The organism is Virgisporangium aliadipatigenens (assembly GCF_016863615.1).
Classification (GTDB): Bacteria; Actinomycetota; Actinomycetes; order Mycobacteriales; family Micromonosporaceae; genus Virgisporangium; species Virgisporangium aliadipatigenens.
In genome coordinates, this window is the sequence record NZ_BOPF01000054.1 from 1 (window position 1) to 56817 (window position 56817).

At 73.1% G+C, this 56817-nt stretch carries 56 protein-coding genes and 2 pseudogenes (1 of these 58 only partly in view); 33 read left to right on the top strand and 25 right to left on the bottom strand.

From position 1 onward, the window contains the following. Positions 1-4: 4 nt before the first annotated feature. The 4 genes from Val02_RS43025 to Val02_RS43040 are packed head-to-tail and all read right to left on the bottom strand — an operon-like array spanning position 5 to position 2380. Positions 5-967 carry a cation diffusion facilitator family transporter gene (locus tag Val02_RS43025; protein ID WP_203905138.1) on the bottom strand — a complete coding sequence of 321 codons (963 nt, stop codon included), beginning with the start codon at positions 965-967 and terminating at the stop codon, positions 5-7. Then, positions 964-1665, bottom strand: a complete 702-nt coding sequence (locus Val02_RS43030) for a substrate-binding periplasmic protein (protein ID WP_203905139.1) — start codon at positions 1663-1665, stop codon at positions 964-966. The genes Val02_RS43025 and Val02_RS43030 overlap by 4 nt, the downstream gene beginning before the upstream one ends. A gap of 14 nt (positions 1666-1679) precedes the next feature. Beyond that, positions 1680-2162: a bacterioferritin gene (gene bfr / locus Val02_RS43035; protein WP_203905140.1), complete on the bottom strand. Its 483-nt coding sequence runs from the start codon at positions 2160-2162 to the stop codon at positions 1680-1682. Between the two features lie 29 nt (positions 2163-2191). Beyond that, a complete protein-coding gene (locus tag Val02_RS43040; RefSeq protein ID WP_203905141.1) occupies positions 2192-2380 on the bottom strand; it encodes a (2Fe-2S)-binding protein in 189 nt (62 codons plus the stop codon). Between the two features lie 125 nt (positions 2381-2505). Between Val02_RS43040 and Val02_RS43045 the strand changes: the two genes are divergently transcribed. The 6 genes and pseudogenes from Val02_RS43045 (at position 2506) to Val02_RS43070 (ending at position 9626) form a co-directional block, all read left to right on the top strand. Continuing rightward, entirely contained in the window at positions 2506-3258 is a 753-nt protein-coding gene (locus Val02_RS43045; RefSeq protein ID WP_203905142.1) for a helix-turn-helix transcriptional regulator, read from the top strand. 57 nt (positions 3259-3315) lie between these two features. Continuing rightward, positions 3316-5814 (top strand): hypothetical protein, encoded by a 2499-nt coding sequence (locus Val02_RS43050; protein WP_203905143.1) that lies wholly within the window; start codon positions 3316-3318, stop codon positions 5812-5814. Further along, the gene (locus tag Val02_RS43055) at positions 5804-8512 is read left to right on the top strand and encodes a DUF6493 family protein (RefSeq protein ID WP_203905144.1); all 2709 of its coding nucleotides are present in this window, start codon (positions 5804-5806) and stop codon (positions 8510-8512) included. Before Val02_RS43050 ends, Val02_RS43055 begins: the two co-directional genes overlap by 11 nt. A gap of 29 nt (positions 8513-8541) precedes the next feature. Further along, a complete protein-coding gene (locus Val02_RS43060; RefSeq protein WP_203905145.1) occupies positions 8542-9297 on the top strand; it encodes a hypothetical protein in 756 nt (251 codons plus the stop codon). A gap of 12 nt (positions 9298-9309) precedes the next feature. Continuing rightward, a pseudogene (locus tag Val02_RS47995) lies at positions 9310-9366 on the top strand (hypothetical protein); the annotation flags it as partial. Then, positions 9366-9626 carry a YidH family protein gene (locus tag Val02_RS43070; protein WP_239153780.1) on the top strand — a complete coding sequence of 87 codons (261 nt, stop codon included), beginning with the start codon at positions 9366-9368 and terminating at the stop codon, positions 9624-9626. The pseudogene Val02_RS47995 and the gene Val02_RS43070, both read left to right, overlap by 1 nt. Before the next feature lie 30 nt (positions 9627-9656). Here the strand turns inward: Val02_RS43070 and rho are convergent. Further along, positions 9657-10862: pseudogene (gene rho, locus Val02_RS43075) on the bottom strand (transcription termination factor Rho); the annotation flags it as partial. A gap of 387 nt (positions 10863-11249) precedes the next feature. Between rho and Val02_RS43080 the strand changes: the two are divergent. From Val02_RS43080 to Val02_RS43090, 3 genes are read left to right on the top strand one after another with little or no spacing between them, the layout of a single operon-like run. Then, a complete protein-coding gene (locus tag Val02_RS43080; protein WP_203905149.1) occupies positions 11250-13274 on the top strand; it encodes a methyl-accepting chemotaxis protein in 2025 nt (674 codons plus the stop codon). A 37-nt stretch (positions 13275-13311) separates the two neighbouring features. Continuing rightward, positions 13312-15177: an asparagine synthase-related protein gene (locus Val02_RS43085; protein ID WP_203905150.1), complete on the top strand. Its 1866-nt coding sequence runs from the start codon at positions 13312-13314 to the stop codon at positions 15175-15177. A gap of 20 nt (positions 15178-15197) precedes the next feature. Beyond that, positions 15198-15362, top strand: a complete 165-nt coding sequence (locus Val02_RS43090; protein WP_203905151.1) for a hypothetical protein — start codon at positions 15198-15200, stop codon at positions 15360-15362. Between the two features lie 9 nt (positions 15363-15371). Here the strand turns inward: Val02_RS43090 and Val02_RS43095 are convergent, their stop codons facing one another. Next, entirely contained in the window at positions 15372-16208 is an 837-nt protein-coding gene (locus Val02_RS43095; RefSeq protein ID WP_203905152.1) for a phosphoenolpyruvate carboxykinase (ATP), read from the bottom strand. 52 nt (positions 16209-16260) lie between these two features. Between Val02_RS43095 and Val02_RS43100 the strand changes: the two genes are divergently transcribed. Together Val02_RS43100 and Val02_RS43105 are read left to right on the top strand one after the other, a co-directional pair. Continuing rightward, positions 16261-17070 carry a hypothetical protein gene (locus Val02_RS43100; protein ID WP_203905153.1) on the top strand — a complete coding sequence of 270 codons (810 nt, stop codon included), beginning with the start codon at positions 16261-16263 and terminating at the stop codon, positions 17068-17070. Then, positions 17067-17888 (top strand): sulfotransferase domain-containing protein, encoded by an 822-nt coding sequence (locus tag Val02_RS43105; RefSeq protein ID WP_203905154.1) that lies wholly within the window; start codon positions 17067-17069, stop codon positions 17886-17888. Before Val02_RS43100 ends, Val02_RS43105 begins: the two co-directional genes overlap by 4 nt. A gap of 149 nt (positions 17889-18037) precedes the next feature. Here Val02_RS43105 and Val02_RS43110 read toward each other — a convergent pair whose 3' ends face one another. Both Val02_RS43110 and Val02_RS43115 read right to left on the bottom strand, forming a co-directional pair. Next, positions 18038-19207 carry an RNA polymerase sigma factor gene (locus Val02_RS43110; protein WP_203905193.1) on the bottom strand — a complete coding sequence of 390 codons (1170 nt, stop codon included), beginning with the start codon at positions 19205-19207 and terminating at the stop codon, positions 18038-18040. Positions 19208-19256: 49 nt separating this feature from the next. Continuing rightward, positions 19257-19601, bottom strand: coding sequence for a YciI family protein (locus Val02_RS43115; RefSeq protein ID WP_203905155.1), 345 nt, complete (start codon positions 19599-19601; stop codon positions 19257-19259). Positions 19602-19745: 144 nt separating this feature from the next. Here Val02_RS43115 and Val02_RS43120 point away from each other — a divergent pair, with 144 nt between their 5' ends. The 4 genes from Val02_RS43120 to Val02_RS43135 all read left to right on the top strand — a co-directional run bounded on the left by Val02_RS43120 (position 19746) and on the right by Val02_RS43135 (position 24610). Beyond that, on the top strand, positions 19746-20549 hold the full coding sequence (locus Val02_RS43120) for a hypothetical protein (protein WP_203905156.1): 804 nt from the start codon (positions 19746-19748) through the stop codon (positions 20547-20549). A gap of 53 nt (positions 20550-20602) precedes the next feature. Then, positions 20603-21718 (top strand): hypothetical protein, encoded by a 1116-nt coding sequence (locus Val02_RS43125; RefSeq protein WP_203905157.1) that lies wholly within the window; start codon positions 20603-20605, stop codon positions 21716-21718. Next, complete coding sequence (locus tag Val02_RS43130) at positions 21706-23199, top strand: hypothetical protein (RefSeq protein WP_373318049.1); 1494 nt, start codon at positions 21706-21708, stop codon at positions 23197-23199. The genes Val02_RS43125 and Val02_RS43130 overlap by 13 nt, the downstream gene beginning before the upstream one ends. A 145-nt stretch (positions 23200-23344) precedes the next feature. Further along, positions 23345-24610 (top strand): AAA family ATPase, encoded by a 1266-nt coding sequence (locus tag Val02_RS43135; protein ID WP_203905194.1) that lies wholly within the window; start codon positions 23345-23347, stop codon positions 24608-24610. Positions 24611-24654: 44 nt separating this feature from the next. On the opposite strand, the gene Val02_RS43140 is transcribed toward Val02_RS43135, so the two are convergent. The 3 genes from Val02_RS43140 to Val02_RS43150 form a co-directional block, all read right to left on the bottom strand. After that, positions 24655-25197 (bottom strand): GNAT family N-acetyltransferase, encoded by a 543-nt coding sequence (locus Val02_RS43140; protein ID WP_203905159.1) that lies wholly within the window; start codon positions 25195-25197, stop codon positions 24655-24657. Positions 25198-25348: 151 nt separating this feature from the next. Further along, positions 25349-26122 carry a TIGR02452 family protein gene (locus tag Val02_RS43145; protein WP_203905160.1) on the bottom strand — a complete coding sequence of 258 codons (774 nt, stop codon included), beginning with the start codon at positions 26120-26122 and terminating at the stop codon, positions 25349-25351. Positions 26123-26318: 196 nt separating this feature from the next. After that, on the bottom strand, positions 26319-26972 hold the full coding sequence (locus tag Val02_RS43150; RefSeq protein WP_203905161.1) for an HNH endonuclease family protein: 654 nt from the start codon (positions 26970-26972) through the stop codon (positions 26319-26321). 100 nt (positions 26973-27072) lie between these two features. On the opposite strand from Val02_RS43150, the gene Val02_RS43155 reads away from it, so the two are divergent. Continuing rightward, the gene (locus Val02_RS43155; RefSeq protein ID WP_203905162.1) at positions 27073-29862 is read left to right on the top strand and encodes an AfsR/SARP family transcriptional regulator; all 2790 of its coding nucleotides are present in this window, start codon (positions 27073-27075) and stop codon (positions 29860-29862) included. A gap of 61 nt (positions 29863-29923) precedes the next feature. On the opposite strand, the gene Val02_RS43160 is transcribed toward Val02_RS43155, so the two are convergent. The 3 genes from Val02_RS43160 to Val02_RS43170 form a co-directional block, all read right to left on the bottom strand. Further along, the gene (locus tag Val02_RS43160) at positions 29924-31048 is read right to left on the bottom strand and encodes a glycoside hydrolase family 19 protein (RefSeq protein ID WP_203905163.1); all 1125 of its coding nucleotides are present in this window, start codon (positions 31046-31048) and stop codon (positions 29924-29926) included. 108 nt (positions 31049-31156) lie between these two features. Beyond that, complete coding sequence (locus Val02_RS43165; protein WP_203905164.1) at positions 31157-31855, bottom strand: DJ-1/PfpI family protein; 699 nt, start codon at positions 31853-31855, stop codon at positions 31157-31159. A gap of 26 nt (positions 31856-31881) precedes the next feature. Beyond that, positions 31882-32739, bottom strand: coding sequence for a LysR family transcriptional regulator (locus tag Val02_RS43170; protein WP_203905165.1), 858 nt, complete (start codon positions 32737-32739; stop codon positions 31882-31884). An 89-nt stretch (positions 32740-32828) separates the two neighbouring features. On the opposite strand from Val02_RS43170, the gene Val02_RS43175 reads away from it, so the two are divergent. Genes Val02_RS43175 through Val02_RS43185 form a run of 3 tightly spaced genes read left to right on the top strand, consistent with a single transcriptional unit; the run spans position 32829 to position 34815 of the window. Further along, positions 32829-33317 carry a nuclear transport factor 2 family protein gene (locus Val02_RS43175; protein WP_203905166.1) on the top strand — a complete coding sequence of 163 codons (489 nt, stop codon included), beginning with the start codon at positions 32829-32831 and terminating at the stop codon, positions 33315-33317. 56 nt (positions 33318-33373) lie between these two features. Next, positions 33374-34174, top strand: a complete 801-nt coding sequence (locus tag Val02_RS43180; RefSeq protein WP_203905167.1) for an ATP-binding cassette domain-containing protein — start codon at positions 33374-33376, stop codon at positions 34172-34174. Next, positions 34171-34815, top strand: coding sequence for a hypothetical protein (locus Val02_RS43185; RefSeq protein ID WP_203905168.1), 645 nt, complete (start codon positions 34171-34173; stop codon positions 34813-34815). The genes Val02_RS43180 and Val02_RS43185 overlap by 4 nt, the downstream gene beginning before the upstream one ends. Positions 34816-34850: 35 nt before the next feature. Here Val02_RS43185 and Val02_RS43190 read toward each other — a convergent pair whose 3' ends face one another. Both Val02_RS43190 and Val02_RS43195 read right to left on the bottom strand, forming a co-directional pair. After that, a complete protein-coding gene (locus tag Val02_RS43190) occupies positions 34851-35510 on the bottom strand; it encodes a response regulator (RefSeq protein ID WP_203905169.1) in 660 nt (219 codons plus the stop codon). Beyond that, positions 35507-36550 (bottom strand): sensor histidine kinase, encoded by a 1044-nt coding sequence (locus Val02_RS43195; RefSeq protein ID WP_203905170.1) that lies wholly within the window; start codon positions 36548-36550, stop codon positions 35507-35509. The genes Val02_RS43190 and Val02_RS43195 overlap by 4 nt, the downstream gene beginning before the upstream one ends. 25 nt (positions 36551-36575) lie before the next feature. Here Val02_RS43195 and Val02_RS43200 point away from each other — a divergent pair, with 25 nt between their 5' ends. Continuing rightward, positions 36576-37049, top strand: coding sequence for a GNAT family N-acetyltransferase (locus Val02_RS43200; RefSeq protein WP_203905171.1), 474 nt, complete (start codon positions 36576-36578; stop codon positions 37047-37049). 2 nt (positions 37050-37051) lie between these two features. Here Val02_RS43200 and Val02_RS43205 read toward each other — a convergent pair whose 3' ends face one another. Then, positions 37052-37702 (bottom strand): TetR/AcrR family transcriptional regulator, encoded by a 651-nt coding sequence (locus Val02_RS43205; RefSeq protein WP_203905172.1) that lies wholly within the window; start codon positions 37700-37702, stop codon positions 37052-37054. Positions 37703-37780: 78 nt separating this feature from the next. Here Val02_RS43205 and Val02_RS43210 point away from each other — a divergent pair, with 78 nt between their 5' ends. The 8 genes from Val02_RS43210 to Val02_RS43245 all read left to right on the top strand — a co-directional run bounded on the left by Val02_RS43210 (position 37781) and on the right by Val02_RS43245 (position 43141). Then, a complete protein-coding gene (locus tag Val02_RS43210; RefSeq protein ID WP_203905173.1) occupies positions 37781-38242 on the top strand; it encodes a YybH family protein in 462 nt (153 codons plus the stop codon). A 135-nt stretch (positions 38243-38377) separates the two neighbouring features. Further along, positions 38378-39268 carry a phosphotransferase gene (locus Val02_RS43215; RefSeq protein WP_203905174.1) on the top strand — a complete coding sequence of 297 codons (891 nt, stop codon included), beginning with the start codon at positions 38378-38380 and terminating at the stop codon, positions 39266-39268. Further along, positions 39262-40167 (top strand): T3SS effector HopA1 family protein, encoded by a 906-nt coding sequence (locus Val02_RS43220; protein WP_203905175.1) that lies wholly within the window; start codon positions 39262-39264, stop codon positions 40165-40167. The genes Val02_RS43215 and Val02_RS43220 overlap by 7 nt, the downstream gene beginning before the upstream one ends. Then, the gene (locus Val02_RS43225; RefSeq protein WP_203905176.1) at positions 40164-40742 is read left to right on the top strand and encodes a flavoprotein; all 579 of its coding nucleotides are present in this window, start codon (positions 40164-40166) and stop codon (positions 40740-40742) included. Before Val02_RS43220 ends, Val02_RS43225 begins: the two co-directional genes overlap by 4 nt. After that, positions 40739-41812, top strand: coding sequence for an MDR/zinc-dependent alcohol dehydrogenase-like family protein (locus tag Val02_RS43230; protein ID WP_203905177.1), 1074 nt, complete (start codon positions 40739-40741; stop codon positions 41810-41812). Before Val02_RS43225 ends, Val02_RS43230 begins: the two co-directional genes overlap by 4 nt. Continuing rightward, the gene (locus Val02_RS43235; protein WP_203905178.1) at positions 41813-42331 is read left to right on the top strand and encodes a DUF6624 domain-containing protein; all 519 of its coding nucleotides are present in this window, start codon (positions 41813-41815) and stop codon (positions 42329-42331) included. It abuts the gene before it with no gap. Positions 42332-42353: 22 nt separating this feature from the next. Continuing rightward, entirely contained in the window at positions 42354-42527 is a 174-nt protein-coding gene (locus tag Val02_RS43240) for a hypothetical protein (RefSeq protein ID WP_203905179.1), read from the top strand. Positions 42528-42586: 59 nt separating this feature from the next. Then, entirely contained in the window at positions 42587-43141 is a 555-nt protein-coding gene (locus Val02_RS43245; RefSeq protein ID WP_203905180.1) for a GNAT family N-acetyltransferase, read from the top strand. Between the two features lie 5 nt (positions 43142-43146). Here the strand turns inward: Val02_RS43245 and Val02_RS43250 are convergent, their stop codons facing one another. The 7 genes from Val02_RS43250 to Val02_RS43280 all read right to left on the bottom strand — a co-directional run bounded on the left by Val02_RS43250 (position 43147) and on the right by Val02_RS43280 (position 49796). Then, positions 43147-43539 (bottom strand): hypothetical protein, encoded by a 393-nt coding sequence (locus Val02_RS43250; RefSeq protein WP_203905181.1) that lies wholly within the window; start codon positions 43537-43539, stop codon positions 43147-43149. A gap of 215 nt (positions 43540-43754) precedes the next feature. Further along, positions 43755-44672 carry a GNAT family N-acetyltransferase gene (locus tag Val02_RS43255; RefSeq protein WP_239153778.1) on the bottom strand — a complete coding sequence of 306 codons (918 nt, stop codon included), beginning with the start codon at positions 44670-44672 and terminating at the stop codon, positions 43755-43757. A 4-nt stretch (positions 44673-44676) separates the two neighbouring features. After that, positions 44677-45540, bottom strand: a complete 864-nt coding sequence (locus Val02_RS43260; RefSeq protein WP_203905182.1) for an LLM class flavin-dependent oxidoreductase — start codon at positions 45538-45540, stop codon at positions 44677-44679. Beyond that, positions 45525-47012, bottom strand: coding sequence for a class I tRNA ligase family protein (locus Val02_RS43265; RefSeq protein ID WP_203905183.1), 1488 nt, complete (start codon positions 47010-47012; stop codon positions 45525-45527). The genes Val02_RS43260 and Val02_RS43265 overlap by 16 nt, the downstream gene beginning before the upstream one ends. Beyond that, positions 47009-47335, bottom strand: a complete 327-nt coding sequence (locus tag Val02_RS43270) for a cupin domain-containing protein (RefSeq protein WP_239153779.1) — start codon at positions 47333-47335, stop codon at positions 47009-47011. Before Val02_RS43270 ends, Val02_RS43265 begins: the two co-directional genes overlap by 4 nt. 2 nt (positions 47336-47337) lie before the next feature. Beyond that, positions 47338-48576: a lysine N(6)-hydroxylase/L-ornithine N(5)-oxygenase family protein gene (locus Val02_RS43275; protein ID WP_203905185.1), complete on the bottom strand. Its 1239-nt coding sequence runs from the start codon at positions 48574-48576 to the stop codon at positions 47338-47340. Then, positions 48573-49796 carry an NAD(P)/FAD-dependent oxidoreductase gene (locus Val02_RS43280; RefSeq protein WP_203905186.1) on the bottom strand — a complete coding sequence of 408 codons (1224 nt, stop codon included), beginning with the start codon at positions 49794-49796 and terminating at the stop codon, positions 48573-48575. The genes Val02_RS43275 and Val02_RS43280 overlap by 4 nt, the downstream gene beginning before the upstream one ends. A gap of 224 nt (positions 49797-50020) precedes the next feature. Between Val02_RS43280 and Val02_RS43285 the strand changes: the two genes are divergently transcribed. From Val02_RS43285 to Val02_RS43305, 5 genes are all read left to right on the top strand, one after another. Further along, the gene (locus Val02_RS43285) at positions 50021-51037 is read left to right on the top strand and encodes an SGNH/GDSL hydrolase family protein (RefSeq protein ID WP_203905187.1); all 1017 of its coding nucleotides are present in this window, start codon (positions 50021-50023) and stop codon (positions 51035-51037) included. Positions 51038-51244: 207 nt separating this feature from the next. Continuing rightward, entirely contained in the window at positions 51245-52468 is a 1224-nt protein-coding gene (locus Val02_RS43290) for a pectate lyase (RefSeq protein WP_203905188.1), read from the top strand. Positions 52469-52587: 119 nt separating this feature from the next. After that, positions 52588-52998 (top strand): hypothetical protein, encoded by a 411-nt coding sequence (locus Val02_RS43295; protein ID WP_203905189.1) that lies wholly within the window; start codon positions 52588-52590, stop codon positions 52996-52998. Between the two features lie 422 nt (positions 52999-53420). Beyond that, complete coding sequence (locus Val02_RS43300; protein ID WP_203905190.1) at positions 53421-54104, top strand: response regulator transcription factor; 684 nt, start codon at positions 53421-53423, stop codon at positions 54102-54104. Further along, the gene (locus Val02_RS43305; RefSeq protein WP_203905191.1) at positions 54101-55549 is read left to right on the top strand and encodes a HAMP domain-containing sensor histidine kinase; all 1449 of its coding nucleotides are present in this window, start codon (positions 54101-54103) and stop codon (positions 55547-55549) included. Before Val02_RS43300 ends, Val02_RS43305 begins: the two co-directional genes overlap by 4 nt. A 546-nt stretch (positions 55550-56095) precedes the next feature. Here the strand turns inward: Val02_RS43305 and Val02_RS43310 are convergent. Beyond that, positions 56096-56817 carry part of the coding region annotated (locus Val02_RS43310) for an MMPL family transporter (protein WP_203905192.1) on the bottom strand (this coding region is incomplete at its 5' end). Its footprint extends 371 nt past the window's final position, so 722 of the 1093 annotated nt are shown.

Sequence of the window (56817 nt, forward strand, 5' to 3'; positions counted from 1 at the left end):
TCCGCTACTCGGAACGGTCGGCGTCGATTCGGGTCACCGGGGCGACCACCAGATCGTGCATGCGCCAGTCGAACGCCCGCACCCACTCCCCCAGCCGCTCGAGGCGTTCGACCAGGCGATCGGTCCCCTCGACCGGCACCACCACCAGTTCGCCGGCGAAGACGTGGCCCTCCTCGCGGATGCGCAGCCACGCGTCGGCGATCCACTCGTGGTCGCGAACGGCGACGAGAAGCCGGTCCGGCAGGGGATGCGGCGACTTCCCGTCGACCACGCGGGGCCGGTTGTCCATGAGGTTCGCGGCGGCGGCGCGTGTGCTGCGGAAGCCGTCGCGCACGATGTCCACGCCGATCAGGGCGGCGGCCACGGCGTCGGCCCACCAGAGGCCCGCGCCGATGCCCAGGATCCCCAGGATGCCGGCCGCGGCGGTGAGCCAGTCGGCGCGGTTCATCTCGGCGTCGGCGAACAGCACCTTGTCGTGCAGTTCCCGGGCGATGCGTTGCTTGGCGCGGCCGAGCAGCACCGCGGGCAGGATCGTCACCAGCAGTGCGCCGATCATCAGCCAGCCCAGCCAGAACTGGAAGCCGAACAGCTCCATCAGGCCGATCGGTGGGCGTTCGGCTTTGACGAGGCGCACGACCGAGTCGTAGACGACGTATCCGCCCAGCACCAGCAGGGCGAACGACGCGGCGAGAAACGCCACACTGACCGAACGGTGATAGCCGTAGGGGAAGTTGTCGTTCGGCGGGCGGGTCCGGTAACGCGCCGCCACCAGGAACGCCACCGGCGGCACGAGGCCGAGCATGTCCTCGATCCACGCGGCCTTCATCGCCTGGGACTGGCCGAGCGTGACACCGAGCAGCGCCACGGCGCACGCGAAGAAGAGGATCGTCAGCCATTCCAGCCGGACGGCGCGCTTGTGCAGGAGGCGCTTGTCGGGCGGGAGTTCGAACGTGTCGTAGACCTTCACGATGCCGCCGCCAGCAGTTCCAGCACCTCGGCCCGGTGCAGCGCCAGCAGGTACCGTTCCACCTCGACCTGCCAGGCGTTCTCGCCGAGCGGCACGGCCATGACGTGTTCGCGCTTGTCGAGCGTGTGCCTCGTCGGGCGCAGGCCCAGCGGCGCACACTGCCACTCCTCCACGAGCACCGGCTCGGTGCGTGCGGCCCCGGCGTCCAACGCGGGCACCGGGTCCACGACGGCGCCCTCGTCGCGGAGTTCGGCCAGCTCGGCCGTGCCGGCGAGTACGGCCACCCGCTGCCCGTCGAGGGACTTCGGGGCGGCCACGCCGGCCGCAACGGCCACCACCGGGCGGGTCGTGATGTAGGGCCGGGTCAGCGAGGCCTGTTCGATCCAGGGCGCGTCCGCGGTGAGCCCGCCGACGACGAGGTCGAGCACGCGCTTCTCCAGCGCGGCCATCCGGCTCGACTCCGAACCGGGGTACCACTCGATCCGGGCGCCGAGCCGGGCCGCGAGGCGTTCGACCAGAACTGCCTCGGCGCCCGCGACGGTGCCGTCCGCGGCGACGGTGACCCACGGCGGCGCGGCGGTCACCCCGACGCGCAGGACACCGCCCCGGACGTCGTCCAGCGTCGTGCCGGCGTCCCGGGGCCAGGTACAGCCCGCGAGCAGCAAGAGTGCGGCAACCAGCGGAGCCAGTATTCTCACCGCACCACTTTCACCTACGCCGGGCTGGGGTGCTCGGTGACGTTCTGGAGGTAGAGCGCCTCGCCGAGCTTCTCCAGCAGGTGAAGCTGGGTTTCGAGGTAGTCGATGTGGTGTTCCTCATCGGCCAGGATGTCCTCGAAGATCTTGGCGGAGGTGATGTCGCCGACGCCGCGCATGTGCACGATGCCGTCCCGCAGCCGGGTCACCGCCTCCTGCTCGATCAGCATGTCGCTGTCGAACTGTTCCTTGATGGTCTCGCCGATGCGCAGCGGGAACAGGCGCTGCAGGTTGGGCAGCCCGTCCAGGAACAGGATGCGGTCGACCAGGACCTCGGCGTGGCGCATCTCGTCGATGGACTCGTGCCGGGTGTGCGCGGCCAGCTTGGTGTAGCCCCAGTTTTCCTGCATCTTGGCGTGCAGGAAGTACTGGTTGATGGCGGTCAGTTCCGCGGTGAGTTGTTCGTTGAGGAACTCGATGGTGCGTTCGTCGCCCTGCATCCGGGCAGCTTACGACGTGTTTGGGCGATTCAGCCGGTGATCAGGGCGAGCGTGTCGGTCGACTCCTCGGAGATCAGCTCCCCGATCCGTTCGTGACAGGTGCCGCAGCCCGTGCCGGCACCGCAGGCGTCGCCGACGGACTCCTCGTCGCGGGCGCCGAGCCGGATGGCGGACCGGACCTCGCACTCGCGCACTCGCGCACAGATGCACACGAACACCGGTTACTCCCTGAAACTGGACGGCAAGCTGAGCCTTACCTCAGTTAGGGTAACCTCATCAGACGGCAAAATGCCAGGTCAGCAACTGGACTGCACCCGTCACGGACCGCTGATACAACCTCCCGATGCGAAGCTCTGACCTCACCCGGGTGCTCGACACCGTAGCTGCCATGAACCGCCACCTGGATCAGTCGTTCGAACGACCGATGCTCGCCGCGGCGCGTCGGATGTTCGACTGCGATACGGTCTCCTACAACGAGCACCGGCTCGACGACATGACCGAACTCGCCTGCTACGCCGAGCCGATATACGTCGAACGAAGCCCGGCACGCGGCCACTATTTACGCCTGCTCGCCCAGCATCCGCCGATAGCCGCGTGCGCGGCCGGGCGGGCCGCCAGCGGGGAGACGTTCGCCGTGTCCGACCTGCTGCCCCGGCGGGAGTTCCGGGAGCTGGCCATCTACCGCGACTACTTCCGCCCGCGCGGGGTGGAGGACCAGCTCGTGGCCGTCGTGCGGGTCCGGCACGGGCGCACCGTGCTGGTGGTGTTCAGCCGTTCGCGGGTCGGGTTCAGCGATCGGGACCGGGCCCTGGCCGGCATGCTGCTGCCGCACGTCCAGCACGCCGTTCGGCTGCGGCAGCGGCTCGCGGCGCTCCGGCCGACCCGCGCACTCGGCGACGACGCGTGGGCCGGGCTGACCGATCGGGAACGCGACGTCGTGACGTGCCTCTCCTCCGGCGCGACGGACCAGCGGATCGCCCGCACGTTGCTGATCAGTCCGCGCACCGTCGGCAAGCACCTGGAGAACATCTACCGCAAGACCGGCCTCACCGGCCGCGTCGCATTGGTCGCCGCCGCTGGCACACAGGTGACGTAACCCGTTAGAAGTCTTATGGGGCAACGGAATCCGCGAGGCGGCGCTACATTGCCCCACATGTCCCGGACCGCCACCGTCAAAACGTTCGCGTGGCCGGACGCGATGCGGCTGATCGATCGTCACGAGATCGGCCGGCTCGTCGTCCGGCTCTCGACCCTGGACGCCGCGGGGCGGGCCCTGCTCGCTCCCGACGTCGTCCGGTACGCCGAGTGCCGTGCGGAGGAACTGCTCGTGGGCGCACGACCACACGACGCGGCCGTCCCGGCGGCGGTTCTCGCGGTGGGCTGCCTCGACGATCCCCGCGAGGTGGTCCGCCTGCTCCTGCTCGACGCGTTCCACCTGGCGTTCCAGGTCGACGACCGGGAGCCGGTGGTGCGCGCGGCCGCCGCCCGGGGCAAGGGATGGCTGTGCACCGTGGGCACGATGCTGGCCGCCGCGGACGACACCGGGGCCGCCTGGCGGCTGTCGGCCGCGCTGATCGAGGCGGGTGGCGCGCCGTGGCCGACCGGGGACCGGTTCGTCACCGGCTGGATGCTGCACCACCTGATGGACGCGGTGCCGGAGCTGCCGCTGGACCGGCTGCGGGACGATCCGCGGCTCGATCTGTTCCTGCCCCGGATGTTCGAGGTGGCGGGGGTCGGGGATCTGCTGCGCCTGTCGCTGCGTCAGCCGTCTACGTGCCGGGACACCCCGCTCTCCTTCGTGCACGCACTTACGTTACTGGCTGCCGAAGGTCGGCTCGAGCGGCGCGAACTCCTCGACCTCTGCGTGGCCCGACTGCGGCGCGGCGGGCGGCGGCTGCGCGCCTACCACGAACTCCTCGACGCCCTCGCACCGCGGCCGCACGAGGTCGCCGCGCGGGCGGAGGCGTTCGGGCGGCTGCTCGCCGACGGGGTCACCGGGGTGGCCGTCGTGGCGCAGCGGGCGTTGCGCGCCTCCGACGGGGCGGGGCTGATCGATCCGGAGTTCCTCCTGCGGATCGGGCCGGACGTGCTGCGGCGGCCGGAGCAGGCGGTGGTCGTGGCACAGCTGGACTGGATCGCCGAGCGCGCCGCCCGGGAACCCGCGCTGCTCGGGAGGTGGCGGGAGGTGCTCGGGGCGGCGACGCGGCACCGCTGCGGGGCCGTTCGCGAGCGCACCCGGGCCGTTGCCGAGGGACTCCACGTCGCCCGCCCACCCCGCACGCCGCCGCGGGACGTGTTGCCGTTCCCGCCGGCGCAGGAGCCACCGCCGCCGGTCTCCTCCGTCGACGAACTGGTCGAGGAGCTGACCGCGCTGGCGACCGGGCCGGTGACGGCGTTCCGGCTGGAACGGGTGCTGGAGGGCCTGCCCCGGCTGCACGCGCAGGCGCGGGTGGCCCTGATCCGGGCGGTGTGCGCGCTGCGGCAACGGCACTTCCGGCCCGGCGACCGCCCGCCGGTGACCGCCGTCGACGCGCTGGCGGTGGTGCTCACTGCGCTGGTCGAGGGCCCGCGGACGGTAGCGGTGCCGAGGGACGCCCCCGCGCCGCAGCGCATCGTCCTCGGCCGCGTGCTCGAGATGGCGCAGCGCCTGCGGCCGATCGTCGCCGCGCCCACCCACGCCGGCGGGCTGCTCGACCCCGGTGCGCTGCTCGACCGGCTCGTCCACGCCGACCGGCACAACTGGGGACCGGGGTCGTACGACGTGACCCAGGCTTTGCTGCGGCTGCCGCACGACACCACGAACGCGCTCGCCCGACGGGCCGCCGCCCTGCCGACCTCGGCGGGAGCGCGCCTGGCTGCCCGGCTTGAAGCAGGAGCGGCGCCACGGCCCACGTTCGACCGGATCGTGGTACCGCGACGGGCCTGGCACCCGAACGCGTGGGGCGACGGGGTACGCGACCGGCTCCCTCCGGCCCGGATCCTCGTCGGGGTCCGCGCGGACGGCGACCCCGACGACCTGTACACGGTGCCCGTGCCGGAGGCGGTGTGGCTGCGCGAGCCGCATCCCGACGAGGCGCTGTGGCCGGCGGTCCTGCCCGGGCAGCGGGAGGTGATCGCCGCGCACCTGCTGCCGAGCGTGGCCGCGACGGCCGACTCGTGGCTACGCGGCCCCGGAACGCTCCTGCCGCTGCTCGCCGGCTGCACGGGACCGGCCGGCCCGGCGCTGCCGCTGGCGCTCGCCTACGGGCTCGCGGCCCGGGGAGGCCCGGACCGCACGGCCGCGACCGAGGCGTTGCTCCTGCTCGCGGCGGCCGGAACACTCGACGCCGACCGGGTCGGCGCGGACCTCGGCGAGCTCGTTGCGACCGGACTCGTGCGGGGCAACCGCGCGGTCGAGGCGCTCGACGGGATCGTGGCGGCGGGTGCGCCCGGGGTGGCGTGGTCGGTGCTGCGGGCCGCGCTGCCGCCGATGTTCGCCGCCGAACGGGCGTCCCGCTCGCTGGGCGCCTTTCTGTGCGTGGCGACCGCGGCCGCCCGCAACACCACCGTCGCCGGCACGATCGCCGGGCTCGACGACGTGACCCGACGGCCGGGACGCACCCGGCTGGCCGTAGAGGCCCGACGACTGAGGGAGACGCTCGGTGGCAATTAATCCGGCACTGCTCGAACGGCAGCGCGTCCGCAAGGTGGCCGCCGGCACCACCGGTCCACTGGCCTGGGAAGACATCGCACTGCTGCTCAAGCACGGGCGAGTGGACGCGCTCGCGACCCGGCTCGGCGGCCTGACCGCCCGGCAACGTGCCGCCGTCGCGCCCGACCTGCGGCGCTACGCCGCCGAGCTGGACGAGGCGCTGCTCCACCCGGACGGCCGGGACCGCGACGACGTCGACCGGGCGGCCGGCCTGGCCGTCTGCGCGGCCGCCGTGCTGCCGGACGCGCGGGCGGTGGCGAAGCTGATGACCCGCCGCGGGCTGCGCGAGGCGCTGCCGGCCGTCGACCCCGGGCTGATGACCCGCGCCGCGCGGGACCGGGGTGCGGCGTGGCTCGGCGACGTGGGGCTGAACCTCGCCAATCGGCTCGACCAGCGCACGGCCCGGTTCGGCTGGCCGCTCGCCGCCGCGCTGATCAAGGCCGGCGGCGCGGCGTGGCCGACGCACGACGCGTTCGTCACCGGCTGGGTGGAGAACCTGGTCACCCCCTGCGCCCTGCCGCATCACCCGGCCGTTCGCCCGCCGCTTCACCGGCTGCGCGCCGACCCGTGCCTGGACCCGCTGCTGCCGCGGATGTTCGAGGTCGACGGGCTGTGCGGGCTGCTGGGCGAGGCGATGACGCCGGCGGCCGGTGCGACGGGCACGCCGATGGCGTTCGGGCAGGCGATCGTGGCACTGGTCGGCGAGGGGCGGATCGCACGGGCCGTGGTCCTCGACGGCGGTGTGGCCCGGCTGCTGCGCGGCGACCGGCCGGCGGCGGCGCGCGCGGTCGCGGCCCTGCTCACCGCCCTGGACCCGATGCCGGACGAGGTCGCCGAACGCGCGGAGGATCTCTGCCGGCTCCTGGTCGAGGCGACGGCGCCGGTCGCCGGCCGGGTCCAGCGGTGGCTGCGCGCCGCCGACGCCCACCGGCCGCTCGACCCCGACCTGTTCCTGCGCAGCAGCCGCCCGGTGCTCGGCCGGCCGGAACGCAATCTGGTGCGGGCGCAGGTGCTGTGGCTGGACCGGTTCACCCGCCGGCACCCGGAGCGGGTCCCGGAGATCCGCGAAGCGGCCGCCATAGCGCTCGACCATCCGTCGGTGGAGCTGCAGAAGCGGGTTCGCGCGCTGATCGCCAAGCTGTCGCCGGAGCCGAAGCCGCGCCTGGTCGCGAGCCCGGGCGAGGTGGTGCCGCCGCCGGTCGTCGACGCGCTGCCGGCTCCGCCGTCCGACGCGCCGCCGGCCCCGATCGCGTCGGTGGACGAGCTGGCCGAGGAGATCGTCGCCCTCGGCTTCGCGCCGGTCACCCATCTTTCGGTCGAACGACTTCTCGACGCCGTGGTCCGCTTTCACACCGACTCCCCGCGTGCCCTGGCCGAGCGCCTCGACGCGGTGCGGGAGCACTGGGCGGTGGGCCCCTCGGCGGCGCACGCCCTCACCTGCCTGGGCGCGCTCTTCGACGCGGCGGTCGACGGCAGGCGCCAGGAGTGGGTGGCCAACCGGTTCCGCAACTGGGAACGGGTGCGCGACCTGGACGCCGAGTCGAGTCCCGTACCGCAGCGGCTGGTCGTGCTGCGGCTGCTGGAGATGGCGCACCGGCTGCGCCGCGCACCGGTGCCGCTGCTGGTCTCGACGCCCACGTCGGCCAACGGGATGCTGGACCCGGCGGCGCTGCGGGAGCGGCTGGCGCGGGCCGCCCGCGAGGGCTGGGACCCGTGGCGCTACGACCTGCGCCAGGCGTTCCTGCGGCTGCCGCGCGGGGCCACGCTCGGGTCCACTGTGGACAGTGATGCCGGCCGGGAACTGGCCGCCTGGCTGGACGGCGGCGGCCTGCCCGACGCGGAGCCCACGCGCGTCGTGATCCCCCGCCGGGAACGCCGGTACCCCGACCGCCCCTGGGCCGACTGGGAGTACGACCGCCTGCCGACCGCGCGGATGCTCGTCGGGCTCCGCTCACCCGTGGTCGAACGGCCCCGGTCGTCCGGCATCACGCCGCCGCGTACGCCCGGCCCGGCGGACCTGCTCACCGTCACGCCGCCGGAACGGATCGAGGGGTCGTCGTTCCTCGGCGACGTGCAGCTGTGGCCGGCGGTCGCCCCGGCGCACCGGGAGACGATCGCCGCGCACCTGCTCCCCTGGGTCGCGGCGACCGCCGACGAGGACCTGAAGGGTGCGTTGCTCGTGCTGCCGCTGCTCGCCGAGTGCACCGGACCGGTCGGGCCGGCGCTGACGCTGGCTCTCGCCTACGGGCTCGGCGCCCGGTGGCCGCAGGACCGGGTCGCGGCGACGGACGCGCTGCTCCTGCTGCGGGCGACGGGTGCGCTCGACGCGGAAGCGCTCGGCGCCGACCTCGCCGACCTGGTCGTTCGTGGCCTTCTCAAGGCGAACAGGGTCGAGGCGGCGCTCAGCGACCTGACCCAGGGCGGCGCACCCGGAGTGGCGTGGGCGGTACTGCGCGCGATGCTGCCGACGCTGCTGACCACCGTGCCGACGCCGCGGGCGCTGGCCGGGTTCGTGACGCTGGCCGCCACCGCCGCGGGAACCTCCGGCGCCCAGCCGGGCGACGTCATCCCGGGCCTGGCCGAGTTGGCCGGCCGGCCGCGGCACAACCGCCTGATCAACGAGGCGCGCCGGTTGTACGCCGTCGTGGGGCCCCTTTAGGCTCGGGTGTTCCTGGGTAGGAGGCCGGCATGTCCGTCGATGTCCCGCCCGCGCCGTCCCGGCTGCAGACCTGGCTCACCGGAGGCGGGATCGCGCTGCTGGTCGTGATCGGACTGGTGCTGGTCGCGGCCCTGTTCGACACGCACACCGAGAGCGGATCGGCCCGCCGCCCGGACCGGATCGTCTCGGCGCCGCTCGGCGGCGGCCCGTCGGAGGCGACGTTCGAACTGCTCACCGGCGCCACCGCGGTGACCGTGCGCACCGCCGACCTGCCCGGGTTGCTGTACCGCGTCGAGACACCGGAGGGCGGTTCGCACACGCCGTACGTGACCGGCGAACGGGACAGCGTCCAGGTGCACCTGCTGTCGACCGGCGCCAACGGCCCGTCCACGGTCAGCGTCGCGCTGTCCCGGGCCGTCACCTGGCACCTGCGCATGGTCGGCGGCGTCACCGACGAGGTGCTCGACCTCGCGACGGGTCGGGTCGGCGGCGTCGACCTGGTCGGCGGGGCGGCCAGCATCGAGCTGTCGCTGCCGAGGCCGCACGGCACCGTGCCGGTGCGCATGTCCGGTGGCGCGAACCGCTGGGTGGTGCGGCCGCCGGCCGACGTTCCGGTGCGGGTGTCGGTGGACGGCGGCGCGGGAAGTGTCACGGTCGACGGCGCCGCACGCGGTGGAACTGCCGCCGGCACGGTCCTCACGCCGGACGGTTGGGACGCCGCGACCGACCGCTACGCCGTCGAGGCGCAGGCGGGGGTGGCCGCCCTGACGATCGAACGGCTGTAGCACGCTGTCGGCGTGGACCAGGACGTAGACGTCAGGTTTCTGCTCGCCAACGAACGCACCCTCCTGGCGTGGCTGCGCACGGGGCTCGCCCTGCAGGCCGGCGAGCGGCGCTGCTGCACCTTGTGCCCGACCGGCGCGGTCTGCCGGCGATCGGGGTGGCGCTGCTGGTGCTCGGCGCCGTGACGGCCGGGGTCGGATACGTCCGGCATCGGGCGACGCGCAGGGCCATCCGTGCGGGTCAGTTGCCCCGCGACGGCTGGGGTCCGGCGGCGGTCACCGTGGGCGTGCTGGTGCTGGCGGTGTTGCTGATCGCGGCGGCGGTGCTGTGATCAGCGGGGCCGGTGCCGGCCAGCTGGCTCCTAGCGGGGCTGGTTGCCGGCCCGGGCGATGAGCATGAGCAGCTCGGCGTTGCTCTGGGTGCGCTTGAGCTGGTCGAGGAGGCGTTCGATGGCTCCCTGGTTGTCGACCGTGCCGAGCGCGCGGCGCAGCTTGTGCACCACGGCCAGTTCGTCGGGCGCGAGCAGGATCTCCTCCTTGCGCGTGCTGGAGGAGTCGAGGTCGATCGCGGGGAAGACGCGCTTGTCGGCGATCTTGCGATCGAGCTTCAGCTCGGCGTTGCCGGTGCCCTTGAACTCCTCGAAGATCACGGTGTCCATCTGGGAACCGGTCTCCACCAGCGCGGTCGCGATGATCGTCAGCGAGCCGCCGTTCTCGATGTTGCGCGCGGAGCCGAGCAGGCGCTTCGGCGGGTAGAGCGCGTTGGTGTCGACACCGCCGCTGAGCGTCCGGCCGCCGCCGGGCTGGATGAGGTTGTACGCCCGGCCGAGCCGGGTGATGGAGTCGAGGAGAACGACTACGTCGCGGCCCTGCTCGACGAGCCGGCGGGCGCGTTCGATGGCGAGTTCGGCAGCGGTGGTGTGGTCCTCCGGCCGCCGGTCGAACGTCGAGGCGATCACCTCGCCCTGGACCGAGCGCTGCATGTCGGTCACCTCCTCCGGCCGCTCGTCGACGAGCACGACCATGAGGTGGGCCTCGGGGTTGTTCTTGCTGATGGCGTTGGCGATCGCCTGCAGCACCATCGTCTTGCCGGCCTTCGGGGGCGAGACGATCAGCGCGCGCTGCCCCTTGCCGATGGGCATCACGAGGTCGATCACGCGGGGGGTCGGATCGGTCGAACCGTGCTCCAGCCGGAAGCGTTCCTGCGGATAGAGCGCGGTGAGTTTGTAGAACTCGGGGCGCCGCTTGGCGGTCTCGGGGTCGAGGCCGTTGACGGTGTCGACCCGCACGAGCGGGTTGCCCCTGTCCTTGGTGGAACCGGTGTCGGGCAGTTCGCGGGCGACGCCCGCGAGCAGGTCGCCGCGGCGCAGGCCGTGCTTCTTGACCAGCGCCATCGGGACGTACACGTCCTCGGGCGACGGCGTGTAGCCGTCGACGCGCAGGAATGCGTGGGTCTGGCCGTCCCGGACATCGAGGATGCCGGAGACCTCGGTCAGGACCTCGGGGCCGGCGGGGGCGCCGCCCGTGGTCTGCTCCGACCGGTCCGACGTGGCGGTGCGGCGGGCGCGGCGGCTGTCCGGCCGATGGTTGGCCGAGCGGCGGCGCGCGCGGGGTGCCACCCAGACGTCGGTATCAGTCATGGTTACTCCGTATGGGAATGGACGTGCCTCGCAGCCGATTACGAGGGGCCGGCCGCCGGTACACGTCGGAACTTGTCCACCGCGCGGGGCTGATCCCGAGTCGACGGTGGAGGGCGCAACTCTCCTGGGGGGCAGTGGATCTGCCGGCTACCGCAGGGGGCGTGTTGCGCTGAGAGTAGCGCGCCCAGGTCCCCCCGGCAACCACAACGCGCCGGATCCGTTTTACCCACTGAAACCGGACGAAAACCTTGAACGGCCCCCGCGTCGGCCGATCGGACGAACATGCGTCCCTGGTGGTTGGGTCCGATCCCCGTCGTGGTGGACCGGCTCCGGACCAGCGCCCGGCTCGCGGTCCTGATCGTCGTGCTGCTGATCCCGGGCATCGGCGCGACGATCTCCTACACGAACGTCATCGGCGGCCAGGTCGATTTCGCCCGCAACGAACTGGCCGGCACGGTGGTCGTGCGGCAGGCGCTCCTGGCGCTGTCGGACACCGTCGGCGGGCGCGCTCCCGACCTCGCGGCGCTCACGGCGGCCGTCGCCGAGCACCCCGAACTCATGCTCGAGACGAAGCTGAAGGCTGTCAGGTCGGCCGGCACCGGCACCCCGGCCGAACGGCTGGCGGCGGCCGTCGCGCTCGGCGCCCTGATCACCGAGGCCGGCAACACGTCGCAGCTCATCCTGGATCCCGACCTCGACTCGTTCTACGTCATGGACCTGCACATCGTGCAGCTGCCGAAGGCGCTCATCGCGGCGGCCGGCGCGGCGGCACCCCGGGCGGCGCCCGGCAGCGGCGAACTGGTCGCCGAGCAGGCGGTGCACGCCGGCGAACTGGCGTCGGCGGCGGGGTCGTTCCGCTCGGACGTGACGACCGCCGACGCCAGCACCGCGCTCGACGGGCTGGCCGGACGCCTGCAGGCGGTGCTCGCGGCGGCCGACGCGGTGGAGGCGCTGTCGGACACGCTCACGGCGGCGCTGTCCGCCCCGAAGGCGGTCGACCCGACGGGTGTGGCGGACGCCGTTCGGGCGGCGGTGCCGCCGGCCACCGACGTGCTGACCGAGCTGCTGTCGGTGCGCGACGACCGGCTCTCCGGCCAGCGGTTGGTCACGCTGACGCTCACCTGCGCGGGGCTGCTGCTCGCCGGGTGGTTCGCGGCGGCGGTGATGTGGCGCACCCGCACCGACGTGCGCACGACGCTCGCCGCGGTCACCGCGATCGCCGAGGGCGACCTGACCACCCGCCCCCTGCCGGGCGGCCGCGACGAACTGGGCGACATCGGCCGGGCGCTCGCCGCGGCCCGGGACCGGCTGCACGAGCAGGAGTCGCAGCTCGGTGATGCCCGCAAGGTGCGCGAGGACAACCTGCACGCGTCGTTCCTGCATCAGCGGCAGGCCGAACGGAAGCTGCGCGAGCGCGCGCAGAAGCTGATCGACGAGTCGACGACGGCGATCGCGGCCGAGCTGCAGAACGTCGCCGGCCAGGTGGAACGGGTGCGTTCGGCCGCCTCGGTGATCGACGAGCGGGTCTCGACGGCGAACGAGGCGACCGGCACGGTGGTGGCCCGTTCGCGCGACACGGCACCGGTGCTGGCCGCGCTGGAGGAGAGCCTGCGGCGGGTCGGCACGATGGCCGAGATGATCACCGGCATCGCCAACCAGACCAAGCTCCTGGCGCTGAACGCCACCATCGAGGCGGCGCGGGCGGGCAGTGCCGGGCGCGGGTTCGCCGTCGTCGCGAACGAGGTGAAGGACCTGGCCGACACGACGGCCGAGTCGACCGAGCAGATCACGGCGACGATCGCCTCCCTGGAGCACGACGCCGGTGTCATGTCGGACACGATCGCGGCGATGGTGAGCGGCATCGGCGGGATCGACGACGCGACCGAGGTGCTGCGGAACGTGGCCGCCGATCAGCACGAGGTGGTGGAGCAGCTGAACCGCCAGGTGACGACGACGATCTCGCGCATCCGGGAGCTGTCGGGCGTCGCCGAGCAGCTGGAACGCCGCCAGGCGGAGCGGATCGGCGCGGCCGGCATGGTGCTGATGCGTTCCCGGGGTGGCGCCACGGGCACCCAGCCGGCGCACCTGGTGGACCTGAGCTCGGGCGGGCTGCGGTGCCGCGCCGAGCCGCAGACGCAGGTGACCCGGGGCGAGTCGGTGGACCTCGACCTGCAGCTCGGCGACCAGGTCATCACGCTTCAGGCGCAGGTCATGCACCTGGAACTGAAGCGCAATCAGGTGGAGATCGGCCTGCGGTTCCTGGATCCGGACCCGGCGACGGCGCAGCGAATCCAGACGCACATCTCGGCCGTTCTCGACGACGCCCGCGAGGACGAATAACCACCTACCCTCATAAGGTGACAAAAAGGACAGCCCCGTGAGCGGCGTCTACGGCGCCGTCGGACTGGACGGGCGGCCGCTCGGCGCCAGGGAGCTGGCCGGGCTGCGGGAGATCATCGCGCCGCTCGGCCCCGATACGGGAGATCCCTGGTCCGGCCGACCGGGGCGGCTCGGCGCCGCGCTGGGCGCCGTCGGCACCGCGCCACTGTCCACTGTGGACGGCGACCTGGCGGTCGTCGCGGACGCCGTACTGGAGGACCGCCGCGGGCTCGCCGGTGTGCTCGGGCTGCCGGCGGACGCGCCCGACGCGACGTTCGTGTGCGCGGCGTACCGACGCTGGGGGCCGGAGTGCGTCGCACACCTGCGCGGCGGGTTCGCGTTCGCCGTCGCCGACGCGCGTCGCGGTGGGGTGTTCATCGCCCGGGACCGGCTCGGCATCCGGCCGCTGCACGTGTACCGGACTCCGCGGGAGCTGGTCTTCGCGTCGACGGCGTTCGCGCTCACCGGATGGGACGCCGTCGGGTCCACAGTGGACGAGGTGCGCGTCGCCGCGTTCCTGTACGCGACGTTCGAGCCCGAACGCACCTGGGTGGCCGGCGTACGGCCGGTCCCGCCCGCGACGGCGCTCTGGGTGGACGGCTCGGGTGTGCACACCCGGCGCTACTGGCGGCCGGCACTCGACGCGACGGGGCCGGGGCGCGACCACGCGCAGGCCCTGCGCGAGGCGTTGGCGGCGGCCGTCGCGGACCGGGCGGAACGGGGCCCCGTCGGGGTGCTCCTGAGCGGCGGGCTGGACAGCGGTTCGGTGGCGGCTCTCGCGGCGGCCCACGGGATCGTGCGCACCTACACGTCGGTGCCGGCGCCCGACTGGAACGTGCCGGCCGTCGGCAACACCGTGGTCGACGAGAGCGAACTGGTGCGCGACCTGGCCGCCCGGCATCCCCACCTCCGACCGTCCTTCATGGACAGTCGCGGGATTCCGTTGCTGGACGGGCACGAGGAGTCGTTCGCGGCCGGAGGCACGCCCGCGCACAACGTGCTCAACGTGACGTGGACGCGGGCGTTCCACGCGCGGGCGGCCGCGGACGGCGTGCGCGTTCTGCTGCACGGCGGGGGCGGCAACTTCTTCTTCTCCCCGGATGAACCGGGCTGGCTCGCCGCGCTCGTGCGACGGGGCCGCTGGCGTACCGCCGCCCGCGAGGCGGCGCACTGGTCCCGGGTCCGGGGCATCCCACTGCGCTCCGTCCTGCGCGGCCCGCTGCTGGCCGAACTGGTGCCGGCGGCCGTCCGGAAGCGCCGGCAGGCGGCGTGGACCTCGGCGGCGCTCCGCGCCGACGGCTGGCTCCGGCCGGAGCGGCGACACCTCATCACCGACGAACGCCTCGGCGCGACGGCCGATTTCGCGTGGTTCGCATCGCCGGTGGTCCTCGATGCGCTCGCGGCGCAGGCGGAGTTCGCGGCGGCCGAGGAGGCGCGGTGGGGCCTGTGCGTCTCCGATCCCACGCTTGACCTGCGGGTGGTCGAGGCGGCCTGCGCGCAGCCGGCGTGGCTGCGACGCTCCGCCGGACAGACCCGGGCGGTGTGCCGGGCGGCGACGGCGGGTCTCCTGCCGGACTCGATCCGGCTCGCGCGCGGCCGCGGGATCCAGGTGGCGGACTGGTCCGACCGGATCGCCGACGCGCGCCCCGAACTCCTGACCGAGGTCGCGGCGGCGCGCGAGAACCCGCTGGTGAGCGGCCTCGTCGACCTCGACGCGATCGCCGGCACCCTCGCGGAGTGGCCGGGCAGCGAGCCGTCCCCGATCCACCGGGGCGGGCTGCTACGGGCGCTGCTCGCCTCCCGGTACATCCGCTGGTTCGAGGAACATTCCAGGCCAAAAGCCCGTAATCTTCCGTTCGTCTGATCATTGAGAAAGGACTTCACATGCCTGAGTGTCAGCCGCCCACCGAGACCGGACACCCCGCGGAAGCACCGGCGCGCGCCGGTTGGAGCCCGCCGGAGCTGCGCCGGCTGGTCATCGAGGAGACCGCCGCCGGCGCGGGAGTCATGCCGGACGGCCCCATGATGATGATGCCGATGTTCAGCTGACGGGTTTCGTCAGCCGACGGGGGTCGCCCGTACGTCTCCGATCAGCGCGGCCACCCGGTCGACGGACCAGGTGGCCGCCGGGCGGGTCAGCACGGCGGTGTCGACCCGCCCGGCGAGGTCGGCCGCCCAGGCGAATACCTCCGACGGCCACAGCTTCATCAGCATCGGGAACCGATAGGCGTTGCGCAGCAACAGGTTCACCGCCTCCAGCCGATCCGGCCGGGCGTAGCGCACCTCGTCCGCCCCCGGGTCGCGCCGCAGCCAGACCACCGAGTCGAGGCGCACCGGCGCGGCCGGCCCGACGGGCAACGAGTACTTCGCATCGCTCTCGCACACCGGTTCGGCGTCGGACACGTCGACTCCGAGCGCGGCGGCGGTCTCCGGCCACACGTGCAGGGCGCGGCCGAACGGCGTCACCACACCCGCGGCGGAAACCGGTGACACGTCGTCGGTCACCAGCTCGTGGCCGGCCGCCCGCAGCGCCAACACCGTCGTGGACTTGCCGGCACCGCTGTCGCCCGTCACGGCGATGCCCCGCCCGTGTGCCCGGACGGTCGAGGCGTGCAGCGCGAACTCCCGTCGCTGCCCCAGCAGCAGGGCCACCACCGTTCCATGGAGAAGGCTCCGGAGCGCGAACGGGTCACCGCCCGGGTAGGCCTCGACGGTGATCCGCGCGCCCTCCTCGACCAGAAACCGCGCGACCCCCGCGACGTCGAAGCGCGCGACCGACGCGTCGGCGCACAGCCGCGTGCCGTCCGGCGCCGTCCACTCGAACGTCGGCCGCCGCGGACCGCCGCCCGCGCGGCCCGGCCGCACCTCGGCTCCCATCAGATGATGTACGCGCATGACGTGAGGATATTCGCATTAAGATCTAATTTGTCCGTTCCAAGGAGGTGTCGTGGATCTGGCCTGGCCGCCCGCCTGGCGACTGGCCCCGGTGCCCGAACGACTCCCCGACCCGGTGGCCAGCACCGGTGTCGTGACCGCGACGGCCGACCGGGTGCTGTGCCGGATCCCGTCCGTCGGCCGCTTCATGGCCCGCGCACGGGGGCCGATCGACGTTCGCCCCGAACGCCGCGCCACCGACGCCGACGTGCGCTGCTTCCTCGGCGTGGCCGGCACCGCCCGGTGGCTGCTGGGCGGCGTGCCGACGCTGCGCGGCGCGGCCGTCGCGCTGAACGGCGCGGGCGTCGTCATCTGCGGGCCCGCCGCCGGCGGCACGTCGGCGCTCACCGCCGCACTCGCCCTGCGCGGGCACGGCGTTCTCGCGGATCGGGTCGCGCTGGTCACCGGCGACCCGCCGCTGCTGCGCCGCACCGACGACGAGGTGCAGCTCTGGCCCGACATGGCCGACGCCCTGGACATCCCGTCGACGGTCGGCCGGGTCGTGCGGCCGGCGCTGGCGAAGCGCGCGTACCGGCTCGGACCGGAGCCGTCCGCGGTGCCGCTGCGCGCCGTGGTGCTCCTGCCGGGCACCGAACCCGGGCCGGTCCGACTGACCACTGTGGACGGTGCGGAGGAGCGTTCCGCCGAACTGCACGGACGCGAGTGGCACCGCCGGCTCGTGGCGCCGCTGCTCGGAAAGCCGGCCCGGCACACGTGGGCGGCGTCGGTCGCCGGTGCGGCGCGCGTGCTGCGGTTCAGCGGCCGACTGCACGACCTCCACCCGACGGCGCTCGCCGCGAAGGTCGAAGAAGCGTTCCCGTGACGGGGATTCTCTGGCTGGCCTCGTATCCGAAGTCGGGGAACACGTGGCTGCGCGCGGTGCTCACGGCGGCCCGCAGCGGCGCCGACGTCGACCTCGACGCGCTCGCCGGAGCGGCCGTCGCGGCGTCCCGGGACGTGCTGGAGGACCTGCTGGGCGTGCCGACCACCGACCTGACCAGCGCGGAGATCGACCGGCTGCGCCCGGGCGCGGACGACGTGGCCGCCGCGGCGGCGCGTTCGGAACCGCTCCTGCGCAAGATCCACGACGCGTTCGGGGCGGAGCCGGTCATCTCCGTCGCCGCCGCGCACGCCGCCGTCTACCTGGTGCGTGACCCCCGCGACGTGGCCGTGTCGATGGCGCACCACTCCGGGGTGTCGTTCGAGGAGGCGGTGCGGCGGTTGTGCGTTCCGCACGCGACGGCGCCGTTGCACCCGGCCCGGCCGGGCAAGCAGGTGCGCCAGTACTTCGGGACCTGGTCGGAGCATGTGCTCGGCTGGGTCGACCAGCGGCGGTTCCCGGTGTACGTGCTGCGCTACGAGGACGCGCTGGCCGATCCGGTGCCGGCGTTCGCGCCCGCGGTGCGGCTCGCCGGGTTCGACCTCACCGACGAGGCCCTGGCCGCCGCCGTCCGCCGGGCCGACTTTGCCGTCCTGGCCGATCTCGAGTCCCGCTCCGGTTTCCGGGAACGTCCACCGCACGCCGAGCGCTTCTTCCGCCGTGGCCGGGCAGGCGGCTGGCGCGACGAGTTGCCCGCGGCGCTGGCCGAGCGCATCGTCGATCGGCACGGCGAGGTGATGACGCGCTTCGGGTACCTGTGAGCGAGTGCATGGCACGGCGCCTGGACCGCAGCGCAGCGGAGGGACGCCGCCGTGGGGCGGAGCCGTGCACTGAGCGGGAAACACTGTGAGCGAGTGCAGAGCACGGCGCCTGGACCGCAGGCAGCGGAGGGACGCCGCCGTGGGAGGCGTTAAGCGCCGCGGACCTCGTTCAGGCGGCGGGTCAGGAAGTCCCGCTCGGGGCCGTTGTCGGTCAGGGCCAACGCCTGCCGGTAGCAGGCGGCCGCCTCGCCGGCCCGGCCCAGCCGCCGCAGCAGGTCCGCCCGCGCGGCCGGCAGATAGCGGTAGCCCGCGAGCCGCGGGTCGTCCACCAGCGGGTCGAGCGCGGCGAGCCCCACCGCCGGCCCGTCGGCCATCGCCACGGCGACCGCCCGGTTCAGCGCCACCACCGGCGAGGGCCACACCCGCAGCAGCACGTCGTACAGGCCGACGATCTGCGGCCAGTCGGTGTCCACATAGGACGGCGCCTCGGCGTGCAGGGCAGCGATCGCCGCCTGCAACGCGAACCGGCCGGCGCCACCGCGCAGCGCCCCCGGCACCAGTGCGCGTCCCTCGGCGATGGCGGCGCGATCCCACCGTTCCCTCGACTGCTCCGCGAGAAGGAGAAGACGGCCGTCCGGGGCGGTCCGGGCGTCGCGGCGGGCGTCCGTGAGAAGCAGGAGCGCGAGCAGCCCGCGGACCTCGCGCTCGTCGGGCATCAGCATCCGCAGCATGCGGGTCAGCTCGAACGCCCGCTCCACCAGGTCGGTGCGCACCAGCCGCTCCCCCTCCGGCGCCGTGTGGCCGGTCGTGTAGAGCAGGTGCACCACCGTGAGAACGGCGTCGAGCCGGTCCGGCAGTTCCTCCGGAGCCGGTACCCGGTAGGCGATCCGGGCGGCGGCGATCTTCTTCTTCGCACGCGTCACGCGCGCCGCCATCGTCGCCTCCGGCACCAGGAACGCCCGCGCGATCTCGCCGGTGCTCAGTCCGCACACCAGCCGCAGCGTCAGCGCCACCTGCGCCTCGCGGGCGATCGCCGGGTGGCAGCACGTAAAGACCAGGCGCAGCCGGTCGTCGGGGATATCGTCCACAGTGGACCCGGGCTCGACCCTCTCGACGAGGAGCGGCAACTTGGTGCGCAACACCTGCGCCCGCCGGTGGGCGTCGATCGCCCGCCGCCGCGCGGCCGTCGTCAGCCAGGCACCCGGATTCGCCGGAACGCCCTCGCGCAGCCACACGTCCAGGGCCGCCACGTAGGCGTCCTGCACACACTCCTCGGCGAGATCCAGGTCGCCGGCGACCCGCGCCGTCGCGGCGAGCACGAAGGCCCACTCGCGACGGTGCGCGTCGGCGACCGCCTCCCGGACGGCCCTACTCGTCAAACTTCATGACGGGTCGGACCTCCACCCCGCCCCCACCGGCGGGGCAGAGCTTCGCGATCGCGATGGCCTTGTCGAGATCCTCCGCCTCGATGACGTAATAGCCGCCGAGCGCCTCCTTCGTCTCCACGAACGGCCCGTCCGTGACGATGTCGCCGCGAATGGTGGTGGCGGTGGCGGTCGGCTGGAGCGCCTCGCCGCCGAGGATCCGGCCGCCCAGTTCGGGGACCTGCTGGCTGAACCGGGCGTGGTCGTCCATCGCCTTCTGCCAGTCCTCGGGCGTGGCCTGCTCGTAGAACTCCTCCGACTCGTAGATCAGGATCAGGTACTGCGCCATGGTGTCCTCCTCGGTGGTGCCCGATGGGCATTGTGCTCCGACACCCACCCGTCGAACGGCGGGTCGACGAATTCGACAACCCCACGATTTTTTTCTCCCGAAATGGTTATTGCTGGAAATTGCTGGAGGACTTACCTTCGGATCATGGCGGAGCCCGTGGAGGAGCTGGAACGGCGCATCGAGCGCCTGCGTTCGGCCGTCCGCCACGCCGTCACCACGGGTGACCGCGCCACCGCGCGCACCCTCCGGGCCGAGTTGCGACGGGCCGAGGACGCCTGGGAGGAGGCCCTCGACGACCTCGCCGACCAGGCACCCGCCGCGCCGCTGCCACCCCGGCAGCGGGCCGTCCCGGGACTCCTGCCCCTGCGTGAGCAGGTGCACACCGCACTGTCGTTACTCTCCGTTCCGGCTGCGCCGCGGCTCGTCGTCCAGGTGCACCACGCGTTCTTCGGGGAGGACGTGCCGAGTGCCAAGCTGACCAGCCTGCGGCGGGACGAGGAACGGTCGTTCCGGTCGGCGCCGTTCGCGCGTCCGTACTACCTGTGCGCGGCGCTGACGGCCGACCGGCTCGCCCCGGCCCGCGGCCTGCTCGCCGTCTCGACCTGGCCGCTCGAGCACCGCATCGTCGGCCCCCTCAGCCCGCGCGTCGACTTCCTCACGGCGGCGGTACGGGTGGCCGAGCACGCCGAGCGGCTGTCCAAGGTGGACGGTGGCGTGGCCCGGCTGCTGTGGATGTTCGGGGCCAACATCCCGGGCGCCGCCAGTGGCATCGGGACCGCCGCGCCGGCCGCGGTGATCCGGGCGGCCCGCGCCGAGCTGGATTCGCACACGGGCGTCGACCGTTCGCACCGCACGGCCGCCGCCGCCCGCGCCCGCGCGCATCTCGACGACGTCGGACAGCTCTTCGGCACCCAGCTCCGCGCCGTCCGTTCGAGAACAGGCACCTGACGCTTCCCCACGTCTTCCCCCCGCGAAGGACTCCCACCGTGCAGAACGCTCCCGTGACCAGCACCGAAGCGCACCTGGACCGGCTCCGTGGCGACGTCGCGCCGGTCAACCACAACGCCCGCACCATCGCCGCCCTGACCGGCAATCCCGGGTGCCGCCGCCGCGCCGTTCTCGACGCCGCCGGCGTCGACAAGAAGGCGATGTCCGTTCACATCGGACACCCCGTGCCCTTCGGCCAGTCGACCTTCGCCATCACCCGGGGGAACGCCTTCGAGGCGCAGGTCAAGGCGAACGGCTGCGCGGAGCTGCTGACCATGCTGCGCGAACGGCTCGGCCTCGACATCGCCGAGGTCGCATACAACGACCTGGAGGAGGCGGGCGGCAACGGCAGCCGCGAAGTGCGCCACGCCCTCGCCCGGCGGATGATCGACGGCGCCGCCGCCGGGGTCGAGGGCGCCGGCACGCTCTTCGACCACCCGCTGCTCGGCCTGCCGATCGGCGGCCGCACGGTGTATCTGGAGCCCGACCTGATCGCCTTCCAGGTCGGCGCGCAGTTCCACATCATCGAGATCAAGTCGTTCCCGGTCATCGACGGGCAGGCCGACGGGGGCAAGGTGGCGGCCGCCGCCGTGCAGTCCGCCGTGTACGTGCTGGCCCTGCGTCGCCTGTTCGAGGAACTCGGGCACGACCCGCAGCGCGTGTCGCACAATGTGATCCTCGTGTGCCCCGAAAACTTCTCCAACCGGCCGGTCGCCACGCTCCTGGACGTGCGCCGCCAGTTGACCGTCCTCAAGCGACAGTTGTCCCGGCTGCGCCGCGTCGACGAACTGCTCGCCACGCTCGACCCCGGGCTGACGTTCGACCTGGGGGTACGGGACGGGACGGCGACCCGGCCGGCCGGCGAGGTCGTCGCGGCGCTCGGCGAGGTGGAGGCGCGCTACTCCCCGGACTGTCTCGACATGTGCGAGCTCTCCTACTTCTGCCGGGCCGAGGCGCGGGGCACCACGCACGCGCTCGGCCGCACCGTGCGCGAGGAACTGGGCGGCATCGAGTTCGTCGACACGGCGTTGCGCCTCGCCGAAGGCAGATTGGCTCCCACGGTGGAGCTGGCGGAGACGGCCCACGCCCTGCGCACCGCCCTGCGGATGCGCACGGAGTGCCTGTCTTGACGGCACTGACCGCCCTCGCCCGGGCCATCGCCGTCCGGGAGGAACGGGCCCAGCCGCTCACCACCGTGCGCCACGTCCACATCGGAGCGCGGCCGCTGGTCTTCGTGCCGCTGGCGCTGGCCGGCGAGGCAAACGCCCCGCTGGCCGCCCTGGTCGGCGACGATCGCGCCGCGCCGCACCTGCTCGTGGTGCCGCAGCCGCGAAACCGCGCGCAGCGCTTCGCGTTCGCCGCCGAGCTGGGGCACCTGGTGCTCGACTACCTGAGGAGCTTCACGCACTTCCGCGAGGACGTGCCGATCAACCGCGGTCGCGAGGTGCGGCAACGGTTCTCCGACGCGCCGCAGCTCATCGTGCCGAATCCGGCCGGGGTGGCGTTCACCCGGCTGCTGGGCCGCTCGACGCGGCTGCGCCGCACCGACGGGCCGTACGCGGTGGATCCCGTGGTGCCGCTGCTCGGGAGGTGGCTGACGTTCCTCGCCGAACGCGCCGAGCATCCCGGCTCGTCGCTCATGGTGGCGATGACCCGGGCGCTGTCGATGCACTGGGCCACCGGGCAGAGTTCCACCGAGGACGCCAATCTCGCCGCGCTGCTCGGCTGGATCGCGCCGCCCGAGGGGCGTTCCCCCGTGGAAGCCGCGGCCGACGCGGAGGACGCCGATCTGTGGCCGCCGGCCGGACCGGCCACCGATCCGACGTTCGACAACGAGATCCTGTCGCCGGCGATCGCCCGGCACGAGCGCGACCCGCGCCACTTCGACGGACTGCGCAAGGTCCTGAACTCCCAGCTGGAACCGACCTGGCACCTGATGTGGCGCGGCATCGACGTTCTCGGTGGACTGTCGCCGGGCGCCTCCGTGGCCGAACGCTGGGCCGACGACCGCGACAGCTTCACCAACTACGTCACCTACCTGGCGGGCGACAACCCGCTGCCGCAGGCCCGCCGGGACAGCGCGACCGCCGCCGCCCGACGACTGTCCACAATGGAACGGGCCCAGAACGTCTACGACGTGCAGCGCGCCATGGACGATCCGCTCGTGATGGCCGAATACCGGCTCGGCGGGGAGGCCTTCGCCGGCACGGTCACGTACGCCGCGCCGGACCGGATCGACGCCAGCAGCGGCCGGCGCAAGCTGCGCCCGCAGATCCTCGTGCACACCGACGACCCGCTGCGCCTGACGCCGGGCGCCACGGTCAGCGACCGCTCCCGGCCCAAGCAGAAGGCCGTGATCGTGCGGGTGTCCACACTGGACAGCGGCGGCTACGAGGTACAGCTCGAACTGAGCGGCGGCATGGGAAACTCGCTCGTCGCGCCGCCCGGCAGCGTGCCCGCCGTCGGCGAACGCCTCACCTACAGCGCGCTCGACGCGGCGTTCCGGCAGCCGGACCGGTTCCCCGCCAACGAGGAGACGCCGTGGACGCACGGCGGCCCGCCCCAGCAGTACGTGCCCACGAACGACGACGCCGTGGAGGACTGGTCATGAGCGCGCGGCGGGACGGCGCGGTGTCGCCTGGACTGAGGAGTGCAGGGAGCGTAGCGACCGGAATGACGAGGGAAGGCGACACCGCGGGCGCCGTCCCGACGCTTGCGCGGGGGACACTGTGACCGTGGACGTCTTTCCCGCGGTGATGCAGGACTTCCTGCACGGCGACCGCCCCGGCGTGGTCGTCGACTCACCGCCCGGCGCCGGCAAGTCCACTCTCGTCAAGCGGGTCGCCACCCACCTGGCGGGGGCCGGGGAGCCGCTCGCCATCGTCGCCCAGACCAACGAACAGGTCGACGACCTCGTCGCCGGCATCGCCGCCGCGGCCCCCGACTCGCAGGTCGGCCGCCTCTCCCGGGACGGCTACCTGGCCAGCGCCCGCGTCGCCGGCCATCGCAACGTCGTGGTCGACAGCAAGATGGGCAACCTCACCGGTTCGGCCGTCGTCATCAGCACCGCCGCCAAGTGGGCCACGGTCACCGACGGCAGCTGGCCGTGGGCCATCGTCGACGAGGCGTACCAGATGCGCTCCGACGCCCTGCTGCGCATCGCGGGGCGCTTCGAGCGCACGCTGTTCGTGGGCGATCCGGGGCAGCTGGACCCGTTCTCCGTGGTGGAGACCGAACGGTGGGCCGGCCTGTCGTGGGACCCGCAGCAGAGCGCGATGGCGGTCCTCCTCGCGCACAACCCGTCCATAAAGCCGCATCGCCTGGAGGTCTCCTGGCGGCTTCCGGCCACGGCCGCCCCGGTCGTCTCGGAGGCCTTCTACCCCTACACGCCCTTCACCTCCGGGACGGGGCCCGAGGACCGCTCGCTCTTCTTCCGCACGCGGGCGTTCGGGAAGTCCACTGTGGACTACTCGCTGGAGACCGCCGCCGCGACCGGCTGGGCCCTGCACGAGCTGCCCCGCCGCCAGACGCTGCGCACCGACGCCGAGGTGGCCCGCGCGTGCGCGCAGTTGGCCACGCGGCTGCTGGAACGCAGCGCCGTGGCCGTCTCCGAGAAGGCACCCGACGGGGCACCGGTGACCGCCGACCGGATCGCCATCGGGACCGCGCACCGGGACCAGGCGGCGGCGGTGCGCGCGCACCTGCCGGCCGACACGGGCATCACCGTCGACACCGCCAACCGGCTGCAGGGGCGCGAGTACGACGTGACGATCGTGTGGCATCCGCTGTCCGGGCGGCGCGACGCGACCGCGTTCCACCTGGAGTCGGGGCGGCTGTGCGTGCTGACGTCGCGGCACCGGCACGCGTGCGTGGTGGTGGCCCGGGCCGGCATCCCGGACCTGCTCGACGCGCACCCTTCGACCGGCCGCATGTATCTCAACGAGGCGGTGAAGTTCCCGGACGGCTGGGAGGCCAACCAGGCGGTGCTGGCCCACCTCTCCGAGCATCGCGTCCCCGCCTGACCGGGCCGGGCAAGTGATGGGGCGAAACGCAGGTCATGAGCGGCTCATAACCGCGATAGGTCCCCACTACCTGCGGCCGGCGTGACCGGGCGGCGCATGGCGGTGCGGGGCCAGCGGTCCAGGCCGATCTCCGCCTCGTGGCGGCGCAGCGCCCGCAGTCCCGGCGTCAGCTCCGCGTCGGGCACCGGCACGAAGCCGAGGCGCGCGTAGTAGGGGGCGTTCCACGGGATCTCGATGAACGTGGTCAACGTCAGGGCCGGCAGCCCGCCCGCGGCGGCGACCCCGGCGGCGTGCTCGATGAGGCCGCGGCCGAGGCGACGCCGCGCGGCGTCGGGGTGCACGGACACCTGCTCGATGTGCAGCGCCCCGTCGATCTCGTCGGCGAGCAGGTAGGCGACCGGCCGGTCGGCGTCGTCCACCGACACCCACGCCCGCCCGTCGCGCTGGTAGCCGGCCAGCTGTGCCACGGGGAACGGCTCGTCGTCCGCGATCTCCGGCATCCCGACGGCCCGGAAGCACTCGCCGGCGGCCCGCTCGATGTCCCGCAGTAGTTCGAGTTCGTCGGCTCGTGCGCCCCTGATGTTCACCTACGCCTCAGGTCCAAAAGATGTCCCGCATCTCGCACCACCTTCCCGGAAGCTCTCCTTCCGATCTTCGGCAACACTTACCGCAACCTTGAGACAACCCAGAGCTAACGCCTGAACGCCCGACACGGTCTGTCCGCGGGTACCGAACCCGTCAGACGGCGCGCGGGGCGCCGAACCGCTCGGCGAAGGCGTTGTACACGGGAGTCCCGCTGACATGATCCAACACGGCGAAAACCACGTGATCGAACCCACCCAGGACGGTGGCGAACGCCTCAGCAACCACAGCCGGATCGTTACGGAACACGCCGCATCCCCACGCCCCGAGCACGAGCCGCCGCTCCCCGTGCGCGGCGGCGACGTCGAGCACCCGGCGCGCGCGGCGCTCCAACACCGCCGGCACCGTCGCCGCGTTCGCGGGCTGGCTGCGCAGCACGGCGCCGTTGTTGGGCGCGGCGGCCGTCAGGAACGACACCTCGTACGCGGGGTCGATCAGCCGCCCCTTGTCGTCGCGGAACACCGGCACGCGCGGCGAGTAGATGACCCGGTCGCTGTAGCGCAGATCCTTCTCGGCGCGATGGTGCTCGTAGAACTCGAACACCGAACTCAGGCACGGGTACAGCCCCGACGCCCGCGCGATGCTCTCCTCCTGCGCCTGCGCCCCGCCGAGGAACCCGCCACCGGGGTTGCGCGCGGAGGCGAAGTTGAGCGCGGCCACCGGCCCGTCCCCGGCCAGCCGGCGCGCGGCGACAAGCGTGCTCTCCCGCGTCACCTCGACCACCGGAACGTCCACAGTGGACCGCGCCGGCAGCGGGTCGTCGGGGAGGTAGAGGCGGGTGCCGGCGACGGCCGCGTCGGTAGCGGGATACCGGCCGGACTCCAGCAGCTCCAGCGTTTCCTTGGCGATCGCCCGCAATCTCCCGCTCATGTCGCCGCCTCGCTTCGCTCCCCGGCGCCCTGAGACGCGAGCACACAGTGCCCCATGATTCGCTCCCGCAAGCGTCCGCTCATGCGTGATGCTTAGCAGGATCACCGCGCGGACGGCCACCGCAATAGACCCACCGGAGGCCGGTCCCTGAGGCGAGGACCGGCCTCCGGCAGCGGGGAACTACGGGAGAAAAGGTCTAGTAGAGCGTCACCGTGATCGTGACGTTCGTGCAGGAGGCCGCGTAGCCGGTCAGCGCCGCCTTCTCCGCGGAGTCGACGGTGAGCGCCCACCGCTTCTTCACGGCCACCCACTCCTGGACGTACCGGCAGGTGGCGCCGCTGTTCGTGGGCATCCACTCGGCCGGGTCCCGGTCGCTCTTGGACTGGTTGACGCTGTCCTTGACGGCGACGAGGGCGCGGCTCTCGGTGAGGTCGTTCGCGTACGCCTGGCGCTTGGCGGTGGTCCAGCTGCGCGCGCCGGAGTCCCACGCCTCGGCCAACGCCACCATGTGGTCGATGTCCAGGTCGGAGGGGAGCGTGTAGTACGTGTTGTTGTAGTAGGAGTACCAGCGGCCGCCGGTGAGGGAGCAGCCGGAGCCGACCGTGGGCCTGGTGGTGGCCTCGGCGATGAGGACCTCGTAGCGGGTGTTGCAGCCGTCGCCGTCGGCGTCGATCCAGTGCGGGAAGAGGTCCCGGTTGTAGCCGGTGCGCACCTCGGTGGCGACGGTGAGCGAGGAGACCGCCGTGCGCAGCGGCGCGGAGTAGGTGGCGGCCTGCGCCGGGGCCGCCCAGGCGAACGTCGCCAGCAGCCCGCCGACCAGGGCCGCGATGGATAGCCGGGTCGGTGCCATGGAAGGTGCCTCCCTCGGTTCTGCGGATATGCAGTGAGACTCCGATAGGTGATAATCGATCTGTCATCGAGTTGTCATCACCGTCGCTCAGCATGAGATCTTGATCGAGTTCTATGTCTTGGGTCAGTTGCAGGTGTGGGCCGACGGCTCCCGCCTGCGACTACGCGGTACACGGCAGGAGCGGCTGTTGGCCGGCCTGCTGCTGGACTCTGGGCGCACCGTGCCGATCGAGCGGCTCGCGGCCGCCGTCTGGGAGGACGAGCCACCGCCGACGGCCGAGCGCCAGGTGCGCAACCTCGCCGCGGACCTGCGGCGGCGCCTCGTAGCGGCGGGTGCGCCCGCGCAGACCATGGCCACCGAGCGGGCCGGGTACCGCATCGCCGTCGACGGGGACCGGCTCGACGCGGAGCGGTTCCACAAGCTCGTGGCCACCGCCCGGGCGGGCCGGGACAGCGATCCCGCGGGGGCGGTGGCGGCGTTCCGGGCGGCGCTGGCGTTGTGGCGCGGCGAGCTGCTCGACGGCCTCGGCGGCCGTCTCGTCGAGTCCGTCGCACCGGCGTGGACCGAGCGCCGCCTGGCCGCCTGGGAGGAGTGCCTTTCGCTGGAACTGGCGCTGGGCCGCCACGCCGACGTCGTCGCCGAGCTGAGCGAACTGGCGGTGCGGTACCCGTTCCGGGAACGGCTCACGGAGCTGGCGATGCTGGCGCTGTACCGCTGCGGCCGCCAGTCCGAGGCGCTCACCGCCTACCGGGAGCTGCGCTGCCGGCTGGCCGACGAGTTGGGCGTGGACCCCACCGGCGACGTGACCCGGCTGCACGAGGCGATCCTGCGCCGGGACGTGGCACCCCGCGAGGCCGAGCAGGCCGCCCAGGCACCGCGCCCCGCGCAGCTTCCCGCGCGGCCGCCGACGTTCGTGGGGCGCGACGCCGAGCTGGCCGTGCTCGACGCGCTCGCCGCGCGCACGGCCGCGGAAGGAGCGGAGGGCGCCGGCGCGGTCGGCGCGATCACCGGGACGGCCGGCGTGGGCAAGACGGCGCTGGCCGTGCACTGGTCGCACCGCGCCGCCGAACGCTTCCCCGACGGCCAGCTCTACGTGGACCTGCACGGGTTCGAGCCCTCGGGCACACACGTGTCGGCCGGTGAGGCGGTGCGTGGTTTCCTGGACGCGCTCGGGGTTTCCGGGCCGCGCGTGCCGGACGGGGAGGCCGCGCAGGCCGCCCTGTACCGGACCCTCCTCAGTGGACGGAGGATGCTGGTCGTCCTCGACAACGCGCGGGACGCCGCGCACGTGCGGCCGCTGTTACCCGGCAGCGGCACGTGCATGGTGCTGGTCACCAGTCGCGACGAGCTGACCGGGCTGGTCGCCGTCGCCGACGCACGGCCGCTGCCGATGAAGCTCTTCTCCTCCTCGGAGGCCACCGACCTGCTGACCCGGCGGATCGGCAAGGAGCGGGTCACCGCCGAGCCGGACGCGGTCGACGCGATCGTCCGCCGCTGCGCCGGACTCCCGCTGGCGCTGGCCATCACCGCGGCGCGGGCCGCGACGCGCCCCGGCTTCGACCTCTCTTCCTTGGCGGGGGAACTGCGTGACGCCAACGGTTTCCCGGCGGGTCCGCTCTCCGGCACCGACCCGGCGACCGACATCGCCTCGGTGTTCGACTGGTCCTACCGCACGCTGCGGCCCGAGGCGGCCCGGCTGTTCCGCCTCATCGGGGTGCACCCGGGCACCGACGTGACCGCGGCGGCGGCGGCCAGCCTCGCGGGCGTCGGCGTCGAGGAGTCCGAACGCCTCCTGCGCGACCTCGCCCGCGGGCATCTCGTCGCCGAGCCGGTGCCGGGCCGGTTCGCGGCGCACGACCTGCTGCGCGCGTACGCCGCCCATCTGGCGCACGCCCACGAGCCGCCGGCCGAACGCACGAATGCCGTGCGGCGCGTGCTCGACCACTACCTGCGCACCGCCCACGCCGCCACGCTCCTGCTCAACCCGCGCCGCGACGCCGTCCCGCTGGTCGAACCCCTCCCGGGAGTCATTCCCCAGGTGCTGTGCACGACCGATGCGGCGCTCAGGTGGTTCACCGAGGAACACGACACGCTGCTCGCGGCCGTGACCGCCGCGGCGGACCTGGGACTGGACGCGCACGCCTGGCAACTGGCCTGGGCCTACGCGCCGATCCTGGACCGGCGCGGCTACTGGCGGGACTGGATCGCGGTGCAGGAGGTGGCCCTCGACGCGGCGCGGCGCCTCGGCGACCTGCGCGGACAGGCGGACGGGCACCGGCACCTCGCGGGCGCGCTCGGCCGGCTGGGCCGCTACGACGAGGCGAGCGCGCACTACACGCGGGCGTTGGAGCTGTACCAGGAGCTGGCCGACGGCACCGGCGAGGCCAACATGCTCATCAATCTCAGCTGGGTCTTCGAACAGCAGGGGCGGCACCGCGACGCGCTCGCCGCGACGCTGCGCTCCCTGGACATCTTCCGCGCGGCGGGCAACCGCACCGGCGAGGCCGTCGCGCTGAACGCCACCGGCTGGCACCTGGCGCATCTGGAGGAGTTCGCCGACGCGGCCGACTACTGCGGGCGGGCGCTGGCCCTGCACGAGGCGCTGGAGAACCCGGTGGGCGCCGGCAACACGTTCGACAGCCTGGGTTTCATCCGGCACCGCCTCGGCGACCTCGACGGCGCGGCCGAGGCGTACGCCCGTTCCCTCGAAATCTTCCGCCGGGTCGGCGACCGCTACAGCGAGGCCTGCGCGATGGCCCACATCGGCGACGTCCTGTACGCGGCCGGCACACCCGTCGCCGCCCGGAACGCCTGGCGCGACGCGCTCGCCGTCTTCGAACGCTTCTCCCCGCGCGACGCCGAACGGATCAGGGTGAAGCTGCTGCAGTAGACGCGTGGAGAGGTGCGACCCCCCAGGACCGCACCTCTCCCCTCCCCTGTAGCAAAGCTCGTCAGCAGGACAGGTTTCCGCCGGGGCTCACGCCCAGGATGCCCGCGAACTTGTTGTAGGCGTTGATCCGGCTCTGCACCTGGTCCGGGTGGGCGCCGGCGCACTCGATGCTGTTGATGGCGCGGATCGTCACGCCGAACCCGTGCCCGCCGGACATCGCGGCGTGCGAGGTCATGCCGGCGGCGCCGGTGCCGGTCATCCAGTACCAGATGCCGGTCATCCAGGAGACCGACGAGTCCGTGGCGACCAGGTTCGGGTTGCCCAGCAGGTCGATGCCGAGCGCGTCGCCGGCCGCCTTGTAGTTGAAGTTCCAGCTGAGCTGGATCGGGCCGCGGCCGTGGTAGGCCGTCTGGCCGGCCGGGCAGCCGTAGGGCTGGCTGCGGTCGCAGTAGTTGCCCCAGACCGCCTGGTTGATCTCGTCGACGTGCACGAGGCCGCCGGTCTCGTGGTTGACGTTCGCGAGGAACGCCGCCGCTTCCTGCTTCTTGCGGGTGTCGTCACCGGTGTTCGCGAACGCGGGGTACTTCTTCAGCGCGGTGACGAGGCCGGCGTACGTGTAGAAGTCCTGCCGGCGACCCGGGAACATCGCGTTGAACTGCGCCTCGCTGACCACGAAGCCGGAGGTGTTGCCGCCGCCGGTGTTGCCGCCGCCGGGGTTGGTACCCCCGCCGCCCGTGCAGGAGAACGGCGACCAGAACCAGGTGCTGATCACCGGGTCGTAGCCGGGGTTCTCATGCGTCGCCTTGTAGTACTGGCCGTTCGTGTACTTCACGATCGAGCCCTCGGCGTAGAACTGTCCGGCGGCCCAGTTCGGGTAGTTGCACTGGGTGCCCGGGTTGGTGCCGGGGTTGGTGCCCCCGCCGCTGCTGCCGCTGCACTGGCCGTTGTCCTTCCAGACCTGCGAACCGCCGGTGCTCGGCGCCTCGAACTGGGTCCACCACTTGGCGATCCAGTTGCGGCCGTTGTAGGAGACCTTGGCGCCGCCGGTGTACACCGCGTCGTTCTTGTACGCGGCGGCGCATGCCTCGGCGGCGTTCGACGCCGTCATCGGCAGGATCGCGGCCGCGGCGGCGGCGACGAGCACGGCAGTGAAGCCGAGAATGCTCAGAGAGCGCTTTCTGGACATGTTCACCTTTGGGGGACAGGCATCGACTGGGATGCCATACCTAATCCCGGGAACGGTGACCGGGTCAACGTTCCTTAAAGGCTTTTGGAGTCCGTTAAGGAACGACCCTCACGACGTCCACACAATGCCACGGCTTTCGTACTCAAGGACGTTCTCGCAGGCGATCGCGACGTCCGCGCCGAGTTCTCGACGTACCAGGTGCAGCGCCAGTTCGAGTCCCGACGTGACACCCGCGGCGGTCACCAGATCGCGGTCGTCCACCACGCGCGCGTCCTTGACGACGCCGCCCCGGCGGGCCAGTTCCGCCTTGGCACCCGTGTGCGTGGTGCAGGGGCGGCCGCTCGTCAGGCCGGCGGCGGCCAGGACGATCGCGCCGGTGCACAGCGACGAGACGGTCAGGCCCCGCCGCGGGGCGGCGGCGGCGAGCAGGCGCGGCAGCGTTCCCTCGTTGATCTCGGCCCAGATGCCGGGTTCGTTCGGCCGGCCGAAGCCGCCGCCGGGCACCACCAGCAGATCCGCCTCGCGCGGCGCCCAGCCGTTCGCCACCTCGACCCTGGTGCCCCAGCTCGCCGTCACCACGCGCGGGCCGGTGGCCGTCACGTAGGAGACCCGCGCGGCGCCGCCGCTGAGCCGGCCGGCGAGCGAGAACACCTCGTACGGGGCGGTGTAGTCCTGCTCCTCCGCGCCGTCGAACATGACGACCTGCACGCGCAGCGGCCGGCCGGCGCTCCGGTTCGACGCGGCGGCGACGGCCGGGCCGGTCAGCGGTGCCGCGGCGGCCGCGCCCAGCAGGGTCCTGCGCTCCATTTTTCCTCCCGAGGAATTGACGCCTGTCATTCAGTCGTTTCCCGGGCGGAGAAAGTTCCCGCGTCGATGAATGCGCGCACGCGGGCGGTGGCGCGGGTCGTGCGCCACACCGGACCCCACTCCAGTGGGGGCGCGTCGCGCAGCGGGACATAGATGACGTCGGGACGGGCGTGGAATTCGGCCGCGTGGGCGCCGACGACGAACGCGCCCCGGCCGGCACCGACCAGCGTGAGCACCTCCTGGAAGGTCTCCGCCCGTGGGCCGTTTGCGGTCGGGCCCACCGAGCACGGCGCATCGACCATCGGTTGACCGGTCAGCTCGGCCACGGACACGGCACCCCGCCGCGCCCACGGGTGCCGCACCGACACGGCCAGCATCCGCCGTTCGGACAGGAGCACGGGGCCGGCGGTGAGGCCCGGGCCCTCGATCGGGAAACAGCCCAGCAGCAGGTCGATCCCGTCGTCCGACTCGTCGGCGAGACGTTCCGCGGCGCCGCCGATGTGTACCTCGCGCAGCCGCACCGCGCAGTCCCGGTACCGGCGCCGGAACGCCTCCCCCGCCCGCATCGCCAACTGTCCCGCCGCCGCGCCGACGAACCCGACGCGCAGCTCTCCGGTGAGGCCACGCCCGTCGGCGACCGCCCTCGCCAGGCCGGCCCTGATCTGCTGATACGCCGGGCGCAGGTCCTCCTCCAGCCGCCGGCCGGTCGACGTCAGCGCCACCCGGCGACTGGTGCGCACGAACAGCGGCACGCCGACGCGGCGTTCGAGGGCGCGCACGAGCTGGCTGACCCGCGCCGTCGTCAGGCCCAGGTGCGCCGCCGTGCGGCCGAAGTGCAGCTCCCGCGCCAGCACCAGGAACGCCTCCAGCTCCTGCCGTTCCATCTCCACCCCCGTCGATCGTCAAGCCCGGCTTCACGATCGTTGCAGGGACGGCCGTTGATCCGCGCCGCCGGCGGCACGACCGTGGAGGCATGTACGTCACATCCGAACGCGCACTCGCCACGGCCTCCGCCGAAGAGCTGCGCGACCGCGTCGAAGTGGTCGACGCCCTGTACCGCTTCGGGCTCGGGCAGGACCTGCGCGACCGCGACCTGTTCGCGTCGGCGTTCGCGGTCGACGCCACGCTCGACTTCCGGCCGGCGGCCGCCCGCTGGGGAGCCGAGGTGCCGCTGATGACCGGCCGGGACGCGATCGTCGACACGATCCTCGGCAGGTTCGCCGGGCGGGTCGACACCACGCACGTGGTCACCAACCCGCGCGTGCGCCTCGACGGCGACGCCGCCCGGCTCACCGCCCTCGTGGAGGCCCAGCACCTGTTGAGCGCCGACCACGCCGTACACGCCCTGCTGAAGAACCTCTACGACGTCGCACTTGTTCGGGACGGTTCGCGCTGGGTGGTGCGCTCCATGCGGATCGAGAACGTCTGGTACACCGGCACCCCGGCCGCGATCTTCGCCTGAGGACTGAATTCCCGGGACGGATGTGCGGGCCCGCCCGATGCGGCAGGGTCGTTCCCATGATCGAACTGCGCGGCGTGGGCAAGCGCTACCCGGGCCGCCCGGCCGTCCTGCGCGGCGTCGACCTGACCCTGCGGCCTCGCGACATCGTCGCCGTCACCGGGGGGAACGGCTCCGGCAAGTCCACCCTCCTGCGCATCGTCGCCGGGGTGTCGCGACCCAGCACCGGCACGGTCACCGGCCGGCCCGCACCCGTCGGCTGGGTGCCCGAACGCTTCCCGGCGCAGCAGCGCGTCTCCGCCCGCGACTACCTCACGCACCACGGCCGGATCCGGGGCCTCGACACGCATCGGGCCCGCCGCCGCGCCGGCGAACTCCTCGACCGGCTCGCACTCGTGGGCGGCGACGCGACCCGGCTGCGCGACCTGTCCAAGGGCAACGCGCAGAAGGTGGCGCTGGCGCAGGCTCTGGTCGTTCCACCGGAGCTCTTGGTACTGGACGAACCCTGGAGCGGCCTCGACGCCTCGGCGCACGCGACGCTGCGGGAGCTCATCGCCGACGTGGCCGGCGCGGGCGGCACGGTCGTCCTCACCGACCACCGGGAGGCGGTGCTCGAGGCGACCGCGACCGTGGTGCACCACATCGACGGCGGCCGGCTCGTCGCCCGAACGTCCACAGTGGACACCGCCGTCGTCGACCTGGCCGGCTCCGGGCCGCCGCCGTGGCGCGGCATGCCGGGGGTGTTCGAGGCGCACCGCGACGGCGGCGTGGTGCGGATCCGGGTCGACGGCGCCCGCTGCGACGAACTCCTCGCCGTGGCGCTGCACGAGGGCTGGTCGGTGCGCGGGGTGCGGCGGTGACCGCACTCGTGCGCTACACGCTGTCCATGACGGTGCACGGTCAGGCGTACCTGCCGCCGCTGATCCTGTGGGCGTCGGCGGTGGTGGTCCTGACGATGAACGACCTCGGCCCCCTGACGGGCTCGTACGCGGCGTGCGCGATGACGCTGTTCGTCTGCCTGACCTGGCTCACCGCCGTGCAGGTGAACACCGAGTCGCAGACCCAGCGGGCGATGACCGCCGTCGCCGCCGGCGGCCTCCCGCGGGTCTTCGTCGCCCACGTGCTCGCGGCGCTCGTCTTCTCCGCGGCCCTCACCGCCGTGGGACTGGTGTTCCCGATCGTCGCCGGAACCCACACCGTCACGGCCGCGGACGTCGCGATCGGCGCCACCGCCCAGGGGATCTGCGCGGTGACCGGGATCGCGGCGGGGCTGCTCTGTTCGCGGCCGGTCGTGCCGCGCACGGGCTACGCGGTCGTGCTCGCGCTGCTGCTCGACGGGTTCCTGCTGATCGCCAACGCGGTGCCGCCGGTGGGCCCGGTCGTGCGCGGGCTGAACGCCGGGATCCCGCCCGGGCGTCTGGCCGGACACGCGGCGGTGGCGGTGGCGCTGCTGGTGCTCGCGGTCGCGACGGCTTCGGCGGTAGCGTCCCGCCGCGACTGAGCCGCCCTCGCCCGCTACCCGCCGGCGGCGGGTGATCAGACCAGGCCGGCCTCGTGGGCGAGGATCACCAGGCGGATCCGGTCCCGGGCGTCGAGCTTCGTCAGGAGCCGGCTCACGTGGGACTTCACCGTCGCGACCGTCAGGTGCAGCGCCTCGGCGATCTCCGCGTTCGACAGGCCGGTGGCGATCAGCATGAGGATCTCGCGTTCGCGGTCGGTGAGGCGTTCCAGTGGTGCCGCAGCCGGCCGCGGAGCGGCGCTCCCGCGCACGAACGTGTCCACCAGCCGGCGGGTCACCGACGGGGCGAGCAGCGCCTCCCCGGCCGCCACGACGCGGATCGCCGCCAGCAGGTCCGCCGGCGGAGCCGTCTTCAGCAGGAAGCCGCTCGCCCCGGCGCGCAGCGCCGCGTACACGTAGGCGTCCAGGTCGAACATCGTCAGGATCAGCACCCGCACCCCGGCCGTCGCCGGGTCGGCGCAGATCCGCCGGGTCGCCTCGATGCCGTCGAGGTCCGGCATCCGCACGTCCATCAGGACGACGTCCGGGCGTTCCGCCCGAGCCGTGGCCACCGCCGCGTGCCCGGTCCCCGCCTCCCCCACGACCGTCATCCCCGGTTCATGGTCGATGAGGAACGTGAAACTGCCCCGCAGCAGCGCCTGATCGTCCGCCACGAGCACACGCACGTCGTCGGTCACGCCGGCAGCCTTACCGTGACGCGGAATCCGCCGTCGGGCATCGGCCCGGCCTCGCAGGTTCCGCCGTGGGCGGCGGCCCGTTCGCGGATGCCGAGGAGCCCGTGACCGTCCTGTGTGGACTGTGCCGCGGCGGTGCCGTCGTCGCGCACCTCGACGAGGATCTCCCCCGCCGTGGCCGCCACGGTGACCGCGCAGTGGGCGGGGGCGGCGTGCTTGGCGGCGTTCGTCAGGGACTCCTGCACGATGCGGTACACGGTCGGCCGCAACGGTTCCGGCACCTCGTCCGCCCGTACGGTGACGCGCAGCCCGGCGGCTTCGGCGTTGCGCACGAGCCCCGCGATCTCGGGCGGGTCGTCGCGCAGCACCCCGAGCATGTGCTTCATCTCCGCCAGCGCCTCCCGGCCGGTCGCCTCGATGACCCGCAGCGCCTCGCCCGCCTCGCCCGGGATCCCGTCGCCGAGCACGTGGTTGACGACGCCGGCCTTCACGGTGATCACCCCGATGCTGTGGGCGACGACGTCGTGGAGTTCCCGCGCGATGCGCAGGCGCTCGCGGACGACGGCCTGCTCAGCCAGTTCCCGCGAGAACTGGAGTGCGGTCGCACGCTGCTCGCGCACGGCACCGCCGAGCGCCCACGAACCCGTCGTCAACGCCAGCCCGACCACGACGAACCCGGGCCCGCTCCACCACCACCGCACCGACAGCTCGACCGGCGCGGTCCCGACGGCGGTGGCCACGACGAGCACGACGGCGACCGCCGCCGGCCGCCACACCCGCCACCGGCTGGTCAGCGCGACCGCGTACAGCGCGAACGCCACCGCCACGAACGGATCCCGCACCGCCCCGTACGACACGGCCACGGCCGACGCGACCACCACGACGGCCAGGACCGGCACCGGCCACACCCGCCGAACGGCCACCGGCAGCCCGGTCGCCGCCACGAGCCCGACCGCCACGGGGTCGTCGTGCCGCAGCAGCACCAGCAGGCCCACGTAGCCGGCGGCGCACACGGCGTCGACCGCCACCGACCTCCGATCCACGCCGGTGATCCTAGGCTCGTCGGACATGGGAGAACTCATCGTCACCGTCGCCACCGAATCCGATCGCGCCGCTTTCCTGTCCTCTGTGGACGGACTGTTCCACGAGGACCTCCAGATCCACGATCCCTACGGGGATCCGGAGTGGGCCGCGCGCGGCGGCGACGCCTACTTCACCGCGCTGCTCGACGACCTCGACGCCGTCCCGCTCATCGCCCGCGACGGGGATGCGGTCCTCGGTCACCTGGTCGGGCGTGTGATGGAACCGGATGTGCTCCGCCCGGGCACGAAGGTGGCCTCGTTGGAGAGCATCCGCGTGGCGCCACCGGCGCGGGGCAGCGGTGTCGGCGGCCGGTTGGTCGCCGCGTTCTTCGCGTGGGCGCGCGAGCGCGGGGCGGTGCGCGCCGGCGTCACGGCGTACGCGGCGAACGAAGGCGCGCAACGGTTCTACGCCCGGCACGGCTTCGCACCGTCGAGCGTCAGCCTGCGCGCCCCGCTGTAGCGTCAGCGGGACAGCGGTATCCCTGCGGCGGTGGCGGCAACCATCCGCGTGAGCGTCGGCCGAAACGGCGGGAACGCCCGCGCGATCGTCGGTTCGCGGGCGTACAGCTCCCGCAGCGCCTCGGGCGGCCGGGTCAGCGGGAAGAGCTTCGCCACGAACGCGCTGGCGGCCATCACGAGCGCCGCGCCGTCCTCGGCGGAAAGCTCCGGGCACGTGCTCGAGATGCCCCGGCCGACCTGCCAGTACATGCCGATGGCCCACTCCTTGAACACCTTCAGCGCCGCGACGGAGACGTTGTGCTCCAGCATGGTCTCGGCGTGCGTGGTGAGGTCGCAGTACAGCGGCCGGTCCACGAACGCGTCCGCGAGCACGCCGGACATCGCCGGGATGCCGCGCGCGTGGGGCAGCCCCGCGGTGACGGCCTCCGCCCAGTCGGTGCCGGTGCGCATCGTCAGGTGCAGGTAGATCTCCTCGCGCGTGCCGAAGTAGCGCAGCACGTTGGACTTGGCGAGGCCGACCTCGGTCGCGATGTCGCCGAGGCTGACCCGGGCCACCCCGGAACGCTCCGCGAGTCGGCGGGCGGCGGTGACGATCGCCTCGCGCCGCTGGTCCTTCTGATCCGGGCGCCGGGCGCGCCGGAACGGCGTTTCCATAGCGGGTTCACCATATCCAACGCCTAACAGAACAGCGATCTCTTGTTAAGGAGACGCTGTTCTGTTAACTTCGCCGCCATGCCGAACATCGACACGGATCTCAGCAGCACCGTCGACGCCTTCGTGGCGGCGTTCAACGAGCCCGCCCCGGACCTCGACAAGGTGCTGGCGTTCTTCGCTCCCGACGCCGTCTACCTGCCCGGCCGCAAACCCGAACGGCGCGGCGTGGCGGCCATCCGCGAGGAATTCGCGCCGCTGTTCGCCGGGCGCTACGGCGCCATGTACTTCGACGTGTACGACAAGATCGTCGACGAGCCGCAGCGGCGGGTCGTGATCCGCTGGGCCTGCCGGCTCGACCTGACCGGCGAGCACGGCCGGCGCGCGTCGCTGCCGATGCGGATGTTCGCCCGGCTGCGCTACGGCGGGCGCCTCCAGTGGCACGGCGTGGACGTCTTCCACTTCGACGCCACCGGGCGAATCACCAGCAAGTTCACGTACGCGATGTTCCGGCTCCCGCTCTTCGAGCGCTTCTCCGCATAGGTGCCCACCAGGGCTTTCGGCCCGCAACCCCCGGAGATCCGCCGGACCGGCGAACCGGTCATCGAGCGCTCCTGGGCACGAATGGACAGCTTGTGAACTAGCAAGTGATCACAGGTCGAGACGAGTCTCGGTGACGTGAAGGGGTTCGAGGTCGAGGCGGCGCGGGCCGCGGCGGGAGTGGCCGGACCGCTCGGGCTGCCGCTGGCGCCGCCGGTGGCCGGCGTGGAGGGCGGGCGTCCCGTCCTGGTGCGCGTTCCCGGGCCGCGCCTCGACGCCCTACTGGGCACGCGGCCCGCGCTGGCGGCCGCCGCCGGCGGAGTCCTCGCGAGCCTGCACGCCCGGCCCTGCCCGTTCGACCGGCCGGTGCGGCTGGGCCCCGCCGCGACCGAGCCGATCGGCTTCGCCGTGTACCTCGGCCTCTCCGCCGGCCAGCGGCGGGTCCTCGGGGCCCTGCACCGCGACGCCGCCCTGGACCGCGCGGCGCGTGCGGCGTCGCGTGCCGCGCTGGCGGGGACCGCGTGGTGCCACGGCGACGCGCGGACCGACAACTTCTGCGTCGCCGCGCGCCCCGATCCGCGCCCCGACGAGGGCTCCGCCGCGCGGCCCGAAGATCCGCGCGACGGCGTGCCGCAACTCGTCGACTGGGAGGCCAGCGGCACCGGCCGGCCCGAGGTGGACCTGGCCGCGCTCGCCGCGTCGATGATCGCCGGACGGCTGGCCGCCGGCACCGCCGACGACTCCGACGGGCCGGCCCTGCGCGCCACCGTCAACAGGATCCTCCGCGCCGCCCGCCGCGACCTCACGGCCGTCCTCGACGGGTACGCCGCCGCCGGCGGGGTCGCGCCACGCACCGCGCTGCTCGGCGCGCTGACCGGTCTGGCGCTGCTCACGCACGCGGTGACCCGCCCGGCGGTGGGGCCGTACGACCGCGCCACGGTCCTGTTCACCGAGATCGGCGGCGCGCTGCTCCGCCACCCGGGCCGCCTCGCAACCCTCCTCGCGGCACCGGCAGGCCCGCCGTGCTGAGCCACTCGAACAAGCCCGCCGTGCCGAGCCGCCCGCACGAGCCCGCCGTGCCGGGCCGCACGGACGTGTCGAGCGTGCTGGCGGTCACCCAGATCGCTGGGACGTTCGCCGAGGTCTGCGGGTCGACCCCGCCCGGCGACCGGAACGCACTGATCCGTCGGGTGTACCGCCGGGTGCACTGCCGGCTCGACGGCGACGACGACTGGTCCGACCGCGACCGGGTGGCCGAGCAGCTGAAACGCGCCACCGCCGCCCTGGCCGGGCACCGCGTGGCGCACCGGGGGTTCGGGTCGGGCGGCGCCGCACCGGATGGGCGGGCCGTGCTGGTCGACGCCGCCGGCATCAGGATCCTTGCCCCGCGCGGCGTTCGGGTGGAGGAGGGGTCCGTCGTGCGGGTCCCGGCCGTGGGGCTGGCCCAGGAGGGTCGCTGGCTGATCTGGTCGGGCACCCTCGCCCCCGCCGAGCCCGGACTCGCCCGCATCTATGTGAACGTCAAAGCCGAGCACACGTTCGACGGATGGCTCGCCCTGGTCCGCACCGTCGCCGACGCCGGCCTCGTCGCGCACGTCAAGTGCACCACCTCGACCCGCTCGAACGCCCGCGCGGACTGCGTCATCGCCTACGCGCGACCGGCCGACCTGCCCCGCCTGCTGAGCCTGGTGCGTGCGGCGCTCCCCGACGAGCTACGCGACCCACGGGTCGCCGGCTTCGCGTGGAACGTCGAGCGGGGCATCGGCGCCTACGTTCCGGACGCCGCGCACTCCGCCGCGACGAGCAGCGGATACGGCTGGGCGACCCGGCTCGTGGACGCCCATCGCACCGGGGGGATCGCCGCGGAGTTCGAGGCGTTGGGCCGGGCACTGTCCCACACGGCCCGCGCGATGGGGGGAGCCCCGTGAGCCGAACACCGTTGGGCCTGGAACACCTGCTGTTCATCGGCACCGGCGCGCCCTCGATCATGGAACTGCCGATGGTGCTCTCCCACCTGCGCGCCACGTACGAGGTCGAACTGGCGGTGTGTCTCACCGATTCGGCCAGCCGGCTGGTGGCCCCGGCGGCGGTGGCAGCCGTGACGGCCCGGCCGGTCGTGCCCAGCCAGTGGGCGGTGGCGCCGGAGGCCGGGCCGCTGCACGTCACCTGGGCGAAGTGGGCCGACCTCGTGGTCGTCTGGCCGGCGACGCTGAGCTTCCTCGCCCGGTGCGCCGCCGGCATCACGAACGACGTCGCCAGCGCGATCGCGATCTCGACGGAGGCACCGGTGCTCGTCGCGCCGTCGATCTCCGGCACGGCGGTGCGCCGCGGACCGTACCGGCGGGTCGCGGCGACGCTCGCCGAGGACGGGTTCCACTTCGCCGGTCCGGTGCGCGGGCTCGCGGTCTCCGACCTTTCCGAGTCCGACGGGGGCTGCGTACCGCCGCTGGCGCTGATCGAACACATCCAACGGATGGCGGCGGGAGAGGCCGGAACGCGATGACCCCGCCGACCACGATGACCGCGGTGCTGGCCGACACCGGCGCCACGCCGGCGCCGGCCGGGTGGCGGTACTGCGTGAGCACCCGGGTCGGCGACCGGACAGTCCGGTTCGGGCTCGCGAACGTGCCCCGGATCCGGTTCGCCGCCGACGCCGACTACAACCGCGACCACGTGCTGGTGCGGGTGGAGACGTTCGGGCTGACGGAACGGGACGTAGCGGTGCTGCCCGACGACGGCAGGCGCCTCGCCGGAGCCGCCCGGGGCATCGGCTCGCGCTTCGTCGGCGAGGTCGTGGCCGTCGGCGCGGCGGTGCGCACGCTGCGGACCGGTGACCGGGTGGTGCCGTGCGCCGAGTGGCCCCCGCCGCCGGACACCGGCTCCGAGGGCCTCCCCACGCTCACCGCCTCCCGCCGGTACCTGCGCCTGCCCGCGCGGGCGCTCTTCGCGGTGCCGCCCGAGATGCCGGACCGGATCGCCGCCGCCGTCGCGGTGACCGGGCAGGCCGCCTTCGCGGTCGTTCGGCGGCTGGCGCTGTCGTCCGGGGAGAGCGCGCTGGTCTGCGACGCTCACACGGCACACGGCTCCGCCCTGGTCAGCGCGCTCGTCGCGGATCGGGTGCGGGTGCTGGCGCTCATGCCGTTCCCCCGGGAGATCGAGGGTGTGGACGAGGTGGTCGACTCGCTCGACCGCGAAGCGCGCCGGTACGCCCTGGCGGCCAAGGGGCTGGACGCCGTGATCGACCCCGGTGGGACGGCCCGGCTGGCCGCGGCGATCCCGCTCCTGGGACTCGGCGGCCGGTACGTCGTCTGCGGCGACGCGGGCCGGGCCTCCGACGCCGACTGGAACGCCGTGCATCACAGCCTCGTCCGCAAGCACGTCAGCGTGGTGGGTCACCACCTCGGCACGCGGGTCGACCTGGCCGCCGCGGTCAACGCCTGGCAGCGCGGCGACTGGACCCCGCCCGCCGAACCCGCGTTCGGCACCGCCGACCTCGCCGGCTTCGCCGGCCACGCCTGTTCGGTCGAACGGCCCGGGCTCGGCCTGTTCGACCTGACGGACGCGGAGGACTGAGTGGAGAGCATCGCCGCGGAACTGCGCCGCCGGGTCGAACGCGACCAGCGCGCCCGCGCCGACGGGGACTCCGCGGCGATCCGGGCCAACGACCGCGAGAACACCGCCTGGCTGCGGCAGGTCATCCGGGCACACGGCTGGCCCGGGCTGCGCCTCGTCGGGGACCAGGGCGGCAAGGACGCCTGGCTGCTGACCCTGCACGCCGACGCCGACCTCGCGTTCCAACGCCAGGCGCTGGATCTGCTGATCGAGGCCGTCGACGGCGGTGACGCACCCGCCTGGCAGGTCGCCTACCTGGTCGACCGCGTCCTCATGCACCGCGGCCGGCCGCAGCGCTACGGCACGCAGTTCCACCGGGTCGGCACGCGGTGGCGGCCCCTGCCGGTCGAGGACCCGGACCACATCGACGAACGGCGCAGCGGGCTCGGGCTCCCGCCGTTCGCCGAGGCAGGCGTGCCCGAGCTGCCCCCGAGACTGCGACCCGCCGGAGCGCCGGTCGCGGGCAATGAACATCCGTAGAACGAACGAAGGAGGAGGAGAAATGTCGACTGTGCTGGAACTTGAGAGCACCGCCTCGGAAATCTCCGACGACCTGCTCGCCGACCTCGTCGGCGACACCGACCGGGCGGACGAGATCGGGGAGCTGATGATCGATCAGTCCATCGCACCCACGGCCGGCGCCATCGTGGCGCTCAGCCGCCTGGCGAACTGCTGAGACGGTAACCGATGCCTGACGGTTCCCACGCCGGACGCGTCCTCCCACGCGATCTGACCGTGCACCCTGTCGGGCCCGGCGACGCCGAGTTGGTCCGCCTGTTCGTGAACGCGGAGCGCTTGGCGGAGATCGTCCGGACCGGTGTGCTCGGGCACGCCGGTCCGGACGGTGCGCTGGACCTGAGCCTCGACCAGTTCGTTGACGCGGCGACCGGCGGTGCGCTCACCACGTACGTGACGTACGGCCCCGACGGCTCGCCGGCCACCTTCGCCTTCGGGGGGCGGGCCGATCCGCACACGTTGACCGGCGGTTGCATCAACGCTCCCGGCGTGCGGGGTGGCGTCGGCTTCGCCACGGCGTCCCTCGCGGCAATGGTCGAGCGGGAGTTCGCCGACCCGACACTCGAGCGGGTGGCCGTGTCGGTCTACCGGTGGAACACCCCCTCGGTGCGCATGCTGGAACGGCTCGGCTTCGTGGCGGCCCCCGCCGGGACGGTGCCGGTGGACCCGAACGCCGTCGACGCCGAGCAGAGCGTGGTGTACGTGCTGCACCGCGCCGGCTGGCCGGGGCTGGCGGCGTTTACCGCGCGACTGCACGGCCCGTCCGCGAACTGACGCGGCTACCGCTGCGCCTGATCCTCGGATGCGTGTGCGACGTCGATCCGCTCGGAGCCGTTCGCGCCGATCACCTCGATGCCGGCGGTGCCGATGACGTCGTCGACGCGCAGCTGCACCGCGTAGGGAACGTTCGCGATCGGCTGCATCGGGTGCGGCCCGCCCGGTCGCGTGCCGGTGACCTCGATGCCCCAGTACTCCGGCCGTTCGACATAGGCGAGCGGCCGGAGGGTGACCTCGGTGACCAGGTCGGGTTTGGTCCCGGTCACCGCGAGCGTCGGCTGCGGCGGGTAGATCATCGGCGTGATGACCTCGGCGGTCTCGAAGTCCACGAGAAACGTCTCGAAGTCCGCGGGAAACGTCTCGGGGTCCACGGGAAGCGAGGAGTCGGCATTCATCGATGACCTCCACTGCAGTCGCGGGTGCGCCCATGCTGTCCGCCGCGACGCGGGAGGGTCAACGCCGTTCGCCGTTATTCTCGTGAGGCGCACGAAGCGCTCAGGCGGTCAGGCGGGCGCGGGCCCGCGGCCACTCCGCCGCGAGCATCCCGTAGAGCACCATGTCGCGGCGCGCCCCGCCGGACTGGCGCCGGTGGTGGTGGCGGATGACGCCCTCACGGGTGGCGCCCAGCCGCTCGACCGCCCGCTGGGAGCGCTCGTTCTCGGTGTCGACGTGCCACTCGACGCGCTCCGCCCCCCAGCTCGTCGAACGCCCGCCCCAGCAACAGCAGCTTCGCCTCGGTGTTGACGCCGGTGCGCCACCAGGGGCGGCCGACGATCGTGTGCCCGATGGCGAGCGTTCCGCGGCCCTCGCTCAGGTCGTAGTACGAGGTGGTGCCGACGATCGCGCCGGTGCCCGCGGCGCGCAGCACCCAGGGCACCCGCCCGCCGGCCTCCTGCTCCCGCAGCGCGCCGGCGATGATCGCGGCCATCCCGGCCTCGTCCGCCGGCCGGTTCAGGTGCAGGTGCCGCCACACCTCGTCGTCGGCGGTGGCGGCCAGCAGGCCGGCCGCGTGCGCGGGGTCGAGCGGTTCGAGGAGGACGTGCGTGCCGCGCATCGGGGTCGCCGTGAGCCAGGGGGATTCCGCCGCCCACGCCGCGAGGCGCTCCTCGAGCGGGCCGGTGCCGCGCAGCACCCGGTCGACGTAGGCGGCACGCTCGCGCGCCAGGACCGCCAGTTCCCAGACGCAGGGCCCGACGCCGGCCGGGGCCGGGCGTATCCGTTCCGGCGCCGAGGGCGGGCCGACGAGGATGCTCTGCCGGGTCTGGTAGTCGGCCGCCCAGGACCGCACGATCAGGTAGTCGCCGTCCTCGCCGGCGTGCAGGATCACGACGGCGAGGCCGGTGCTGTCGGCGTGGCCGGCCAGCTGCTCGGCCGCGAGCGCCAGCGCAGCCTCCGCGTGCTCCGGGTCGACCCGGCGGCCACGCGCCTCGATCACGTACGCCTTGACCCGGTGGGCGCCCAGGTCGCGGGTGCCGAGACCGCGCGTCGCGCGATCGTGGTAGCCGTCGACCAACCCTTGCAGCGGCATGCGTTCAGCCCCTCGGTCCGCGCGTCACGCGCTCGGTCATGCGTTCCAGCGGCCAGGGGCCGGATCCCGTCCAGCCGTTCGACCACGGGTCCAGCGTCTCCATCCACCAGGTCGCGCCGGCGTCCGCGTACTCGTCCATCACCGCGCCGGCCCGGCCGTTCGGGGTCACTCCCCAGTGCATGAGGTCGAACGGCTCATCGCCCGGCCGGTGCCGCGCCACGAAGTCCGCCACGGCGCGGATGTCCTTCGGGCTCATCATCTCGGTGTAGTGCAGCCCCTCGCCCATCGGCGCGACCCCGTCCCAGCGGGCCGCCCGGCGGAACGGGCGCGGCCTCGGCCAGATCCCGCCGACCCACACGGGGATCCGGGGCCGCTGCACCGGCCGCGGCTCGAAGGTGACCGGCCCCAGCCGGAAGTGCCTGCCCTCGTACGCGAACTCCGCACCGCTCCACAGCCCGGCGATGATGTGCAGCGCCTCGTCGAGCTTCTCCGCTCGCACCGTCGGGTCGCCGTCCTCGCCGAACCGTTCGAAGTCGGCCTCCGGCGGATAGCCGAGCCCGGCGCCGAGGATGAGCCGCCCGCCGGCGAGCATGTCGAGCGCGACCGTCTCCCGGGCCACCTTCCACGGCCGGCGCCGCGCCAGCGGGGTGACCATCGGGCCGATCCGCATCCGTTCGGTGCGCGCCGCGACCGCCGCCAGGGTGATCCACGCGTCGCCGATCGGGAGCACGATGCCGAAGTCCGTCTGCAGGTGATCCGCGACGAAGAAACCGTCCCAGCCGGCCCGTTCGGCCTCGACGGCGAGCGCGGCGACCGTTCCCGGGTCGGCGAAGCCGTCGAAGATGGGGACGTTCACGGCGTAGCGCACGGCTGCTCCTGCGAGATCGTCGGAACGTCGGACGCGGCGCGGCGCGGCTCCCCGGACAGCCCGAGCGAACGCCAGAGCCGACCGGCGAACTCCGGCGTCACCGGCGCGGCCAGCAGGGCCAGCCCGCGCAGCCACCAGGCCGCCCCGCCGGCGGGCGCACCGTCGTCGACCCAGGCCTGCACCGCGGCGAGGAAGCGCGGCAGGTCGTCGTTCGCCGGTTCGACCGCCTGCTGTTGCACGGACAGCAGCTCGTCGAGCCGTGCGGTCAGCGCGGACGGCGCGGTCCCGGTCCCCGCCTCCCAGGCGTGCCCGACGGCCTCGCGCCACCGGCCGCGCAGCACCTTGTCGCGGTAGTCGGCGAAGCCGGTGCGGGAGAAGTCGGTGACCGAGCGGGCGGGGCTGCGGTCGGCGAGGTAGGCGCGGACGGCGTCGCCACCGCTCTCCTCGACCTCGTCACCGGCCCAGATCACGTGGTTGCGGCTGGTCGAGAACTTGCTGCCGTCGAGCGTCATGAAGTGGTTGAGCAGCATGTGGTCCGTCGGCCGGCGGCCGGGCAGCGCCATCGCCAGGCCCAGGCCGCCCAGGAGGAACGGCAACGAGTTGTCGAACCCGAAACTCGTGACGGTGTGCACCGGCGCATCGTCGGCCAGCCCCAGCTCCGCCGCGCCGATCCGCGCGGAGAGCGTGAGGAACGCCAGCCCACCCACGACATACGTGAACGCCACCTGCGGCACCGGGCTGCCCTCGACCGGCACCGGCACGCCCCAGGTGCCCGGGTGGGTCAGCCGCAGTTCCGGCCCCTGCACGCGCAGGTACTCCCGCACGACGCCGCCGTACAGCTGCGGCACACCGATCTCCGCGATCCGCCGCAGGACCGCCTCCGGATCGGGCAGCCGCGCGTACAGACAGGGAACGTCCCGCACCCGCGGCACGCAGTCGTCGAACCCGCACCGCGGGGCGGTGACCTGTTCGGGCCGGAAGTGGTGCCCGCACTCCTCGCAGAAGTAGCCGGCGATCGCGGCGTCGCAGCGCGGGCACCGCCCCCGCACGAACCCGCCCGTCACGAACGCGCCGGTGCCCGCGCAGTACGGGAACCGTTCGGTGCGCACCGTCACCAGTCCCTGCGCCCGCAGCTCCCGCACGATGTTCAGGCAGGCGTCGTGGTTGCGCCGGCGCCACGGCTCGTCGAGGAAGTTCAGGAACCGGTCGGGCACGATGCCGACGGCGTGCAGGTCGGCCTCGATGAGCGGGTGCCAGTGCCGGACGACCTGCTCCGGCGACATGCCGGTCTCCCGCGCGCGCAACAACAGATACGAGTCGTAGGGGTCGGTCGACCCGACCAGTGCGACGGTTTCGCCGGCCCGCCGGTAGTGCCGGGCGAGCACATCCGCCTTCAGCATCGGGCCGCCGATGTGCCCCAGGTGCAGCCGGCCGTTGGGCGTCGGAGCGATCGGCAGCAGAACGTGGTTCACCGCGCGTCCAGCCAGTAGACGGAGTGCACGACCATGGTCTCCGTCCCGTCGTTGACCAGCTGATGGGTGCGCGGCGGCACGAAGCGCACCGCGTCGCCCTCGGTGAGCCGGATGCCCGCCGCGCCGTCGTAGCGCAGTTCGCCGCTGCCCCGGGCGACCACCCAGACCTCGGTGACCGCGTGCGAGTCGATCGGCGTGGTGCAGCCCGGCGCCACGCTCAGCCGCGCCACGGTGAACGGCGCACCCGGCAGGTCGATCACGTCCCAGCCGATGCCGGGCGGCGCGTCGGGATCGCCGGTCGCGGTGAGCCGGGGGTCTGTCATCTTCACGCCCTCGCTTCTTCCCAGGTGACGGCGGACGGCCGGTCGTCGATGTCGTACAACTGCTTGCCGAGCAGGCTGTTCGCGATGACCGCGGAGCGCCACGCGAGGAGGCTCAGGTTGGGGTCGGCGATGCCGTGGCTGTGGCGGGCGCCGTTCTGCACGAAGATCGCGGACTCCTCGGGGCCGTCCCAGTCCAGGGAGAAGTCGCGCCGCACGACCGGACCGTCGGCCTCGTACCGGATGCGCCCGCGCAGCGGTTCCAGGAACGCCGGCAGGTCGTGCCGGTAGCCGGTGGCGAGCACCACCACGTCGGCCGTCTCGTGCGTCGCCGCGCCGGTCCGGGTGTGCCGCAGGGTCAGCGACCAGCCCCGGCCGGCCGGCCGCAGGTCGACCAGTTCGCGCTGCGCCCGCACGGCCGACTCCGCCCGCAGCTCGTACAGCCGCCGGTAGATGCCGCGCAGCAGGTCGGCCGAGACGCCGTCGCTGGCCAGCACCTGCTCGGCCAGCAGTGCGCGTCGGGCCGCCGGGTCGAGTCCGTGGAACGCCATCGCGTAGTGCGGGGTGAAAAGTTCGTTGGTGAACGGCGAGTCGTCCAGCGGCAGCAGGTTCGACCGGCGGGTGATCAGTGTGGCGTCGCGGTGGCCCCGGTTCAGCAGGTCGAGGAAGACCTCCGCGCCGCTCTGGCCGCCGCCGATCACGACGACCCGCCGGCCCGGCTGCGGCAGCCGGTACACGTAGTCGCTCGTGTGGAACACCGTCTCGCCGACGTGCGCACGCGCGCACTCCGGCACGAACCGCACCGGGCCGCAGCCCAGCACCAGGGAACGGGCGCGGTGCTCCCCGTCCGAGGTGCCGACGACGAAACCGGTGCCGTCGTGGTCGACGCGTTCCACCCGCCGTCGGTACTCGATCGACGGCAGCCGCCCGGCGACCCAGCGCAGATACCGGTCGAACTCGGCCCGGCTCGGCCGTTCGAAGCCGGCGGCCAGTGAACGGTAGAAGAGCCGGTGCTCCACCAGGTACGCGAGGAACGAGTGCGGGCTGGTCGGCAGGACCGGCGTCACCAGATCCTTCAGGTGCGACACCTGCAACAGCGCGTCCGGCAGCAGCATGCCGGGATGCCAGCTCACGGCCGGCCGCTGCTCGAACAGGCGCAGCCGCACGCCGCTCTCCGCGACGAGCAGCGCGGCGAGGCTGAGGTTCGCCGGTCCCGCGCCGATTCCGATGACGTCGAGGGTCATGCGAAGGACCCGCCCAGGGTCGCCCGGTCGAGCGCGAACGGCGCCAGCCGCGTTCCGCGCACGCCGGTGCAGACCCACTCGGCGACGAGGTCGGCGACGATCGCCCCGAACGGCATGCCGTGCCCGTTGAACCCGCCCACCGCCCAGACCGACTCGTCGACCCGTTCGGCGACCGGCAGCCCGTCCGCCGTGAACGCCATCGCGCCCGCCCACGAGTGCGCCGACCGCACCGGGCCCAGCGCGGGGAAGAGGCTCGGCAGCACCCGCAGCAGCGCCTCGTGCACCTCCGGCTGCGGCACCTGGCCCGTGGGGTCGGCCGGCGGCGCGGTCACCGTCCGGCACCCGCCGAGGATCACCGAACCGTCCGGATCCTGTTGCCAGTACACGCCGCTGTCGCTGATCGGCGCCGCCATGCCGGCCGGGAAGAGCGCCGGCATCGCGGGCGTGGCGATCACCTGCCCCTGCACCGGCCGGATCACGTCGGCCAGCCGCGGCACCAGTTCGCCGCTCCAGGCATTGACGGCGATCACCGCCTGGGCGGCGTGCACGACCCCGTGGTTCGTGTCGACGCGGACACCGGAGGGCGTCGCCCGCACCGCATTGACCGTGACCCCGGTGTGCACCGCGGCACCGAGCCGTCCGGCGGCACCGATGATCCCGTCGGTGACGGCCACGGAGTTGGCCAGCGCGCCGGAAACCGTGGTGCCACCGGCGATCCGGTCGTCGAGCGGCGTTCCGATGACGTGGGCCAGGTCGTCCCGGTCCAGCCAGGACATCGGGAAGCCGTCCGCGACGGAGAGTTCCACCTCGCGCTTCGCCAGGCGGACCTGCTCGCCGTCCAGCGCCAGTTCGATCAGATCGGTCGAACGGAGGTCGGCGGCGACACCCTCGTCGACGACGACCCGGGTCAACATGCGGGTGCCGTCGACGGCCAGGCGCCGGACGGCGCGCGCCACGGCCGGTCCGTGCTGGCGCACCACCTCCGAGTAGGCCCGCGCCGTGGTCGGAACGACGAAGCCGGCGTTGCGGCCGGTCGCTCCCGCGGCCACGCCGTCGCGCTCGAGCAGCAGCACCGAACGCCCGCGACGGGCCAGCCAGTAGGCGCAGCAGGAGCCGAGCAGCCCGCCGCCGATCACCACGACATCGGCCGAGGACGGCGGCGCCCCGGAGGCGAACGGTCGGCGTGCCGAGGCTCCCTGCCAGTAGGAGTAGGCAGCCATTCGCACCTCTCGGCCTCGTCGCAAAAATGTGCCGCCGACGCTAGGAGGAACGATCGGGGCGGGGCAATGTCCTCGTTCGCGGCGTCCTCAAGGAGGCACCGGAGTCCCCGGGAGGTATCCGAGATGATCGATTCGCAAGGTTCTCCGGCCAACAGGCAGTAGATCCACTAGTTCGTACCCGTCGGGGTACCTGATCTCCACATTTGAACGCGACCATTGCCCGCGTGAAATCGACATACCTGACCGCGACGGCGATCGTCGTCGCGGCGTTCCTTGCCCCGGGTGCGGCCACCGCCGCGCCGGCGGCGTCCACAGTGGACTATGTGGCGCTCGGGGACTCCTACGCCTCCGGCCTCGGGGCGGGCGGCGAGACCGGCACCTGCAAGGTCAGCCAGGGCGCCTACGCGACGCTCTGGGCGGCCGGCGCTCCCGAGGCGGTCACGCTGACGCAGAAGTCCTGTGCCGGTGCGACAACCGTCGACGTGGCCGGCCAGCTCGCCGCCCTGAACGACAAGACCGATCTGGTCACGCTGACCATCGGCGGCAACGACCTCGCGCTGCTCTCGGCGGTGCGGCTGTGCGCCGACCCGGCACAGGCGCAGGCGTGCGCGGCCAAACTGGCCGAGATCGAACGCCTGCTCACCACCGAACTACCCGGCCGCCTCGACGGGCTGTTCAAGGCCGTGAAGACCGCCGCACCGAAGGCGAAGCTGGCGGTCCTGGGCTACGCGCTGCCGTTCGAGGGCGCCGAGAGCTGCTCGCGGCTGCCGCTGCCCAAGACGGTGCGCGACTTCGGCGACAAAGCCGTCACCGGCCTGAACGCCGCCCTCCGCGCCCAGGCCACCGCTGCCGGCGCGACGTACGTCGACGTGACGAAGCCGTTCGCCGGACACGGTCTCTGCTCCACCGCGCCGTGGCTCATCGGCGTCGAGGGGCTCAACGCCGGCACCACCCTGCACCCGTCGGCACAGGGCCAGACGCAGGGCTACCTCGCGGCGCTGACCGCGGCGGTCGGCACGCCGCAGGAGTTCCTCGCCGGGCTCGAACCGCCGGCCGCCTCGCCGTCGCCGTCCGCTTCGCCGTCGCCGTCCCCGACGAAGGCGCCCGGGGCCGGCGGTGGACTCCCCGTCACCGGCGTGAACGTCTGGTGGCTCGTCGGCATCGGCACCGCGCTGCTGCTGGTCGGGGCGGTCCTGTTCCGTGTGCTCCGGCCCCGCCGGATCCACACCCTGACCCCCTGAACTCCCGCTGTGCCGGAAGGCCCTCCCACCCAGCGGTGCGAGGGCCTTCGCCGTCCTGATTCGCCCTTTCAGGCAATATCACCTCAAGCCAGACTTCCTCTTGCATCGCAATCGGACGGCGCCTATTTTCGGCCGGTTAGGAAAGCGCTTTCCCGTTCCAGGCGGGCCGCGTGACCTCACCCCCCCCCTCCGAAAGGTGAAGCACGAATGAGACGAGCAGTCGCTCTCCGGCTGGCAGCCGGAGGAGCCGCCGCGTTCGCGGGCGCGGGCGTCGTGTTGGCGCTGCAGGTGCCGAACGCCTTCGCGGCAGACAACCTGAGCATCGGTGCCGGCGCCGACGGCTCCAGCAAGGCCGGCGGGACCAGTTACGGCAACGTGATCGACGGCAACACCGGCACCTACTGGGCGCCGAGCGGCTCGACCGGTTCCGTCTCGGTCAAATGGAGCAGCGCGACGACGGTCTCCTCGGCCGTCATCAAGGAGTCTCCGGGCGGCGGCTCGATCGGCGCCTGGCGGGTCCTCAACCACGACTCGGGTGCCGTGCTCGCCAGCGGCAGCGGCAGCCCCGGCAACGTCAGCTTCTCCTCGACCTCGCTGAAGAAGGTCACCTTCGAGATCACCAGCGCCTCGAGTGCGCCACGCATCGCCGAGTTCGAGACGTACGCCGGCGGCAGCTCGAACCCGACCTCGGGTCCCACGGCCGGCCCGACGACCAGCCCCACCAAGAGTCCGACCCCGGGCCCGAGCAACGGCAGCGGCACCCCGACCGGCCAGTGGCCGACGTCGGCCGGTTCGGTGTCGGTCAGCGGCGTCATCTCGGTCTCCGGCACGTTCGACGGCGGCATGAAGACGTACTGCTGCGCCGGCGACGGCAGCGGCAGCGAGAGCCAGGACCCGATCTTCAAGCTGGCGAACGGAGCCACGCTCAAGAACGTCATCCTCGGTTCGCCCGCCGGTGACGGCGTGCACTGCGAGGGCACCTGCACCCTGCAGAACGTCTGGTGGAACGACGTGGGCGAGGACGCCGCCACGTTCAAGGACACCAGCGGCGGGACGTCCTACGTCATCGGCGGCGGCGCCAGATCCGCCGGCGACAAGATCTTCCAGCACAACGGCAAGGGCACGGTGAAGATCACCGGGTTCTACGCCAAGACCGGCGGCAAGCTCTATCGCGCCTGCGGCAACTGTTCCAGCTCGTACCAGCGGCACGTGATCGTCGACAACGTGCTCCTGGACGGCGTCGGGATGGTCGCCGGCATCAACAGCAACTGGGGCGACACCGCCACGCTCACCCGGATCACGACGAGCACGGGCAAGACCGTCTGCGGCAAGTACCAGGGCGTTCCGAAGGGCAGCGAGCCGACCTACCTCGGCGAGGGCTGGAACGACGCCAACTGCAAGGTGACCAGGAGCGACGTCACCTACAGGTGAGGCACTCGCACCAGGGGCGCCCACCGCATCCGGTGGGCGCCCCTCGGCGCTCCACGGGCGGGGCATCGGCCCGGTCGACAACGACCGTTGCCGCCGGCACAAGGCTCTAGCATGGGGGCGTGGCTCGCGACGACGAGGCAGACGACCTGGCCCACCGCATGCAAATCGTGGCGGCCCGGGAAAAGCTCGTCGACGAACGGGACGGCCTCGCCGATCAGCGCGACGCCGACGCCGACCAGCGGGACATCAACTTCGAGACCCGGTTGAGCGCACACGACAAAGCAGCCGCCGAGGGGCACGCCGCCGCGCAGGACCGCGACCGCCGCCTCGACCTGCGATCGCAGCGACTGGCGGACCGGGAGGCCCGAGCCGACCGGCGGGACGCCGACGCCGACCGGCGCACAGCCGTCGCCGACGAACGCGAGCGCCTCGCCGATCTGCGCGAACGCGAGGCCGACGAACGCGACCGGGTCGCCGACGAACGCGAGATCCGAGCGGAGCTGAGCCGCTGGGACGAGCAGCCCCGGTAACCGGCTCCGTCCGCGGGGGACACGGCGCTACGCAGAACGGCACCGCGGTACCACCCGGTCGCGGGGCAATGATCTTGGGCCCGCGGACCTGGCAGCGCAGTGGCCGATCGAAGCGAAGCGGGATCGGCCCGGAGCGGTCCGCCGCGGGAGCAGCGGTAGCAGTCCGGCGGACCGTGGCAATGAGGCGAAGCTGAGACGACCGTTAAAGCGCTCGGGCGTCGGCCGACTACGGGCCGTGGCCTTGACCCGGCGGTGTTGTCGGGTGCGATGCTGGTCTTCCGCTCCTCCCCTGCTCATGAGCTCCATTTCTTTGGTATGCGTAAGAGCGCGGTCCCCTGCGACGCTCTAATCCTGACCTCAGGTTGATCAAGGAAAATGGGCGCCAAAGCATCTACTGGAAGGGGGCGGCCGGCGTGCGGATCATGATCGCGGATGACGATGCGGCCATCCGTGAGTCGCTGGAGCGGGTGCTCCAGGTCGAGGGTTACGACACCAGCACCGTCGCCAACGGTCTCGCCGTGCTCGACGGGGTCGACGGGGCCGCCGGTGACACGCTGGATCTGCTGATCCTCGACGTGATGATGCCCCGCCTCGGCGGGTTGGAGGCCTGCCGGCGGTTGCGGGCCGCGGGTCGGGATCTGCCGGTGCTGATGCTGACCGCCCGTGACCAGGTCTCCGACCGGGTGGCGGGACTGGACGCGGGCGCCGACGACTACCTGCCCAAGCCGTTCGCCACCGAGGAGTTGCTGGCCCGGGTGCGGGCCCTGCTGCGCCGGCGCACGCCGACCGACGAGGAGTCGCAGGTCCTGTCGTACGCCGACGTCCGGCTCGATCCCGACAGGTTCGAGGCGTGGCGGGGCGGGCGGGCGCTGCGCCTGACCCGGACCGAGTTCTCCCTCCTGGAGGTCCTCGTGCGCAACGCGACCCGGGTCCTGACCCGCGACGCGCTGTTCGAGGCGATCTGGGGCTTCGACATGAGCGCCACCGCCAACAATCTCCAGGTATACGTGAGCTACCTGCGCCGCAAGATGGAGGCCGAGGGTGAACCGCGATTGATCTACACGCTGCGCGGCCTGGGATACACGTTGCGGGAGACTCCTCCGTGAGCAGGCACGCCCGCCGGGAACCGAGCCGGCTGACCCGATGGTGGCGCCGGCAGTCCCTGCGGACCAGGCTGACGGTGATCGCGGCGACGGCCATCGCGGTCAGCGTGTTCCTGGCCTTCCAGGTGGCCAGCGAGCTGATGGACCGGAAGCTGCAGGACACCGCCGAGGAACAGCTACGCGCCGACTCCCGTGTCCTGGCGACGGACGTGGAGCGCGCCGGTCCGGCGCAGGTCCAGCTACGGCCGTACCCGGGATCCGGTCGGCTGGTGCGGGTCATCCTGCCCGACGGCTCGACCCGGACGCCGGCCGGCCAACCCGCCCTGCCCCCCGTCAGCAAGAGCGCCGCGCGCGTGGCACGGGGCGGGCCGGCCGACGTCATGGAGTCGATCGGCGGCACCGAGGGCTACCTCATCTACACGCTGCGGGCCGGCGGCGGCGCGGTCCAGGTGGCGAGCCTCGCCGACGACAGCCCGATCAACGAGTTCGGGTTCGGCATGCTGCTGATCGGGCTGCTCTGCGTGGCCGGCGGCGCCCTTGTCGGGCGGACCGTGGCGCGGACCGCGCTCGCACCGGTCGACCGGCTGACCGCCGCCGCGGTACGTGTCGCGCACACCCGGGACCTCGACGCCGACATCCCGGACGAGGGCGGTGGGGAGATCCGGCGGCTGATCCAGTCGATCAACAACATGCTCGCCGCGCTCCGGGACTCCCGGCAGGCCCAGCGGCTGCTCGCCGAGGACGCCGCCCACGAGCTCAAGACCCCGCTCACCAGCCTGCGCGTCAACGTCGAGCTGTTGATCCGGCTCGATCGGCGCGGCACGCTGGACAGCGCGCTGCCGGCGGAGAGCCGGACCCGGCTGCTCAACGATCTCGGCGCCCAGGTGGTCGAGTTGAGCACCCTTGCCGCGGAGCTGACCGACCTGGCGCGCGGTGACGTCACCGACGAGAGCACCGCGCTGCTCGACCTCGCCGACGTGGTGGTGGCCGCCGCGACCCGGGCGCGTTCGCGCATGCCCGACATCGAGCTCGCGCTCGACGTGAACTCCGTGTGGGTGAGCGGGCGTCCCGCTGCGCTCCAGCGGGCGGTGCTCAACCTCATCGACAACGCCGGCAAGTGGTCCCCCGAGGACCAGCCGATCCAGGTCCGGCTCTGTGCCCAGGGCGCGTCGGCGGTGCTCGAGGTCGACGACGCCGGGCCGGGCATCGACGCCGCTGATGCACCGCGGGTGTTCGACCGGTTCTACCGAGCCGACAGCGCCCGAGGGTTGCCGGGATCCGGTCTGGGGCTGTCGATCGTGCAGCGGGTCGTCGACGCCCACGGTGGCCGGGCCGCCGTGTCCCGTTCCGCACGCGGTGGCGCGCTGCTTCGGGTCGAACTTCCGGCCGCGAGCCCGCCCGCCCCGATCGCGCAGCTCACCGCCGGGGAGCACTCCCCGATGCGCTGACCCGGCCGCCCCGCCGCCCTGCCGCCCCGGCGCTCCGGCGCTCCGGCGTTGGGCAAGGGCCGGTGGGCCTCGGGTATGGCACCGCGCGGCTCACCGTCGAGGCGGGCACCGCGATGCGCAGCCGTCGGCCATGGCCCCCACGGGGCTCACCGTCAACGCCGGACACACCGCCATGCGCCGATCCGGCCACACGGCGCACGGCCAAAGGGCCGCAACCCTGGGACATGGCCCCGCGCGGCTCATCGTCTACTCAGGACACCGCGGTGCACCGACCCCCGGCGCCGGCCACACGGCACAGCGCCAAAGGACCGCAACCCTCGGACCTGGTCCCGCGCGGCTCACCGCCGACGCGGGACACCGCGATGCACCGACCCGGGCCCCGGACGCACGGCACAGGACAAGCGACCCATCACCGGGCGGCAGGGCACCGCGATGCGCCGACCCGGTCCCGGCGCGTGCGCAGGACCGAAGGACGGCGACCGTCGGACCCAAGAAAATCCGGGACGGGCCTGGGGCCCATCCCGGATCTCGTCCGTACTGCCGCGCTTACCGTTGCAGCACGTACTCCTCCTCGTCGAGGAGCGCATGTTTTCCGCTCGGCGGCTCCGAAGGACCGGACAGCTGGCTCGGCCACCACATCCGCCGGCCGATCAGCAGGGTCAGGGCGGGCACCAGGACCGACCGCACGAGCAGGGCATCGAGCAGTACGCCGAAGGCGACCAGGAACCCGACCTCGACCAGCATCACCAGCGGAAGTGAGGCGAGGACCGCGAAGGTGGCCGCCAGAACCACGCCTGCCGAGGTGATGACGCCACCGGTGGCCGACAGGGCCTTGAGCATGCCGTCTCTGGTGCCGAGGCGCACGGCCTCCTCCCTGGCCCGGTGGGTCAGGAAGATGTTGTAGTCCACGCCGAGCGCCACCAGGAACAGGAATGCCAGCAGCGGCACCGTATAGTCGATCCCCTTGAACCCGAGGACCGTGTCGAAGATGAACACGCTGCCACCGAAGGCCGCGGCGAACGAGACGACCACGGTGGCCATCAGGACCAGCGGGGCCACGATCGCGCGTAGCAGCAGCCCGAGGATGATCAGGACGACGGCGAGCACCAGCGGGATCACCAGCTTCTCGTCGCGCCTGGTGGTCAGCTCGGTGTCGAGGTTCTCCGCACTCGGCCCGCCGACCATCGCCTCCGCCCCACGCACCGCGTGCACGGCGGCGCGCACCCGCTTGATCGTCTCGTACTCGGCGGGGGTTTCCGGCTCATCCT

What these genes read in the sequence shown, in the direction of transcription:
- Val02_RS43165 (WP_203905164.1), bottom strand. Translation starts at nt 31,855, where the DNA reads ATGGAGCGCAGGACCCTGCTGGGCGCGGCCGCCGCGGCACCGCTGACC.
- Val02_RS43045 (WP_203905142.1), top strand. Translation starts at nt 2,506, where the DNA reads ATGCGAAGCTCTGACCTCACCCGGGTGCTCGACACCGTAGCTGCCATG.
- Val02_RS43145 (WP_203905160.1), bottom strand. Translation starts at nt 26,122, where the DNA reads ATGAGCGGGAGATTGCGGGCGATCGCCAAGGAAACGCTGGAGCTGCTG.
- Val02_RS43090 (WP_203905151.1), top strand. Translation starts at nt 15,198, where the DNA reads ATGCCTGAGTGTCAGCCGCCCACCGAGACCGGACACCCCGCGGAAGCA.
- Val02_RS43300 (WP_203905190.1), top strand. Translation starts at nt 53,421, where the DNA reads ATGATCGCGGATGACGATGCGGCCATCCGTGAGTCGCTGGAGCGGGTG.
- Val02_RS43280 (WP_203905186.1), bottom strand. Translation starts at nt 49,796, where the DNA reads ATGGCTGCCTACTCCTACTGGCAGGGAGCCTCGGCACGCCGACCGTTC.
- Val02_RS43250 (WP_203905181.1), bottom strand. Translation starts at nt 43,539, where the DNA reads ATGAATGCCGACTCCTCGCTTCCCGTGGACCCCGAGACGTTTCCCGCG.
- Val02_RS43170 (WP_203905165.1), bottom strand. Translation starts at nt 32,739, where the DNA reads ATGGAACGGCAGGAGCTGGAGGCGTTCCTGGTGCTGGCGCGGGAGCTG.
- Val02_RS43160 (WP_203905163.1), bottom strand. Translation starts at nt 31,048, where the DNA reads ATGTCCAGAAAGCGCTCTCTGAGCATTCTCGGCTTCACTGCCGTGCTC.
- Val02_RS43275 (WP_203905185.1), bottom strand. Translation starts at nt 48,576, where the DNA reads ATGACCCTCGACGTCATCGGAATCGGCGCGGGACCGGCGAACCTCAGC.
- Val02_RS43120 (WP_203905156.1), top strand. Translation starts at nt 19,746, where the DNA reads ATGGCGGAGCCCGTGGAGGAGCTGGAACGGCGCATCGAGCGCCTGCGT.
- Val02_RS43270 (WP_239153779.1), bottom strand. Translation starts at nt 47,335, where the DNA reads ATGACAGACCCCCGGCTCACCGCGACCGGCGATCCCGACGCGCCGCCC.
- Val02_RS43175 (WP_203905166.1), top strand. Translation starts at nt 32,829, where the DNA reads ATGTACGTCACATCCGAACGCGCACTCGCCACGGCCTCCGCCGAAGAG.
- Val02_RS43290 (WP_203905188.1), top strand. Translation starts at nt 51,245, where the DNA reads ATGAGACGAGCAGTCGCTCTCCGGCTGGCAGCCGGAGGAGCCGCCGCG.
- Val02_RS43205 (WP_203905172.1), bottom strand. Translation starts at nt 37,702, where the DNA reads ATGGAAACGCCGTTCCGGCGCGCCCGGCGCCCGGATCAGAAGGACCAG.
- bfr (WP_203905140.1), bottom strand. Translation starts at nt 2,162, where the DNA reads ATGCAGGGCGACGAACGCACCATCGAGTTCCTCAACGAACAACTCACC.
- Val02_RS43050 (WP_203905143.1), top strand. Translation starts at nt 3,316, where the DNA reads ATGTCCCGGACCGCCACCGTCAAAACGTTCGCGTGGCCGGACGCGATG.
- Val02_RS43230 (WP_203905177.1), top strand. Translation starts at nt 40,739, where the DNA reads ATGACCCCGCCGACCACGATGACCGCGGTGCTGGCCGACACCGGCGCC.
- Val02_RS43135 (WP_203905194.1), top strand. Translation starts at nt 23,345, where the DNA reads ATGCAGGACTTCCTGCACGGCGACCGCCCCGGCGTGGTCGTCGACTCA.
- Val02_RS43150 (WP_203905161.1), bottom strand. Translation starts at nt 26,972, where the DNA reads ATGGCACCGACCCGGCTATCCATCGCGGCCCTGGTCGGCGGGCTGCTG.
- Val02_RS43200 (WP_203905171.1), top strand. Translation starts at nt 36,576, where the DNA reads ATGGGAGAACTCATCGTCACCGTCGCCACCGAATCCGATCGCGCCGCT.
- Val02_RS43255 (WP_239153778.1), bottom strand. Translation starts at nt 44,672, where the DNA reads ATGCCGCTGCAAGGGTTGGTCGACGGCTACCACGATCGCGCGACGCGC.
- Val02_RS43095 (WP_203905152.1), bottom strand. Translation starts at nt 16,208, where the DNA reads ATGCGCGTACATCATCTGATGGGAGCCGAGGTGCGGCCGGGCCGCGCG.
- Val02_RS43115 (WP_203905155.1), bottom strand. Translation starts at nt 19,601, where the DNA reads ATGGCGCAGTACCTGATCCTGATCTACGAGTCGGAGGAGTTCTACGAG.
- Val02_RS43060 (WP_203905145.1), top strand. Translation starts at nt 8,542, where the DNA reads ATGTCCGTCGATGTCCCGCCCGCGCCGTCCCGGCTGCAGACCTGGCTC.
- Val02_RS43180 (WP_203905167.1), top strand. Translation starts at nt 33,374, where the DNA reads ATGATCGAACTGCGCGGCGTGGGCAAGCGCTACCCGGGCCGCCCGGCC.
- Val02_RS43210 (WP_203905173.1), top strand. Translation starts at nt 37,781, where the DNA reads ATGCCGAACATCGACACGGATCTCAGCAGCACCGTCGACGCCTTCGTG.
- Val02_RS43240 (WP_203905179.1), top strand. Translation starts at nt 42,354, where the DNA reads ATGTCGACTGTGCTGGAACTTGAGAGCACCGCCTCGGAAATCTCCGAC.